Genomic DNA, 57,671 nt, shown 5'->3' on the forward strand with positions numbered 1-57,671 from the left:
AATACGGCCTCTGTCAATGCGATGTTGAGTTTGCGTTGTGCCTACCTCAATGGGCAGCTTGCCTGTTGACTATTTTGTCGAAAGTGGGATGCTCCCAGCGGAAGGGTAGCGTCTGATGGATGAAACTCCTGCAGTCCTGATGCCTGGTTGCTTGACAAACCTTGAAGACCCTCACCCCAAACCCCTCTGGGCGGTAGAGGGGCTTTAAACGCACCTGAAACCTTCTTGCTCCTCTTCTCCCCTTGTGGGACGAGGGGCTGGGAGATGAGGGGAACCAATTTGTCAGCCAACCCAGTCCTGATGCTCTCGCAGGCTGGTTTAGCGTCAGCCTCAGCTAAGCAAATCTAAGCTGGTGCTGGGTTTCCCGTGGCTCAGCCCAGGCTTCGCAAAAAGATGTTGCACGTAACTAGGGGTGGCGCTCTAGGGATAAATATAGTACAATTGTATTTAATAATATTCCTTCGCTGACTAGCTTAGGGTTCCGTCGATGGGAGAGTCGTCCTAGATTATGGCGGACACAAGGAAGCCAGCGGCTGGGTAGAGGATGCTCTGGATATTCCGGCATTCATCTCGACCACGTCATCTTTCTAAGCGTCGTTCTCTAAAAAGTTAGTTAAATTTACAGTGTTGTCTGCTCTCGCGAACACCCTACGCTATGGGCTACACCGATCGGCAAATAGTGCTCAGCGATCGCCCTAGGCTTGGTGCTGAGTCTTGGATGGAGGAGAATAGATTGTCTCTCTGCATCAAAAAAATTTTCTAGTATTCTTCTGAAGTAAAGCAACCCGAAACGAGGCGCTCATGGCCAAAACTCCTGACGAAAGCTCCGAAAGACTCAAAGCTTTGAACATTACGCTAACCCAAATCGAGCGCAGCTTTGGTAAGGGCGCGATCATGCGGTTGGGTGATGCTGCCCGGATGAAGGTGGAAACCATTCCCAGTGGAGCGTTAACCCTAGACTTAGCCCTAGGAGGCGGTATTCCCAAGGGGCGGGTCGTTGAGATTTATGGCCCAGAAAGCTCCGGTAAGACGACGGTAGCGCTGCATGTGTTGGCTGAAGTGCAAAAACAGGGCGGCATTGCTGCCTTTGTGGATGCAGAGCACGCCCTGGATCCCATCTATGCCTCAAATTTAGGCGTCGATATTGATAACCTTCTCGTTGCCCAACCCGATACCGGGGAAGCTGGACTAGAAATTGTCGATCAGCTTGTGCGCTCCAATGCGGTTGATCTAGTGGTGGTGGATTCCGTGGCTGCTCTAGTGCCCCGGGCTGAAATTGAAGGGGAAATGGGAGATACCCATGTGGGTCTCCAGGCTCGGTTGATGAGTCAGGCGCTGCGTAAAATTACGGGCAGTATTGGTAAGACGGGCTGCACGGTAATTTTTCTCAACCAGTTGCGCCAAAAAATTGGTATCTCCTACGGTAATCCTGAGGTGACCACAGGGGGGAACGCGCTGAAGTTTTACGCTTCCGTGCGCATGGATATTCGCCGCATCCAAACCTTGAAGAAGGGCACCGAAGAGTATGGCATCCGTGCCAAGGTGAAGATTGCTAAGAATAAAGTGGCTCCGCCTTTCCGAATTGCGGAGTTTGACATTATTTTCGGTCAGGGAATTTCGGCCCTAGGCTGCTTGGTGGATCTAGCGGAGGAGAACAATATCCTGACGCGGCGCGGTGCTTGGTATAGCTACAACGGCGACAATATCAGCCAAGGCCGAGACAATGCGATCAAGTATTTGGAAGACAATCCCGACTTCGCCAAGAGCTTGGATCTGCAACTGCGTCAGCACCTAGAAATTAATCAAGCAGACAAAAAGCCGTCTACGGAGCCGGTTGTTGCCGTAGTGGAAGACTCGGATCAGCCAGAATTGCCCGAGGAAGTTGGGGTGGCGGAAAATGGTAAGGCGGCTAGCCGTTCTTCTAAGAAGAAGTAGTCCCTCGTGAGCTGGGCGACGTGATGGATCCAGTAACTCCCCGTGGGCTTTGACCAATACCGCTCGGGCTGAGCTGGTCGAAGCCCATCCCTGATCCTTCGCCTAGCTCAGGGTGAGCGCAGAGACGGATGATCTCGATCGAACTTACGTGGTCAATTGCTTTTGGGCAAGACGCAGCTTGGCAGACCGCGATCGCACGTTCACGTCCACTTCATCTTCCTGGGGAATGATCGGTTTTTTGGTGAGCACTTTCAGGCTCTCGGTGTTGCGCAGGGTATGTTTCACCAGCCGATCTTCTAGGCTGTGGAAGCTGATGATGCCGATGCGACCGCCGGGTTTGAGCCAGTGGGGAGCGATCGCCAGCAAGGTCTCCAAGGACTCCAGTTCTCGGTTCACCACAATCCGCAGGGCCTGAAAGGTGCGGGTGGCAGGATGGATGCGACCGTAGCGATAGGCTTTGGGGACGGAGTAGGCGATCGCTTCGGCTAGTGCTGTGGTGGTTTCAAAGGGGCGGCGCTCGACAATTCGGCGGGCAATTTGGCGCGATCGCCGTTCTTCTCCATAGAGATAGATGGCATTGGCCAGCGGCTTTTCATCCCATGTGTTGATAACCTCGGCCGCCGTTAGGGACTGCCGTTGATCCATGCGCATATCCAAGGGGGCTTCATGGCGAAAGCTAAAGCCGCGCTCAGGAATATCAAACTGGGCGGAGCTCACCCCAAGGTCGGCAATAATGCCATCAAACTGCAGGGTTCCAGGATCAAACTGAGCAAAGTTGCCATGCCACGTCTGAAAGCGATCGCCATACTCGGCTAATCGTTCCTGGGCAGCCGCGATCGCTTGGGCGTCTTGATCAATGCCGGTCACTCGGGTTTCGGGTACCGCAAGGATGAGTTGACTATGACCACCGCCGCCCACCGTCGCATCTAAATAATGCCCGCCTGCCTGCACGCCGATCCCCTCGATCAGTTCTCGGCTTAACACGGGAATATGCACAAAATCAGGAGTTTCAGCTCCTAGGTCATTCATCGCGTCCATGTTCGTTGGCGTCCCTGCCCTTCAACGTGCTGCGATCGCTACTCTAGCGGAGCAGAGACCATTTGGCTATTTTGTCCCAATAAAAAACCCGGCGAAATCACCGGGTTCTTCTGTGAGATCTGTAGCCCCCAAAGATCTCAAGCTTCATTACGTCTATTATCGTTTCAGAATCGATGAAGTTCTTCGGCCAGATCTCGGAAGTTATCCCTTCCGAAGTGCGTAATTTGTCGTAACAGGCGAATACTTTTCTTGTCTTGTATCGCAAACTACTCCGGTGTATGCTCCGGCTCGGTATTAACGGATACTACAATCTGCCCATCAGGATAGACCAAGCACACCATACCTGGTTGTAGCGTCAGGATGGGCGCAGGCGCTGGCAGATTGGGGGCTGGAGACTGGATGGATCCTTGCAACATGACTCGTTCCCTCATTCAGACATTTAGACTGTACTGCTGCACTATTCTGGCGAGTCGTACATTTTCCGCTATGTCTCCGTGAAGATACGGTAAGTTCTCGATGAAGCTAGAGTCAACATTTCAAAGCTTTCGGCTAATTGCTGTATTCAGAAATTCTTAAGCGATCGCCCCAAAGTCGCCCAGTAAGCCACCCTTCTGCAAATATAATAGAAGCAGCGCAACAAAACTCAAAGCTATACGACCTACGCGGCAAGGCCTCATCGTGAGGGGACGGTGGCGATATAGTCCTGCATGATTGTGCCGGGGTTGATGAGGAAAGCCGCTATCCTAGGGGTTGCGTTCGAGAAGGATATCGGTTGCCCCATAGTCCACAACGGCAAACCGCATAAGGCAAATTGGCAAACTCGTTTGCAGCGTTGTAATCAGGAGATTGCTTGCACATGGCAATGATCGAAACAAAAACCGAACCCATGGTGATCAACATGGGGCCCCACCATCCGTCTATGCACGGGGTGTTGCGCCTCATTGTCACCCTGGACGGTGAAGACGTGGTGGACTGCGAACCCGTGATTGGGTACCTGCACCGAGGCATGGAAAAAATCGCGGAAAACCGCACCAACGTCATGTTTGTGCCCTACGTCAGTCGTTGGGACTACGCGGCGGGGATGTTCAATGAAGCCATTACGGTGAATGCGCCGGAGCGCTTGGCCGATATTGAAGTACCTAAACGAGCCAGCTACATCCGGGTGATCATGCTGGAGCTGAACCGGATTGCTAACCACCTGCTCTGGCTTGGCCCATTTCTAGCCGACGTGGGTGCTCAGACGCCCTTTTTCTATATCTTCCGTGAGCGGGAGATGATCTACGACCTGTGGGAAGCTGCTACCGGAATGCGGTTGATTAACAACAACTATTTCCGTATTGGTGGCGTAGCGGCAGACTTGCCCTACGGCTGGGTTGATAAGTGTGAAGACTTTTGTGACTACTTCCTGCCCAAGGTAGACGAGTACGAACGTTTGATTACCAACAACCCGATTTTCCGTCGCCGGATTGAAGGTATTGGTACGATCACGCGGGATGAAGCGATCGCTTGGGGTCTATCCGGGCCGATGCTGCGCGGATCGGGCGTGAAGTGGGATCTGCGTAAGGTAGATCACTACGAATGCTACGACGATTTTGATTGGGACGTGCAGTGGGAAACCGCTGGAGACTGCTTTGCCCGCTACATCATCCGCGTGCGGGAAATGCGAGAATCCGTGAAGATCATTCGCCAAGCTCTTAAGGGTTTGCCGGGTGGCCCTTATGAAAACCTAGAAGCCAAGCGGATTGCTGAAGGTCCTAAGTCTGAATGGAACGGATTTGACTATCAATTTATTGGTAAGAAAATTCCCCCCACCTTCAAGATTCCTGCCGGGGAACATTACGTTCGCATGGAAAGCGGCAAGGGCGAGCTGGGGATCTATATCATCGGAGAGGACAATGTCTTTCCCTGGCGCTGGAAGATCCGGGCGGCGGACTTCAATAACCTACAAATCTTGCCCCATCTGCTCAAGGGCGTGAAGGTGGCAGATATTATGGCCATCCTGGGCAGCATCGACGTGATCATGGGATCGGTCGATCGCTAGGGATCGCTAGGTTATGGCAAGACACAGTTGTACGACTGTGATCGGATGAGCAGGTCGTCTTGACCTGCTTTTTTGGGCCCTGGCTGTTTCCTGAGATGGCTGTCGTTTTACACCTGCCTGTTCAGCACTATGTCTGCTTCACCCCAACCCTATCTCTCCTCCAATCCCCACTTGGTGCAACTGCTTGCAGACCATATTCTGGCGAGTCCTCAGCAGCGGATCACCTTTGCTGACTATATGGACTGGGTACTCTACCATCCCCAGCATGGCTACTACAGCCGTTATGCCGAAAAAATTGGTGCCCAGGGCGATTTTGTCACCTCTCCCCACATGGGTCGTGATTTTGGCGAACTCTTGGCGGTGCAGGTGGTGCAACTGTGGCACCATCTCGATCGCCCTCAGCCGTTTCACCTTGTAGAAATGGGTGCGGGTCAGGGTTTACTGGCCCATGATGTTTTACGGTATCTGGCCGATCACCATCCAGATTGCTTCCAGGTATTGGAGTATGGAATTGTGGAAAAATCGCCGGCGCTGATTGCCGAACAGCGGCAGCGGCTAGGGGCGATCGCCTCCTCCGGTACCGTGCGCTGGTATACCTGGGATGAGATTCCTCCCCAGTCTCTCGTCGGCTGCTGTTTGTCCAATGAACTGGTCGATGCCTTTCCGGTACATCTGGTGGAAACCCAGCAGCAGCAGCTACGGGAAGTCTACGTGGCCTTGGGTTCATCGACCGATGACCTGCCCCAGTTTGTGGAACAGCTCGGTGACCTATCCAGCGATCGCCTCCGTACCTACTTCGAGACCTTGGGGATCGACATCACCCACCCACCCTATCCTGATGGGTATCGCACCGAGGTGAACCTAGCCGCCCAAGATTGGCTGCATACCGTGGCTCAACGTTTACAGCGCGGCTATTTGCTGACGATTGACTATGGCTACACCGCCCAGCGCTACTATGCTCCCACCCGCAGCGGCGGCACCTTGCAATGCTACTACCACCACGCCCACCATTCCGATCCCTATCGCTATATTGGACAGCAGGATCTCACCGCCCATGTTAACTTTACGGATCTAGAGCGCCATGGTGCAACGGTTGGTCTGGAAACATTGGGATTCACGCAGCAAGGTTTACTATTGATGGCCCTGGGATTGGGCGATCGCCTTGCCCTCCTCTCAAATCCAGCCACCGTGCCTGACGTGCAGACCCTATTTCAGCGTCGCGAGTCCCTCCATGCCTTGATGAATCCTATGGGGCTGGGCAACTTTGGTGTTTTGATCCAAAGTAAGGGATTGACCGATGTTGAGCGCCAAAAGCCCCTGCAAGGGCTGCACCATCCACCGCTCTAGCGCTGCTGTTTGCCCCGAAGCCCTATCTGAGCCATCTCCGTGCGATACAAAATTACCCATCTCACCACCTACACCTACGATCGCCCCGTGCGGCTCGATGCCCATGTGGTTCGACTACGCCCCCGCACGGATGCGGCCCAAAGTCTCACCCAGTTTTCCCTGGAAATCACGCCTCGCCCCATCGGTCTTTCTGACAATAGTGACCTCGATGGACATTCCAGCCTCAAGGCTTGGTTTTCAGATCAGCCTATCCATCGCTTAGAGCTACAGACCCTATCGGTGGTGGAAACCTATCGCGATAATCCCTTCAACTTCATTCTCGAACCCTGGGCAGCATCCTTGCCCATTAACTATCCCAGCCGCTTGTCTAGCCAGCTTCAGCCCTACTGGGTCGGGCATTTCATTCCCACACCCGGCATCCTCGATCCCATGGCAACGGAGCTAGGCCAGTCCATGTGGGAGATGACCCAAGGCAATACCATCAACTTTTTGACCGAGCTGAATCAGCGTATCTATCACCACAGCAGCTATATTCTGCGGGAAACGGGGGATCCCTATCCTCCTAGCGTCACCTGGCAGAAAAAGCTGGGCTCTTGCCGAGATCTGACGGTGCTATTTATGGCGGTTTGTCGGTCGGTGGGGTTGGCGGCGCGGTTTGTCAGTGGCTATCACGAAGGCGATCCCGAGAATCCCGATGCCCATCTGCACGCTTGGGCGGAGGTGTATTTACCGGGAGCGGGCTGGCGGGGCTATGATCCAACCTATGGGCTGGCCGTGGGCGATCGCTACATTGCCTTAGCAGCCGCCCCTTTTCCCCAGGAAGCTGCACCCGTGGCAGGCGCTCTCCAACCTGGTTTTCAGGCTCAGGTAGACATGAGCTATGACCTGACGATCCAGGCTCTAGAGCCGGCTGAGTCGATGCTCTCGCCTGTCCAGCTTCAGTCGCTCTAAACAGCTCACGTAACTTTAGGTGCTCTAAATAGACCACTCGCCGCGCAGGACGGTGACGGCCTGACCTAGCAACTGCACGCGATCACCGCCGTCGTAGTGAACTTTGACGATGCCCCCGCGCGCTGAAGCTTGATAGGCCAAGAGGGTGTCTTTTTGGAGGCGATCGCGCCAGTAGGGGGCTAGGCAGCAGTGGGCCGAACCGGTGACCGGATCTTCATCAATGCCCAACCCTGGCGCAAAGTAGCGAGAGACAATATCAAAGCCGGAGTCGGGATCGGCTTGGCTGGTGACAATCACGTCGGAAATGCTGGCCTGCAGCAGATGGCTGGCGCTTGGGTGGAGCTGACGCACCGCCGCCTCTGAGGCAACCTCCACGAGATAGCCTCCCGAGGTATTTTTCATGACCGTATGGACGGCGGCCCCCAGAGCGTCTTCTAAACCGGCTGGAATACGGATCAGGGGTTTTAATGGATTGGCTGGAAAGTTGAGTTCAATCCAGTTGTCTAGCTTACGGGCGGTCAAGGTGCCGCTTTGGGTGTAAAACTCCGCCGATAAGGATGGATCGAGATATCCCTCCGACCAAAGGACATGGGCACTGGCTAGGGTGGCATGACCACAGAGCGGTACTTCCATGGTGGGCGTGAACCAGCGCAAATGGAAGCCGCTGTCTTGGGGGATCAGAAACGCTGTTTCTGAGAGGTTCATTTCCTTGGCAATCCCCTGCATCCACTGATCGTCTTGAGGTGCAGACAAAATGCAGACTGCCGCTGGATTGCCTTGAAAAGGGGTATCGGTAAATGCATCAACCTGAATTACAGACTGTCCCATAGGGTTATACCTGAAGCATGAGTATGAAATGAGGCGTCATCTTATCGTCATCCTAGTTTGGATTTCTGAGTTTGAGATGCAGGGTGGTTTGACCGTGGGGATAAGGTGACGTTCCTTCTATCATCTGTGATTCAGCCTGAATCTAGATCTGCCTAAAAGACTAGTACCAAAAGACGAGTTGAGGTTAGTAGATCCAAGGCAGCAGTTTTTTAACCCGCTGTTGATAGGCCGGGTAGTCAGGATATTTGTCAGTCAACCAGGCTTCTTCCTTGCGAGCCTTGAGGTCAAAAAAGAAGAAGAGCACGAGGGTGGCCGCTAGATGGGACAAGCTACCCTGCCACAGGGTAAAGGCGATCGCCAGCAGCACAATGCCGCTATACAAGCAATGGCGCACGATGCCATACATGCCGGTTTGAATCAGTTGACCATCCTCGCGGGGATAGGGCAGGGGGGTGAGGCTTTGCCCCAAGTCCACGAGCCCTTTTCCCAAGAGTACCAAGGCGAACAGAGCAAGCCCGAGGGCGATCGCTTTGAGGCCAACACTTAGGGCGGGGGGAAGGGTTGGCCCATAGACAGGCACGAGAACAAAGCCCACCATCAGCAGCCCCTGCATCAGCACCCAATATTCACCCCGCCTTCCTCGCCAGCTCTCTGCTGTGAAGCCCCAGTCTGTGAAGAATTTCATGAATGGCCTCCTGGGGCGATCGCCCCTCTGTGAATCAAGTGAGATCGATCGATCGTTGGAAACAGGGTGAGAGAGCTGTAGATCCTGGGGATCATGCCCAATCCTGAGTCACTTCGGCTAGACGTTGGCGATCGCTTTCGTTGAGCTGCCAACCCAGGGCTCCGGCATTTTGCTGGGCCTGCTGAGCATTTTTGGCTCCGGGAATCGGCACCACATTCCCCTGGGCGACGAGCCAATTGAGGGCGACTTGGGCCGGGGTGCGATCGTTGCTTTGGGCAATGTCTCTCAACGCAGCCACGACCGGATCGAGTTTGGCTAAACCCTTGGGGCTAAAGCGCGGATCGATGCGACGTGCGCCTAGGGGTTTGGTGTCGGTATCCGTGGCGTACTTGCCGGTGAGCAGCCCCTGGGCTAGGGGACTGTAGGCCAGGATAGTGATCCCGAGATCCCGAGCTGTGGACATGACGCCATTCTGCTCAATTTGTCGAGCCAGGAGGGAATACTGCACCTGGTTCACAGCTAGGGGCACGTCCCGTTTGGCCAATAGTTCCTGGGCCTGCTTCAGTTGCTCGGCAGAATAGTTGCTCACGCCTACGGCCTTAACGCGTCCCTGCTGCACCTCATCCGCTAGGGCATCCATGAGCGTGGGTTGTCCCATGAAAAAGTCGAAGGGCCAGTGAACTTGATAGAGATCCACCGTGGGCAACTGCAAACGCTTGAGGCTGGCGGTGAGGGCATCGGCGACAAAGCCTGCATTGAAGCGCCAGGGCAGGGGAAAGTATTTGGTGGCAATATAAACTGGCTGGTCGATCTCTTGGAGAAATTGCCCCAGTAGCCGTTCCGATTCACCAAAGCCATAGATTTCAGCGGTGTCAAAAAAATTGATGCCCGCCTGCACGGCCGCCTTGAAGGCGTCTCGTAGCTGACCGTCGTCGTAGTCGTTGCCGTAGGACCAAAAAAAGCGATCGCCCCAGGCCCAGGTACCAATGCCTAGAGCCGGCACGGTGATCGGGGTGGAACCAAGTGTTAGGGTCTGCATGATGCTCCTTGCTTCATATATCTACATCTTAGAGCCCTACTCACCCTAGGGAAGATGGGAGTTCAACGGCGATCATCAACCTCTGCGTTCATCCTGAGCTGGTCGAAGGATGGGAGATGGGCTCAGCCAGGCCCAGATCGAACGGTATTTGGTCAGATGGCAGGAGTTTCTGGAGTCCTACCGTTATCGAACGCACGTTAAAGGGAATGCCCTGATACCCAAGGGCGATCGCTCTCGGCGAGGACAAGAAAAAATGGTTACAATGATCACCATAACTATGTGTAGATTTGTAACAATTGGTGGATATTTATGAGTCAGCTTAGCCTAGAGCAAATTTCTGAGCATTTAGATAGTGATAATGCCCGCGATCGCATGGTGGCCTTGGCCAACTTGCGGACGGTGGATGCGGAGTTGGCGGTACCTTTGATCAAAAAAGTATTAGCCGATCAAAATTTACAAATTCGTTCCATGGCCGTGTTTGCTTTGGGCATTAAGCAAACCGATGAATGTTTCCCCATTTTGGTGCGAATGTTGGAAACTGATCCCGACTACAGCATTCGGGCAGCGGCGGCGGGGGCCCTGGGCTATCTGGAAGATCCCCGAGCGTTTGAACCGCTGATGCGCACCTTTTATGAAGACACTGATTGGCTAGTGCGGTTTAGTACGGCGGTGTCCTTAGGGAATCTCAAGGATCCTCGGGCCCATGACGTTTTGATGCAGGCGCTGTCGAGCCACGAAATTGTCTTACAACAGGCGGCGATCGCTGCCCTGGGTGAGATTCGCGATCTGAGCGCGGTGGATCGGCTGCTGGACTTTGTGCAGTCGGAAGACTGGCTGGTGCGTCAACGGTTGGCGGAAGCGCTGGGGAATCTGCCGACGCCCAAGAGTGTCTCGGCGTTGCAATATCTGGAGCGAGATACCCATACCAATGTGGCCACGGCGGCCATGATTGCCCTGCGGCGCTGGCGAGACAGTGGTGAATTGGATCAACTGATCACGACATCTGCCGACGATTAGCTTCGGTCGCTAAGCATGTCTAACCGGCCGCGATCGCCATCCAGATGACAGGGGAGCCCCACGGGCAGGGCCGCATTCTCGCCATCGTGGCCAAAGGGCAGGTCGGAAACGATGGGAATGCCTAGGTCACCGAGGCGATCGCGTAGCACTTCAGCAACGGTGAAGCTAGGGATGGCTGGCGGGGGATCACATTGGCTGAAGCGACCTAGGGCAATGCCCTTGACCTGGGATAGCAAACCCATCATCCGCCACTGGGTCAACATGCGATCGATGCGGTAGGGCGCTTCTGATACGTCCTCCAGCGCTAGGATGACGCCGGATAGATCGAGTTGCACGGCGGTTCCCAGCAGGTGGGTGGCCACGGTGAGGTTGGCGGGCAGCAATAATCCCTGAGCCGTTCCACCGCCCCAGCCTTGTCCGTGAATAGGCCGTAGGCTACCTCCCCGTACCCAGTCGAAGAGGCGATCGACTGACCAAGCCGGCTCCGATCCTAGGGTGGTCAACAATGGCCCATGGACGCCAGAAATCTGCTGCTGGGCCAGGCTCCAGAGCAGGGCGGTGATGTCGGAAAAGCCAATCAACCATTTGGGCGTTAGCTGGCTGGGCCATTGCCAGGCCTCCAACAGCCGCGCTCCCCCATAGCCACCCCGCGCACAGAGAATCCCTCGGCAGTCTGGATCATCGAGGGCCTGCCATAGCTGTTGTCGCCGTTGGGCATCGGTGCCGGCCAGGTAGCCCCAGCGAGCATCGTAGCCTGGTACCGGCTCCACGCGATAGCCTTGGGATCGCCAGAGGTCAAGTCCGGCATGGAAGGCAGCGGTTTCTCGTAGGGCTCCGCTGGGAGATACGACACAGAGCTTATCGCCTGGTTGCAGCGGCGGTGGCGGGGTGCAGGGTTTCATCTGGATTCGACTCGATGCTTTAACGCTGGATGATGGTAACGGTGGATGATAGTGGCGCTGGCAGAGGATGGTGACGATCCGCCGTCGTTATCCTTCAAGAATAGTTTGCAGCCAGTCTTCCACCCGTGCGCCTAGGGCCGCGAGGGAATAATGCTCTTCAGCAGCCTGACGGCAGCGGTGGCGATCCAACTCCGGCAGACGGGCGATCGCTTCCACTAAAGCCTCTACGGAATCTGGTTCCACTACCCATCCCGTTTGCCCATGGCTAACAATTTCTGCTGGGCCACCCCGCCGATAGGCAATCACCGGCACGCCACAGGCCAGCGCTTCGATCACCACATTGCCAAAGGCTTCCACCCAGCGCGGCGTCACCAATAGACCTCGACATTGCCCCAGTTGGGCCTGTAACTCGGCTGTAGATAAAAATCCCTGGTAACTAACATCAGCATTGGGATAGGTGCGACAGACCTGCTGCCAATAGTCAGGATCGGGCATGGCTCCCCAGACCTTCAGGGAGAGATGGCTCTGATCCGCAGCAGCGATCGCATCTTCAATACCCTTCTCGGGAGCAATGCGTCCGACCCAGCCTAGGTAAGTGTCCGGTTCTGCCACAAAGCGATAGTGGGATAAATCGAGGCCATTGCCCAAACAGCGGCAGCGATCGCCAAAGCTAAAGGTTTCTGCCTGGGCCAAGCTATGGACGGCAACGGTGTGGGGATAGTGGGCCACGACCTGGGCGATCGCGTCATCCATGGCGTCGGTGAGGGAGGCCATGCTCACCAAGTGGGCAATGGGGCGATCAAACCAGGGGGTGAGGTAAAAGGGCAGCCAATCGTAGGCAAAATTCACCAGCACATCATACTGAGGTGCCAAGAGCTTGGCTTGCTGCCACATGGCACCGAGCACGGACTTGGCGGGTAGGGTAATGGCTGCATCCCGTTCCTGGTTTTGGGCCAGGGGCTGCAGCTTGCCCGCAACCGGTATGACCTCGAAGTCTCCCAGGCTAGAGCCCGTGGGAGCCAGGATGGTGATCTGATGGCCGCGCTGGGTGAGGGCCTGGGCGATATTCTGTAGGGTGAGTTCGACGCCACCGCCCAGCCCGGAGCCCAGTGGCCCAACCGGCGTGGAGACCAATAAAAGATGAAGCGATCGGCAAGGATTTACCATTCAACGGTATGCATCTGTAATCTAGATCGTGACCTATGGCTTTAGGAGGCGGACTCTATGAATGGAGCTGACCGGATTTCGACGACGCTCAACCCTCGTCTCATCAGGGTTGAGCATTGAGCGAGATCGAACGACATCTTGCACCATTCATGACGTTCTCCTACGCACCTTTGGGCTGCACGTTAGGTTGGTTGGGGCTGTGGACTAAGGATCGAGCATGGCGGCTTGTTCGTCGGAATAGCTCGCTAAGCGACGCGCCAAGTCAGGATTATAAACCCGCAGGTAGTTCCAATAGTTGCCAAAAACAGATTCGACATAGCCCTTGGTTTCTGGGAAGGGAATTTGCTCCACAAACAGATCGGGGTCACTGAAGCCAAAGCGATCGAGCCAGTCGGCCACGCTGCCCGGCCCGGCGTTGTAGCTGGCGATCGCTAATAGAGAATTGTTGCCATATTCTCGATGGGTATAGTCCAAATACCAGGTGCCCAATTTGATATTGTCATTGGGGTCGGTCATGGTGAACTCGCCGATGTCGTCGGACTGGGTGGCGATCCAATCGGCTGTTTCCGGCAGCACCTGCATCAGACCCAGGGCCCCAGCGACTGATTCAATCTTGGATTCAAAGCGGGATTCTTGGCGAATCAGCGAGACTACAAGGAGAGGATTCAACTGGCGATCGCTCGACCATTCCTGAATCAGATCATCGTATAGAAACGGATAGCGGGCTTGCCAATAGGCAGACTGTTGGCGCAGGGCTCGGTATTGCTGCTGCTCTTCTGGATCCTCGCGCCAGGCCAAGCTTTCCACCATGAAGATGCCTTCTAGGTTGTCGCCCACCCCCAAGCGCATGACGCCATCGGTAAACTGTTGGGCCACCGTCGGCTCCATGCGATCGCGATATTCCACTTGCCAGCGAGCCCAGGCGTCCTCATCCTGCCCCAGCCAGTAGAGTTCCTGCAAGACCTCGGAGCCATCCAGGGGCGTTTGGTGGCGGGGCGGAATTTGAATGGGCACCATTTTCTGCCGGGTGCTGGTGAAGTCGCCCACATCCCACCCGAGGGCGATCGCGGCCCGCCAGGCATAGTAGGAGTCGGGATAGTTTCTGAGAATGGTCTCGTAGGCGGCTTGGGCCGCTTGGCTATTGCCAGATTCTTGACTGAGGCGGCCGATCCAGAAGGCTGATTCGGCGGCATACTCACTGTTGGGGTTTTCCTCCAGCAGTTGTTTAGCCCAGGCCTGGGCTGTCTCGCGATCATTTGCCTGGAGGGTTCGCTGCACCTGTTGCCAACGCAGGGTGGCCGCTGCTTCTGATGAGCTGTGCTGGGTGAGCACCGATTGGCGGGCCTGCTGGGCAGACTCGGCGCTTTGCAGCTCGTCGAGGCGATTGGCGCGCTCTACAAGGGCATCAGCGGCGCGATCAGGGAAGGTTTCCCGCACGATATCCAGATAGGCGATCGCTTGTCGGGGTGATGATGTCAGCGATGCTAGGTGAATCAAGCCTTGGGCTGTATCGGGTTCATCGGGGAAGGTGTCATACAGTCGCTGATAGGCCTGAATGGCATCCTGGGTGCGATCGCCCAACTGCGCGCCCCGTCCCGCTCGATAAAGGTTGCGAGGGGTGGCGGTGGCGCGGGCATAGGCAAGGCCAGCCTGACCATAAATTTGTTTTTCCCAATAGCCAAAGCCGATGGCTTCCCAGTCTTCTGGCGTCAACGCTGTACCATGGTCTTCAACTAACTCATTGAGCACCGCGCCGCTGTTGAGCAGGTGCAGGCCGTAGCGGGCCAAAATCATCAGCAGATCCACCTGACCAGGATTGCTGGTGAGCCGAGCTTGGGCAATATCGAGGGTGCGGGGATGGGAGGGAAAGTCGGCGATCGCCCGATCCCAATATTGGGTATCGCTGCTGGTGGTGCCGATGGCATAGAGCGCTTCTACGGAGACCGGATCGTCGGGATAATCATTGGCCAACTGCTGCCAGGTTTCCAACGCTTCGGCTCGCTGATCTAACGCTTCGTGGGCTAGGGCCCTTTGGTACAGCACATAGGGCGCAAAGGGCGTATACTCTGCCTCCAGGCCTTGGAGCCACCGGAGGGCCTCTTGGGGTTGCCGTTGGTTGAGCAGGTCGGTGGCCAGGAGATAGCGGGCTCGGCTTCGTTCTAGGGAAGCTTCGGGTTGGTTGGCGATCGCTTCTAGATCAGCCTGGCGGGCCTCGGTGGGTAGGGATACCAGAGCCAGCACCGCCGACTCGCGGTTGGCATCAAGGTTTTGGTCGGCAAACAGATCGTCTGAGATCTCGTTAGATTGGCCGACGATGGGCAGCCGGTTGAGCAGCCCTGGATAGCGAAATGCGGTAATTGCGCCGCCCAACGCTAGGATGATCGCTCCTGCTCCAAGGGCTAGGGCGATTTTACCTGGTGTTTCTTGGAGTGGCTTCACCATGAATTGACGTTATATAGGTCGCTGAGCAATACATCAATATCTCGATGACCAGACCAAGCTGCTGCCTGGCTCATCTGCCCCCAGATTCTAGCACTCCCATCAATGACGCGATCGCCATCCCATGACAGCGGCGATCAGACCCAAACAGCCAATCCCCATCAGCCCCGCCAAGGGGTTTTGATCAATACCCGTGACCCACTCGGGAACGCGATCGCCATAGTCAATCCATTCGCCCACATGCAGCACATAGGATCCCCACACCAATCCCGCATGGAGACCAATGGGCAGCCCCAACTGGCCGCGTCGGGTGAGCCCTCGCCAAGTAGCGGTGGATCGCTTGGCCCACACGAGCGTCAACCCCAGCAGCACCAAGCCGGGGAAGCCGGGGAGGGTGCGCAGGATCTCGGTAGGCGGCTTCAGGTAATGCAATATGGCGAAGATCAGGCTACTGCTCCACAGGGCGACGGCGGGGCGATAGTCTCGCTCTAGCTCATCCAATAGCCAGCCTCGAAACACCAGTTCTTCCCCCACGCCGACCCCCACACCGACCAGCAACCCCTCTAGGGCGATGGGCAGCAACGACCAAGAGGGCGATCGCCACGTCACCCAGCCCAGCAGGCTTGCTAGACCATAGAGTGCCATCAGACTTAGCAGACCCACCAGCAAGCCCGCCAGCAACTGCAGGCGATTGCTGACCGAACCACTCAAACCATAGTGCTGCAAGGGGCGTGGATAGCCATGCACCGACCAACCCCAGAGACGTACCAGGGTCACAAACTCAACGCCTAAAATCACCATCACCACAATGGTGCGGGTGTTGGCATCGGGAATCACCCAATACCCTAAGGCGGCAAAGGGCAGCCAAGCGATCGCCAGCCAGATCAAAAATGTGATCAGGCGACGGGGGGCAGACTGATGGCGCGTGAGCGTAGGGGTACCCTTCAACAGAACCCTATCCTCAAAAAACAGCAGGTATTCAAGCTATTCGTCGGGTTCCATGGTGCTGATCAATCCATGATTTTTCAGCGTTTCACAATAAAACTCTGCATGTTCTTGGGCACAGGTAATCACCAAGGCCAAGCCGTTGGTATGGGCCTCCATCATGATATCGACCGCTTGCGGCTGGGTTAAACTGGCCACGGTCTGCATGAGGGTCTGCACGACATACTCCATGGAGTTGTAATCATCATTGTGGAGAAGAACCCGGTAGCGGGGCGCAGGCTTCCGTACCGTTGAACTCCGTTCAAGGGTTTCGACTGACACAGAGCTAAACCTCTCGTTCTACTTCCAAGTGGGACAATCGGACGCCGTTGATCATCCTTCTACCGTTTGGCAAATGAGCAGGATGATTCGACCTGGCATCAGAATGGATGTCAATGCAAGGGCCCGAGCATCGATCCAGTGCGTGAGGATTGGTCTGCGATCGCGCCACGGGTTGTAGTTGCATTGCTTAATATTTCTAACATCATTTATACCATTCCTGCTTCGGATTCTGCTGGGGGTGGGCGGAAGTGCAATGACACCCTGCCGCACCATCGACGGCACCCAATCACCGAGGTGATCGGGGTCTAATCGTTCGGTCATGGGCGACGACGAGATCTGCATGTCTTGGTTGAGTTCTCCAAGTCTCCCGCAGCGATCGCCTCTCCTTGAGGCAAGATGCTTGCTTCATAATTTGTAATACTAGAACTAGATCCATCGCCTTTTGCCGCACCCATGACTACTTTTCCTCCCGCCTCTGCTCCACCCACGATTCAAACTTGGACATGGCGCACCTATCCCATTACCTATGCTCAAGAAGGGAGCCAGGGGCCTGCCATTGTTCTGGTTCACGGCTTTGGAGCATCCTGGGGGCACTGGCGCAAACTCATGCCCCTGTTGGCAGAGCACTACCAGGTCTATGCCTTGGATCTCCTAGGATTTGGAGCCTCTGCTAAGCCTACGCCTGGGGCAGCGATCGCCTACACCTTTGAGACCTGGGGAGCCCTAGTGGGCGACTTTTGCCGGGAGGTGGTGCAGGCTCCGGTGACGGTGGTAGGCAATTCCATTGGCTGTGTGGTGGCTATGCAAACGGCGGTCGATTATCCCGACTGGGTGCAGGGCGTGGCGTTGATCAACTGTTCTCTGCGGCTCTTGCACGATCGCTATCGCAGCACGCTGCCTTGGTTCCGGCGCACGGGGGCGGGCATGATGCAGAGCATGTTGGGTGTCCAATGGCTAGGACGGCAGTTTTTCCAAGCGATCGCCAAGCCCAAGACGGTTCGCCGGATTTTGCTGCAGGCCTATGCCCAACCGGCAGCCGTCACCGATGACCTGGTGACCATGCTGATGACCCCAGCGGCCGATGTGGGAGCTGCGGATGTGTTTCTGGCGTTCACCCGCTATTCCCAGGGGCCGTTGCCGGAGGATCTCTTAGCGATCTTGCCCTGTCCAGCCCTGATCCTCTGGGGCGTTGAAGATCCCTGGGAGCCGATTGATCTAGGACGGCGGCTGGCTGAGTTTGACTGTGTGGATGCCTTCATTCCCCTAGAGCGGGCAGGGCACTGCCCCCAGGATGAAGTGCCGGAGGTGATTGCTCCCTTGCTGCAGGATTGGATGAACCAGAAAGGGGCGATCGCTCCCTCTCTGTAACAACGTCTTGATGCTTGGCCTGCCCATGCCTGCAGTAATGTTCTGAAGGGTGACAAATTATAGGGATTTATGACAGGTATGAGAGCTGCTAAAGCCCTCAAAGTGGCTCGGCAAGGGGCGTCTAACTCTTTTTAAAAAATGTGTTTCGGATGATCTTTGGGAAACTGGCGCGTATACTGGCACGCATACCGCGTCTACAAGGCCCATGTCAAGTCTCCAAATGCGCCTAATTGAGTTCCTACAGCAAGAGCTCCGCATTCCTCACAACTCCATCGCCACCGCTCTCCGCCATCCGGAAGGGCAAACGCCGCATTTGCTGCCCATGGTGCTTTGGCAATATGGGTTGGTGACCTTGGAGCAGCTCGACCGCATTTTTAATTGGTTAGAAACGGCTCCGGGGCGTGACGATTGCCCTAGCTGTTCTTGATCGTTTAGGGAGTGATCCAATCCAGAGCAAGGGTGGATTCAACCCGATCGAGGGAAGTGCGATAATAATCAAGATTGAGTCACTGCTGACAGAATCACACCGTAGACTTATGTCAGTGTAGGTGGAAGTTTTTCCGCGATCGCCAGATGTCTGGGCAAAGGAGTTTGCGTCTGATATGGGGGCTGCTAGGTATGGGAAACGGCTGAACCATAGAAGCTAAACCATGGAAACAGTTGCGTAACCCGTTGCATCCAGATCACCGAGGTACAGGTCTAGGGACATGAACACCGCTGGCGGCATGGGGTAACCTGTTGACCTAAGCGGTGTGGATGACCTAGCAAGAACAGACCGGCTGTTGAGAATCCCCGCCCCTTGCGTTCGGGGACGCGATCAACTGCGCAAGTCAGCCGTAGGACAAACGGTCAAGATGCCTGTGGACGTACCCTTTCTGGGAATGGCAACATTCCAGGAGGACGGATGAAGCAGGAAACTCTCAGGAGCGATCTTGAGAATCCAGCACCGTACCCCTGAGGGGCGCTGTCTGGACGATGTCACATTGTTTACTTTGGCGAGTAATAAAGTCATGACGGTTTGCGAATACAAGCCAGGTTTAGAAGGAATTCCTGCGAAGCAGTCCAGCATTAGCTTTGTGGATGGGCACCAGGGCATCTTAGAGTACCGTGGCATTCAGATTGAAGAGTTGGCCAAGCATGGTAGTTTTTTGGAAACGGCCTACCTGCTCATCTGGGGAACCCTACCCAGCCAAGAAGAACTGACGGATTTTGAACGGGAAATTCGCTACCATCGTCGCCTCAAGTACCGTATCCGCGACATGATGAAGTGCTTTCCCGAAAGCGGCCATCCCATGGATGCGCTGCAGGCCTGTGCGGCGGCTTTAGGACTGTTCTATTCCCGCCGCGCCCTTGACGACCCTGCCTATATCCGCGCGGCAGTGGTGCGCCTGCTGGCGAAATTGCCCACCATGGTGGCAGCGTTCCAGCTCATGCGTAAGGGAAATGACCCGGTGCAGCCTCGGGATGATCTGGACTATGCTGCCAACTTTCTCTACATGCTCAATGAACGAGAGCCGGATCCTCTAGCAGCCCGTGTGTTTGATGTTTGTCTAACGCTCCATGCGGAGCACACGATCAATGCATCCACCTTCTCTGCCATGGTGACGGCTTCTACCCTCACCGACCCCTATGCGGTGGTGGCATCGGCAGTGGGCACCCTGGCTGGCCCTCTCCATGGTGGAGCTAATGAGGAGGTGATCACCATGCTGGAGGAAATTGGCTCGGTGGATAATGTGGTGCCCTATCTCGATGGCTGCATTGCCCAGAAAACGAAGATCATGGGCTTTGGTCACCGGGTGTATAAGGTGAAGGATCCAAGGGCCACCATTTTGCAGAGCTTGGCGGAGCAGTTGTTTGAAAAGTTTGGAGCCGATGAATACTACGATGTAGCGCTTGAACTGGAGCGGGTGGTATCCGATCGCCTCGGGCATAAGGGAATTTACCCAAATGTAGACTTCTACTCTGGGCTGGTCTACCGAAAGCTAGGCATTCCTACGGATCTTTTCACGCCTATTTTTGCGATCGCCCGTGTGGCTGGCTGGTTAGCGCACTGGAAAGAGCAACTCAGTGAAAACCGCATCTTCCGCCCCACTCAGATCTATACCGGCACCCATGGTGAACCGTATATTCCCATAGGTGAACGGCAAAATGCCGACGATCAAGACCAGTTAACAGGGTTGATCACTGAGTAAGTGCAGGCGTAATTTTTGCAAATGATGGGTGAGACCCCTCTTGTAACATTTGCAGCGATCGCTATCATTGAATGCAGTGACGATTTTCAGGAACTCCAGCTCCCGGTCCAGTAGGCTCGGGGGTTTTTATTTGGGGATGTTTTGGGCGTCTGTACGGATTACCAAAGGTTTCAGCCGGCACTGTGGCTTGAAGGACGTAGCGATCGCCCCTGAAGTTCCTTATGAATTATTCCTACTATTTCCTGTCAGCCAGTAGGATTGAGATACTAGGACAGGATAATTGTCTTGAATAGATGACCATGTGCTGCATGAGATCTGAGTCATGATCAGTAACCGAACCATCGTGATGCTGCTGTGCTTTGCTGGAGCCGGATTTTTGATGGCATCCCAGGGGCAAAATGAAGCTCGATCTAGCCCGGTTGTGACTGATGACGCCACGGTCGCCGCCTCCCCTTCTCTGATTGAGGCCGGTCAAGACGCTTGGCGCTCCATGGTGCAGCCTCCCCTCGCTGCTCCAGCTCAGGTGAGTCCATCAGACGAAATGGTCGCTATGGCGGCTCGTCACCTGCCGAAGTTTTTGGTGGTGAGCCTCAGCGATCGCCAGGTGCGCTTGCAAATGGGGGATGAGGTGCTAGCCACCTACCCGGTGGCCATTGGCAAAGATGGCTGGGAGACGCCCTCCGGTGAGTTTTACGTGACCCACATGATGGAAAATCCTGCATGGCGGCATCCGGTTACCAGAGAGTTGATTGATCCAGGCCCAGACAGCCCCATTGGCACCCGCTGGATCGAATTTTGGCGCGAGGACAAAAATGCCTTTGGATTCCATGGCACCAATGAAGCTGACTTGATTGGTGAAGCCGTCTCCCACGGTTGCTTGCGGATGCACAATGAGGACGTGGAAGCTCTTTATGCCAGCGTATATCCAGGAATGCCGGTGATGGTGGTGCCCTGATCGGCCTCAGTCGTGCTCAGCGATCGCTTAGGCATGAAATATGCCATGGAATATGTCTCAACGTGAGTTGTCGCAGGGTGTTCCATGCCCACCCTGCGACTGCTGAGCAGTCCGTGTCGGTCGTTTACAGATCCATCACAGCTCGGTAGCGAATTTCAAACTCGCTGGCCAGGCTTGAGGTACGGTTCGTCGTCCATTCACTGTGGTCGAACAGGTCTTGCCGTAGAGTTTTGACGTTGACCTGGGTGGGTTGCCCATCCGCCACCACCTGCCGTCCATTTACCCAGACGCTATCCACGGCTTGGGTGGGTCGCCCTAAAATCAATAGCCCTGCCGGGTCGGTGCGGGGCAGTAGGGACAGGCTGGTGAGGTCATAGAGCACGAAGTCGGCTTGCTTGCCCACCTCTAGGGAGCCGATCTGGTTCTGCAGGGCTAGACCGGTTGCGCCGCCGAGGGAGGCCATGGCGATCGCTTCCCTGGGGGTGATCCAATGTCGATAGTCTAAATCGGTAGGGTTGTGCAGGATGGTGCCGATTTTGATGGCTTCGAGGAGATCTTGAGAGTCATTGCTGGCAGAGCCATCGCAGCCGAAGGTGACATTGATGCCGGCTTGGCGATACTTCAACACTGGGGCAATACCACTGCCCAAACGTAGGTTGCTGAGAGGGTTATGAACGACGGTGGATCGAGTGGTGGCAAGATACGGAATGTCCTCATCCTCAAGCCATACACAGTGGGCCAGGGAGGTGCGATCGCCCAAGAAACCCAGATCGTGCAGATGCTTGACGGCGCTGCAGCCATATTTTTCATGGGCCAGCATGTTTTGGGCGCGGGTTTCTAGCAGGTGGGTGTGGCGACAAAGCTGGTAGCGATCGCTGAGGTCTACGCATCCTTCAAACAGCGTATCGGAGCATAGCTGTGGCCCGGTGGGGGCAGTCATGATGTGGATCCCTTCCTCGGGGCGATGGTAGTCTCGCACCAGTTCTTCCATCAATTGCAGCAGCTCAGGTGTGCCGTGGTAGTGCGGTGCAAGGTCTACCGACGTGCCGCCTGTGGGCAAGCTCGCTCCTAGGGCCTCATCTTGGATCAGAGGGCCGACGAAGGCGCGAATGCCGGCCTCTCGATAGCCTTGAATGGCAGCCTTAACGGATTCTTTCTCCAGCCCTGGAATAATCACCAAGTGATCGACCACGGTGGTGCCGCCGGAGAGCAGGGTTTCGACGGCGGTGCCGAGGGCGCTCAGGTAGATTTGGTGTGGCTTGAGGGGCGTAAATTCATAGAGTTCCGCGATCCACAGTTCTAGGGGGTAGGGCGGGATAATACCCCGCTGCCACATTTCCGAGGAATGGGTGTGGGCGTTGACGAAGCCAGGCAACAACAGCTTGTGTCGGCCATCAATAAGCGTGCCCATGGGCGCAAGGTTGGGAGCGATCGCCACGATAGAAGATGCGCCCTCGTCAGATACGGCGATCTGAACATCAACCGTTTGATAACCTGGGCCATCAAGGATGAGAACATTCTGAATCGTAAAGTTCACAGGCTTCTAGATGCGGGTATATGGATACAAGATACAACGCTAGCAAACGCTTGAGTCTTTGGCCTAATCCGTTTCACGTCAGGGTTTCCTGCTATGACATCCCTGAAGCTATAGCTGAAGGATCCCTTGGATCGAGCGCGTCCAGACTTTACTCAAAATCGTTATGACTATGATATATTTGTAACGGTTCGTAACGTTTGCGTCGTGGTCTACCGGGGCGATCGCCAAGGTTCTGGGGAGCCGTCTCAGTGTTGGGATTGCTAGGATGAAAGCACTGGCAGTCCTGTTTAGCAAGCGATGATGCACGTTCAGATTCAAGGAGATTAACGATATGACGGAAGGATGCCTTCGAGTTGGTCAGCCGGCACCGGACTTCACCGCAACAGCCGTAATCGATCAAGAGTTTAAGACCATTAAGCTTTCTGATTACAAGGGGAAATACGTTGTTTTGTTTTTCTATCCCCTAGACTTTACCTTTGTCTGTCCGACTGAAATCACTGCATTCAGCGATCGCTACGATGAGTTCAAGACACTCAACACGGAAATTCTTGGCGTCTCGGTGGATAGCGAATTTGCTCACCTCGCCTGGATTCAGAGCGATCGCAAAGCCGGGGGCGTAGGCGACCTCAACTATCCGCTGGTTTCTGATATCAAAAAGGAAATTAGCCTAGCCTACAACGTCCTCGAACCGGATGCTGGTGTGGCCCTGCGAGGTCTGTTCCTCATCGATAAAGACGGTGTGATTCAGCATTCCACCATCAACAACCTGTCCTTTGGTCGCAGCGTAGACGAAACCCTACGGACGCTGCAAGCCATTCAATATGTGCAAAGCCATCCCGATGAAGTCTGCCCTGCAGGCTGGCAGCCGGGCGAAAAAACCATGACGCCGGATCCGGTGAAATCGAAGGAATTCTTCGCCGCTGTTTAGTCTAGTCCTCAGGGTTGGACGCTGTTTGACAGTGTAGACATGCCTTCTTCCTCTGCCTTTCCCAGTTGCTGCTTCTGCCCTAGGGTATGCAAGGTGCGCTAGGGTGAGGGAGAGGATATTTTTTGGGTAGGCATCCCTATGGCGCTGCTGACGTCTACAGACTTTCGTGGGTTAGTCAACCGTCGATTTTTCAACAACCTGCTGCCGTTTCCCGCATCCAACCGCATCCAGGTTGGCAGTTTGGTGCCGCCGTTTGAATTGCCTGAAGCGGGCAGCGATCGCACCCTGCGTTTGTCCGACTATACCCACCAGGCCCCTGCCGATGCTGCCCACCGCCTGACGCTGCTCTACTTCACGCGCATTTTTACCGAAAAGCAATACTGTCCTCTCTGCTTTCCCCATATCGTGGCGGTGAACCAGATGGCCGAAGCCTGGGCCCGCCAAGGGGTGGCCCTGTTGATGATCACCAGCACCGATCCACAGCAAAGCCAACAGGTACAGCAAGACTTGGGGCTAACCATACCCTTGTTGAGTGATCCAGCCTGCCGTGTTTTTCGGGCCTACCATGTGGGGCAAGCGCTAGGCGCTCCCCTGCCCGCCCAGTTTTTGATCGATCGCCAAGGGCGGCTGCTCTTTCGCCATTTGTTTTCCTTCCTAGAACCCAATGCCAGTATCGAGCGTCTCCAGCAGGCGATCGCCCTTAGACTGGACAAACCTGATTGAGATAGGCCCCCACGGCTTGGCGAATGGAGGAAAACGCTATCTTGTCCATCACCAATTCATCACGATGGATCCAAACCACCTGGGCCACGTCATCAGCGGCTTCTAGGTAGGGGCGATCGCTCAAGGCCAGGGTGTAAATCAAATCGGTGGTTTGATACACAATCCCCCGATAGGGATAGATATTGGGAAAAGATGCAAAATATTGAGGCTGAACGCCGGTGAGTCCTAGTTCCTCCTGGAGTTCCCGCGCTAGGGCCTGCTCCGCTGTTTCCTGAGGATCGACAAAGCCACCGGGGAGATCCAGCATGCCTTGGCCCGGTGCGGCCCCGCGCACCGCCATCAGCAGGTGGCGATCGCACTCGACAATTACGGCAACCGCTGCCGATGGATTTAAAAAGAGGACAAATTCACAGCTAGAGCAGTGATAGGACTTGGGCGAATTAGATGCAAAGGTCGGCTGTCCGCAGGCGGGACAATATCGTATCAAGAGAGACGGTGTTGAAGATTCTGTAGCTTCCATCCATGGCTTGCCCAACCTATATCACGAGCATCTTATCTCAAACCCCCAATCATCGCCGTAGTCCTTGTGGCGGGTTGTACCTTGGGGAGATCTACCCTAGATAGATCCACTCCCCCAGGGTTTAGATTGGGGAGATCTACCCTAGATAGACTAACTCCCTCGTCCCAGATCTGGGACGAGGGAGCCGGGAAGAGGGCTGCTTCCTGTGAACGGGCAAGTCTCTCATGGAATTTGGGGTACATGCGCGTTGTGTCGCACATAGGCGTAGGGCTAGGGCAATCGTTCGGGGGGCGATCGCCATGCCAGGGATGACTCGTTCCTTTAGGGTGCGCGCTTCAGATACCTAGGAATGGTGATCAAAAATGCTGTAGTTAATGGCTGGATAGTTGTTTCAACAGGATGAACTTAAGGGACTGCAGGACTCATGATACGGTCGTCGAATAGCAGGCTAGAAAGGTTTTAGCAGGCTTCAACGAGGTCGGTCGGCAGTGGCAGTGAGGTGGAAACAGACATGATCTCAACGGAGTGGTGATAGCCCATGACAACGGAGGTGAGGTTGGGCATTTCTTGGCGGCAGTGTGGGCAAAACCAGTAGACACCACCTCGGCGGGCATGGCGGAGAAGCGGTTCAGAGCAGCAGGGACAAGTATTCATAAACGTATTTAACCTTTCTGAGTGCGTGTAAATGATCGTGACAGCCACTAAAGCTTGTGTTTAAGGCGGGCATGGTCTAAATCGGGTTTGATGTTCGTAAAGTATCTAGCTTTAATCCTGTCAGAACTTAGGGTGCTCCACAATTCGGTAAGCTACCTAATTTCTGGGTAGTTCTCCCTTCTCTTTTCATCAAGGTATGTAAAGATGTGAGATTAATTTTCGATTAAGGCTTTATGGGAGTAGAAGAACTCTAAAAAAACGAAGAAACGAAATTATCATTTTTCTAGATGATTCTCTATCTTTTGCGATCTCTACTACCTACAGTGTAGACAAAATATGAGAGACTTACACCCTCAGTTTGAAGAGGCGAAAACTGGGATCAGGCTATTCCTGGCTAGATTTGAGCGGATCAGGCAAGGTTTATAGAATTAAAAATTTACGATCGCATATTTTCGATATGTAACAAAGTAGATCGGTTATGAGCATTACAACGGGTATCAATTTTCAGCAATGTATAAAAGACACGCTCATAAAAGTCCTAGAAAATGAAATATTCGCTACCGTTTATGGGTGTAAAAAAAGATGAAGGCGATCGCATAATGTACTCCTGAATACCTTAAAGAAGTCACGCCATAAAATGGCAGGTGCTCAGGATTTGCTAACGATTAATGAAGCAAGACTTGATGAGAATTTGATCCGTTGCTTTGATGTCTTTAAAAAAGTTGATGGGACAGCTAGTACCGCAAGGCAGAAGAACGAAAAGGAATCCAGGACACATGAGATTTTCCGCCTCAGCAAATAGGCGAGTTACTTACGCCTTAGAGCATTAGGTTGAGCCATGTCAAACCCAGTACCAGCTTAGGTTCCGTTGGTTTACGCTGACGCTAATCCAATCTACGAGAGGATCCAGATTGCAGGAGTTTTGTCCGTCAATCAGGACTGATGCATCTTGCCCTGGGAGAGCCTCCCATCGTCGGTCGGCGCACGTTGGTTTGGGATACGTTGTGAAAATCTCTGCTCTCTTTTTTGCCCTTAGACCAGCGATAACTCTCCTGCAATGGCTGAAACCACTGATAATACTCACGTTTTTGAATCCCGACTTAAATAGTCGGCTTTGTTTGACGGTGGTTTTGCCCCGTGATACTATCGGGTCTAGTTTGGTGAAAGTAGCTTGCTGAATCGCCCATCTCATCTGAGGTAGAGCGATCGCTCCTAGAGGTAATCCACCTCGGCGAGCCCCGGATGTGAGCGCTGAACCATCCAATGCTTAGACCCTAGTACCCAACGAGACGTTTCATGACTCAGGCACCACCCCGTTCTACCCGCTCCACGGCCATCAAGGCGCTTCGCTGTAAAGAATGCGGCACAGAATATGACCTCAAGGCGCTGCACGTTTGCGAAGATGTTTGTTTTGGCCCTCTAGAAGTCACCTACGACTACGAATTTCTCCGCCGCACCGTTACGCGGGAGACGATTCAAGCCGGCCCCAACTCCATCTGGCGCTACCGCGACTTCTTGCCGGTCACCTCAGACAATCCCATTGATGTGGGCACGGGGATGACGCCGCTGCTACAGGCTAATCGCTTGGCGCGTCGCTTGGGTCTCAAGCGTCTCTATATTAAGAACGATGCGGTCAACATGCCGACCCTGAGCTTCAAGGATCGGGTGGTTTCCGTGGCGCTGACCCGGGCCCGGGAGCTAGGATTCTCCACCGTATCCTGTGCTAGCACCGGCAACTTGGCCAACTCCACGGCGGCGATCGCTGCCCATGCAGGCTTAGACTGCTGTGTGTTTATTCCCTCGGATCTAGAAGCCGGCAAAGTGCTGGGCACCCTAATCTACAACCCCACGGTCATGGCGGTGAAGGGCAACTACGACCAAGTGAATCGCCTCTGTTCGGAAGTGGCCAACACCCAAGGTTGGGGCTTTGTGAACATCAACCTACGTCCTTACTATTCCGAGGGTTCCAAGACCTTGGGCTATGAAGTCGCAGAACAACTCGGCTGGCAGTTGCCGGATCACATCGTTGCGCCGCTGGCATCGGGCTCCTTGTTCACCAAGATCTACAAGGGTTTCCAAGAGTTCATTAATGTGGGCCTAGTAGACGACAAAGCGGTGCGGTTTAGCGGTGCTCAAGCCGTGGGCTGCTCTCCCATTGCCCAAGCCTTTGAAGAAGGGCGGGACTTCATTAATCCTGTAAAACCCAGCACCATCGCTAAGTCCATCGCCATTGGTAATCCTGCGGACGGTGTCTATGCTCTGGAAGTGGCGCGGAAGACCAACGGCAACATTGAGTCGGTCACCGATGAAGAAATCATCGACGGTATCCGCCTGCTGGCAGAAACCGAAGGTGTATTCACGGAAACCGCTGGCGGCACCACCATTGCTGTGTTGAAGAAGCTGGTGGAAGCTGGCAAGATTGACCCTGAAGAAACCACCGTTGTCTACATCACCGGCAATGGTCTCAAGACCCAGGAAGCTGTCCAGGGCTGCGTGGGCGAACCCTTCACCATCGAACCGAAGCTAGAAAGCTTTGAGCGTGCCCTAGAGCGATCGCGCACCCTGGATCGCTTGGAGTGGCAGCAGGTTTTGGTCTAGACCAGTCGTAGACTAGGTTAGTCCGACGTTTCATATCCAGGCAATTCACAGGAACGATTCACATTCACGAAACTATGGCTGTTAAGGTACTGATTCCAACTCCGCTCCAAAAATTTACCCGCGATCAAGCCACCATTGAATGCAATGGCGGCACGATTACCGAATTGCTTGATGCTCTGGAGCAAGCCTATCCTGGCATTCGGGCGCGGCTCTGTGATGACCAAGGCCAATTGCGGCGCTTCATCAATTTCTACGTCAATAGCGAAGATATTCGCTTCCTAGATGGGGCCGGTACGGTTCTGCAGGATGGCGATGAAGTCAGCATTGTGCCAGCGGTGGCGGGCGGCTGATCGAGCCTCCCCAAACGTTCTCGTGTACTAGGAGCGTCGCTGTCAACAGACAGGGACGCTTTTTTTATGCTCCGAGTCCATGCGTTGCCCTGGTGTGATCGGCGGTTTACACTGCAAGGGGCAAGGTTTTGCAGTGATTTTGCGGTGGTTTTGCGGTGAGCGTGATCGGAGGGAGAGACGGTCACCGCTTGACCTCAGCAACTCGCTTGCGTAACGTAGCTCTTGAGACATGGTTGTTGTGTTGAGGAAATCTGGTGTCTCCCTTTTTGTTCATCACAGATCTAGATGGAACTCTGGTCGGTGATTCTGTGGCCTTGGCTCATTTGAACCATTGCCTGGCTCAGCATCGCGATCGCTACGGTACTATCCTGGTCTATTCCACGGGGCGATCGCCCACCCTGTATGACCAACTCACCCGTGAGGTGGCGTTGCTGGAGCCGGATGTGCGGGTGTTGGCGGTGGGCACTGAGATTTATATCGGCAAGAGTTCCACCCCGGATCCGGTTTGGGTTGAGCATCTTAACCAAGGTTGGGATCGACATCAGGTGGCAGCGATCGCCGCCCGTTATCCTGAATTAACACCCCAGCCCGCGTCGGAACAATTGCCCCACAAGCTGAGCTACTATGTTGAGCCTGGAATGGGCGATCGCCTGCTGCCGGTTCTCCAAGCTGCTTTTCAGCAGGCTGGGCTGGCGGTGCAGGTGGTCTACAGCAGTGGCGTGGATCTAGATCTGCTGCCGCGCCACGGCAATAAAGGGGCGGCGGTGCAGTTTTTGCAGCGGATGTTCCAGATGCCACCGGAGCGCACGGTGGTCTGTGGTGATTCGGGGAATGACCGGGCCATGTATGACCATGCCAAGGCGAAGGGCATTATTGTTGGCAATGCGAAGCCAGAGTTAATCACCTGGCATCATCACCATCCATCCAGCGATCGCTTTCTCGCCGATCGCCCCTGTGCCGGTGGTATTCTGCAAGGACTCCACCATTTTGGCTTTTTAGATCCCAATCTGAATGATTAGCTACCTCACAGGCACCGTTGCTGCCCTGCAAGCCCTGCCCAATAACCGCTGGCTGCTGATTTTGGAGGTGAACCACATTGGCTATGAGCTGCAAATTCTGCCGCGTAGCCTCAGCACCTTCACCATCGGCGTATCGACGCAGGTGTTCACCCATCTGCACTGGCGCGATGATCAACAGAGCTTTTTTGGCTTTCTCTCGCCGGCAGAGCGCGATTTATTTCGCCAACTGATTGCCGTGAGCGGCATTGGCCCCCAGCTTGCCCTGGCGCTGCTGGATACCCTAGGCATTCAAGATCTGGTGCAGGCGATCGTGTCTAGCAATATTCGAATGCTGTCCCGCACCCCCGGCGTGGGGGCAAAAACAGCGGAGCGGATTTCCTTGGAATTGCGCAGTAAATTAGCCGAGTGGCGACATCAATCGGGGCTGATGACCAGTGCTCCCGATGCAGCGCCTGTGCCTGCCGTGCAGGAAGATGTGGAAATTACCCTGATGGCCCTGGGCTACAGTACCCAAGAAATTATGGAAGCTCTGCGAACCGTGGGGCAATATTCCACGCTGTCGAAAAGTACCGATGTGGAACTGTGGATTCGGGAAGCGATCGCCTGGCTGAGTCGAGACTAGCTAGGTCTGAGTCATGCCGCTGCGGTACCCTTCCGACAGCATGACCCGCTATGATATGATGAGTAGCTTCGACTGCGTTGATAGAGAACAGACGACCCATGGCTTTGTTGCAAGAGCAAAAACAAAAGATTATCACCGACTTCCAAGTCCACGAAACCGATACCGGATCGGCTGATGTACAGGTGGCCATGCTCACCGAGCGCATTAACCAGCTCAGTGCCCACCTTAAAGTCAACAAGAAGGATCACTCCTCCCGGCGTGGCTTGCTGAAAATTATTGGTCAGCGGAAACGGCTCCTCGCCTACATTCTCAAGCACGATCAAGAACGCTACCGCGCCCTGATTACGCGTCTTGGCATTCGCGGTTAAGCGCCATGGGGTCTAAGTCAAACGACAAATCGACCGACGCCGATCGCCTTCCGTTTGAGCCGTCTAGCAACCGCAAAAAGACGGAGAAAAAGCCTGCCCCGGCTGCGACTAGCCGCCCTGCCTCGTCTTCATCGGCTGCGAAGCGATCGCCCAGCGCCAACTCGGCCATCCCTGAGGTGGTCAGCCGCCGCATGATTCGACGCATGGCGCTGTTCTGCGGCGTGCCGACGGTGCTGGGGATTTCCACGTTTATTGTCAGCTATGTTGTCGTGACCCAGGAACTCTTTAAGCTACCTCCAACAGCGGTGCTGCTGGTCAGTTTAGGTTTTTTCGGTCTAGGCGTTGTGGGACTGAGCTATGGGGTGCTGTCGGCATCCTGGGATGAAGACTCGGCAGGCAGTCGCTTGGGCTGGGGTGAGTTTCGCCTCAACTTTGGGCGCATGACCGAGGCCTGGCGCAGTTCCAAAAAGTCTTCCTAACGATTCGGCAATGAGCCTGCATGAGATCCCTGAGAATGCTTGCATCTCTTGTCCCGGTGTCTTTGTCATCATTTTCATGAATCTGTTCTCAGCACCGGATGGGTTGGGGACAGGTTTTGCTATGAACTTATAGGCTAGGCTGGCAGGTGGGGCAAGCGTAATATCGACGTCCTCCAGCTATGTCTTTCGCAATCGTGGTGCCGCAGGTGTAGCAGGGCTTGCCGCTGCGGGAAAAGACGTAGTGACGATAGTCGCGGCGGGGATGGCCTTGCTGCTTGAGATGCTGGGCGCGCTCTAGGTCGTTGGTGATGCCGCCCGTTTCGTAGGAGCGGCGGGAGAGGGCGATCGCTGCCTCTGCTAGCCGATACAGGGCATCCTCGGGGCAGTCCATGGGGCGATGGCTGGGATGCAGTCCCGCTACAAATAGCACTTCGCTTCTCAGGTAGTTGCCTAGACCGCAAAGAAAATGCTGGTCGAGCAGGAGAGAGCCCAAGCGCCGTCGCCGAAATTTGGCATCAAGGAGGCGATCGCTCACCTGTTCGATGGTGGTGTTGGCATCCAGCACATCGGGCCCTAGCTTACTGAGGAAGGGATGGTGATCGATCTCATGGTCGGTGAGCACCTCAATGTCTGAGGCGCTGTAGAGCAGGGCGGATGTTTTTGCGGTATGAATGGCTAGGCGAAGCTGGCGCTTCGTGTCGGGAAAGGCATAGGCGCGTCGAATCATCCACACCCCATACAACTGGTTGTGGCTATAAATTGAGAGCCGATGATCGAACCGGAGAAGAATCGCCTTGCCCTTGGTCTGCACGGCGGTAATCTGCTGGCGGGCCAGGGATTCGGCGTAGGGCTTGAGGCGATCGAAGGCAAAAAATAGGTCTTGAATCGGTTGGTTGACCACAGCAGCAGCGATCGCATCCGCTGCCCGGCGAATTTCTGGCCCTTCTGGCATACGCGCTGACCCTACAGAACACCCTTAGAGCTGGGAATTAAATGTGCCCGGCGGGGATCGATCTCCAGGGCCATGCGCATGGCGCGGGCGAAGGCTTTGAAGGTGGCTTCGATGATGTGATGGGAGTTGATGCCATCCAGTTGGCGAATATGTAGCGTCATTTGGCTGTGGTTGACCACGGCCACGAAGAACTCTCGCACGAGCTGGGTGTCGTAGCTGCCGACGCGCTGGGTGGGAATCTCTAGACCATAGCTGAGGTGGGGGCGTCCAGAAAAATCAAGGCTCACCTGCACTAGGGCCTCATCGAGGGGGGCGATGAAATGACCAAACCGGACAATGCCCTTGCGATCGCCTAAGGCCTGGTGCAGCGCCTGCCCGAAGGTAATGCCCACATCTTCATTGGTGTGGTGATCGTCAATTTCAATGTCGCCCTGGGCTTGGATATCCAGATCCAGCAGTCCATGGGAGGAGATCTGATGCAGCATATGGTCAAGGAAGGGAATGCCCGTATCCACGTTGGCTATCCCTTGCCCATCGACATTGACGCTGACGTGAACCTGGGTTTCCTGCGTTGCCCGACTTACCGACGCGGTGCGCAAGGGAAACTCTAGCCCCCCAGATTCTTCCAACTGTTGGCGATCGCGTGTTTGCATATCCCTACCCCTGTGTAACGACTAAACCGAGCTGCTGCCCCTACCTACATGCCCATAATTTCGTAGCCCGCATCCACGTAGAGCACTTGCCCTGTCATGCCGCTGGATAGGTCACTACAGAGAAATGCAGCCGTGTTGCCTACTTCGGTTTGGGTGACGGTGCGTCGTAGTGGCGCGACTTCTTCCACGTGGTGGATCATGTCGAGGATGCCGCCGATCGCTGACGAAGCCAGGGTGCGAATGGGGCCGGCTGAAATAGCATTCACCCGAATATTTTGAGGGCCCAGCTCTGCTGCCAGGTAGCGTACGCTCATCTCTAGGGCCGCCTTGGCTACCCCCATTACATTATAGTTGGGTATCACCTTGACGCCCCCGAGGTAGGTGAGGGTGACGATGCTACCCCCCTCGCTCATCAGCGCCGCTGCCCCTTGGCTAAGCTTGACCAAGGAGTAGGTGCTAATATCCAGCGCCGTGGTGAACCCTGGGCGGGAGGTTTGGCTAAAGTTGCCGGTGAGGTCATCGCGTCGGGCAAACGCCAGGCAGTGGATCAAAATGTCGATCTTGCCCCATTGCTCTTGCACCGTTTGAAACAGCGTCTCGATTTGTTCGTCATCTTGGACGTTACAGGGCAGGAATAAGCTGGGTTGTAGGGGTTCAACTAACTCAGCCACCTTGGTTTCCATCCGACCCTTATCGTCTGGGAGGTAGGTGATGCCGAGGTTTGCACCCGCTTGATGCAGTTGCTGAGCGATGCCCCAGGCAATGGAACGATTGTTGGCAATGCCGGTTACGAGGGCATTTTTTCCGGTCAGGTTCAGCATGACAGTTGATTCACAGCGTTAAAGATTCCAGGTGGCGATCGCAGGTATGGGAGAGGCAGCCAAGGATTTCGCAATGCTGCTCCCAAGTCACCGGATAACGTTAGTTTGCTTGGCCCAAACTGAGGAACGGGCTGGATGCGATCGCCATTAGGAGAATACTGAAAAATGGGGACACAAAGATAGAGGACAACCTCAAGAATTGCTTGGTGAAGGGTTAACAACCTTGGGGTAGAGACAACAGGATACCGGTGTGGTGTGAAGATATCTACAAGCGCTATGGGTGGTGTATAAGCTAATACCTAGGGGGTGCTAAGCCTCGCCATTCCTAGCGATCGCCCGTGCTCATTTGCTAAACTCAACATCTTCTTTATCAAAGACTCAAAAAATATGTAGCATGGAGCACAAAAAAGCACCCATAAGTTAAGTTTTAGTGATGTAACGTCAGAGTTTAGTTGCAAAATCTGGTTTAGCCGATTCGCACATGTGCTGAGGCGACTTGCTCGAACAGTGAACAAGAACTCTTTAAGGGATTGGGTAGGGCGAGGGCTATGGTAGTAACGCAAGACAAGCCGTTGGCAAATGTATTCCGCCAGATCAGCGGAGGTGCATTTCCACCGATGGTCGAGACCTTTGAACGTGGTAAAACAATCTTTTTTCCAGGAGATCCGGCGGAGCGCGTCTACTTCTTGCTCAGTGGAGCGGTGAAGCTCTCCCGAGTCTATGAAGCGGGCGAAGAAATCACCGTGGCCTTGCTTCGGGAAAACAGTGTATTTGGGGTACTGTCGCTGATTACGGGACATCGTTCCGATCGCTTCTACCATGCTGTGGCCTTCACGCCGGTGGAATTGCTGTCGCTGCCGATTGACCAGGTTGAAAAAGCCTTTCACGAAAATCCTGAACTCTCGATGATTATGCTGCGGGGGTTATCGTCTCGGATTTTGCAAACCGAGATGATGATCGAGACCCTAGCTCATCGGGATATGGGATCGCGGTTGGTGAGCTTTTTGCTGATTCTCTGCCGTGACTTTGGCGTTCCTAGTCAAGAAGGCATCACCATTGACCTAAAGCTATCTCACCAAGCGATCGCTGAGGCCATTGGCTCAACCAGGGTGACTGTGACCCGCCTGCTGGGGGATCTGCGCCAAGAAGGCATGATCTCCATTCACAAAAAGCGGATTACGGTGCATAATCCCGTGGCCCTCAGTCAGCAGTTTACTTAAGCCTAGGATTAGTCCTGGCATGGGTTTGCGCAAATCTCCGGTGCCGAACCCCAGGGCTGCCTCAGGCAGACACCGGGAATTTGCGCCTTCCGAGGATCTGAACTCGGAATTTATCCATGGGCCTATTATGGCGTTGTGCTCAAAACCTAGGGGTAACCTTTGAGACAATACGCTACATTTAGCGTTAATTTCCAATCATTGCCTATAATGCGACTACGTCACCCATGGGTGTTGCGGCAATCCTAGGTGGATATCAAGCCAGTGCATTAGGATTGAGGCACGGTTGTTGATCCCTCCGTGGGCGACACCTCCATGGATGTAGTATATTCGTACTGAAGCGCATCGCGGCAATCCCTAGTGTTCATTAAGCGGGTTGAACTCTCTCACTTCAAGTCCTTTGGCGGGACAACGGCAGTCCCGTTGCTGCCTGGGTTCACCGTTGTTTCTGGCCCCAATGGGTCGGGAAAATCCAATATTTTGGATGCGCTGCTGTTTGCCCTAGGTTTGTCTGGCTCCAAGGGAATGCGGGCGGAGCGGTTGCCCGATTTGGTTAACCAAAATCATTCGAGCCGCAGTCGCTCTACGGTGGAAGCTAGTGTCACCGTGACGTTTCAGATGGAGCCGGAGGATGCTGTGGGTTCGAGGGCGATCGCTGCCCCGCCAGAATCCCCGCCAGAATCCCCCGATGAAGTGCCTGATGCATCTACAGGGGAGGCACCTGATGCATCTACACCTGATGAGTCTACGGGGGAGGCACCGGAAGCCCAGGGGCTTGATCCAGATCTCAATGGGTCAGAGCTTAATGGATCGGATCCCAATGGGGTAGATCTCAATGAGGCAGATCTCAATGAGACAGGTCTCAATGGGGTAAACCTCAATGGGGTAGATCTTAATGGACATGGGTCGCCCGAGACGCCTCCCGCTCCTGAACCGGATCGCTATGCCTTTGAGGACGAGCCCGATCCGCTGCTGCAGGAAATTTTGGCGACGGGGGAATGGAAGGTGACCCGGAAGCTGCGGGTGACGCCCCAGGGCACCTACACCTCTAACTACTACATCAACGATCAGCCCTGTACCCTCACCCAGCTTCACGACCACCTGCACCGCTTCCACGTGTATCCCGAAGGCTACAACGTTGTTCTGCAGGGGGACGTCACCAGCATTATTTCCATGAACCCTCGGGAACGCCGCGAGATTATTGACGAGCTGGCGGGGGTGGCTGCGTTCGATCGCAAAATTATTCAAGCGACGGGCAAGCTGGACGCGGTGAAGGAGCGGGAGGAGCAGTTTCGCATCGTGGAACGGGAGTTGATTGCCCAGCGCGATCGCCTGGCCCAAGATCGAATTAAGGCGGAGAAGTACCAGGCCCTACGCGCGGAATTTCAGGATAAAAGTCAGTGGGAGGCGGTGCTCCATTGGCGCGATCGCCAACGGCAGGCGGAGCAGCTCCAACAGCAGCTTGAAGCCAGCCATCAAGCCCTAGCTGACTACAGCACCCAGCTCCAGGCTCTGGCGGTGGATATTGCCCAAGCGACGGAGTCCTTGGAGGAGTTGAACCGGCGGGTGAAAGCTCTTGGGGAAGATGAGCAGTTAGGACTACAGGCGACTCTCGCGACGCGGCAGGCAGAACTGCGGCAGCTTCAGCGGCAAGAGCAAGCGTTAATCACGGCTAGCCAAGAGACGGCCACGCAACTGGGCCGCACCCAGCGGGAACTGCATGACCATCGCCAAGCGCTGGAGGCTCTGCAGGCGGATCAGCAAGTTCTCGATACGCAAGAGTTGGTACAGCTACGGCAAGCGCGGGATGCTGCCCAGAAAACCCTAGAGGCGAGTCGTGAGTCGGCCCAGGCGATCGCCTCTGCGTCGGCCGCCTGGATTCAACAGCAAACGGAGTTGCGGCACCGGATTGAATCGCGGCTGCAGGAACTAGAGCCAGGGCGGCGCGAGCAGGCGACGCTACAGGAACGGGTGCATCAACTCCAGCAAAAAAATCAAGAGCATCGGCAAACTCTAGAAGCGATCGCTGGCGATCTGGCCGAGCACCAGCAGCAGCAGGCCAGTCTACAAACCGAGCACCAACAGCAGCGCCAGCAGGTGCAGCAGCGGGCCCAGGCTTTGAGCGCTACCGAGGCCCAACTGAAGCTGCAACAGGAGACTAGCGATCGCCTGCTGCGAGAACAGCGGGATAAACAACGCCAGCTCGATCGCCTAGAAGCCCAGGTGCAGGCGATGCAGGATGCCCATGGAACGGGAGCCACGCGCCTGCTCACCCAAGCTAACTTGCCGGGTATCTGCGGGCTGGTGGCCCAGTTGGGTCGGGTGGAAGCGGAGTATCAACTGGCGCTGGAAATTGCTGCTGGTGGCCGCTTGGGGCATCTGGTGGTGGAAGATGATGGAATAGCCGCAGCGGGGATTGAACTGCTCAAGCAAAAGCGGGCTGGGCGGGCGACGTTTTTGCCGTTGAACAAAATCCGTGCGCCGCGCCTGTCGCCGATCAACCCTGCCCAACAGCCTCGCGGCTTTATTGACTATGCCAGTCGGCTGATTGACTGTGACGATCGCTATCGGGTGGTGTTTGCCCATGTGTTTGGCAATACCGTGGTCTTCTCGAACCTCCAGGATGCCCGCCCCCACATTGGTCGGTACCGCATCGTCACCCTAGATGGAGAATTGCTCGATGCTAGTGGTGCCATGACCGGGGGCAGTACGTCCAGCCGCCAAGGATCCCTGCATTTTGGGGTAGGGGAAACGGGAGAATCGGCGGAGGTGACGGGCCTACGCGATCGCCTCCAGGAAATTGACCACATTCTCGATCGCTGTCAGAAAGAGATTCACCAAGCTAGCGCTAGCCTCAAGTCCCAGTCTCAAGCCTTGATGGATGCTCGACAACTGGAGCGCGAAACCCATCTCAAGGCGGAGCAATTGCAGCAACAGCTTGCCCATCTGGTCGCGCAAGAGGGGCAGGTGCGGGCCCAGTTGTCGCAGCATACGCAAGAACTGAGCCAGGCCCAAACCCGGCTCAAGACCCTGGAGAAGGCATTGCCGCAGCAGGAAGCCGAGGTGGCCCGCGATCGCCAGCAGTTGACGGAGTTGGAACAATCCCAAGCCCATAGCGAATGGCAGCAGGCCCAGACCCTAATTCAGCAGCAGGAAGCAACCCTCAGCGATCGCCAACTGGCCCTGCGCGCCGCCGAACAGCGATGTAGCGAGATGGGCATGCAGCGCCAGCGGCTTCAGGAAAAGATTGAACAGGCTCAGCAGCGGGTGCAGGAGTACCGGCAGCAGCAGACTAGCCAGCTCAGCCAGCGTACCTCCGGCAGCAGCCAGCAGGATGCCCTCAACCGCGAGATTGCGGAGATTCAAACCGCCTTGTCTACCCTAGAACACACCCTATCGGCGGAGAAGCAAGAGCGCGATCGGGTGGAACGGCAATTACGCGATCGCCAAACCCTGCATCAGCAAACGGAGCTGAAACGTCAACATACCCTCGAAACCCAGCAGGCTCGTCAGCAAGACTTGGTGGCCCTGCAGGAGCAACTGGTGGCCCAGCAGGCCGAATTGCCCGATCCTCTGCCGGAGATTCCCGACGAGCTAGGGCTAGAGCAGCTTCAGCAACAGGTGCGATCGCTGCAGCGGCGGATGCAGGCCATGGAGCCGGTAAATATGCTGGCCCTAGAAGAGCACGATCGCACCCAGGGGCGTCTGGATGAACTCAGCCAAAAGCTGTCCACCTTGGCGGAAGAGCGCAGCGAACTGCTGTTGCGCATCGAAAACTTCACCACCCTGCGCCAGCGGGCCTTCAAAGAAGCCTTTGACGCAGTGAATGGCAACTTTCAAACCATTTTTGCTGAACTCTCCGACGGTGATGGCTACCTGCAGCTTGATGATCCCCATGATCCCTTTTCCAGCGGGCTCAATCTAGTCGCCCATCCTAAGGGCAAGCCCGTCCGCCGCCTAGCCTCCATGTCTGGGGGAGAAAAGTCCCTCACTGCCCTCAGCTTCATCTTTGCCCTGCAGCGCTACCGTCCCTCGCCCTTCTACGCCTTTGACGAGGTGGATATGTTCCTCGACGGGGCAAATGTAGAACGATTAGCTAGAATGATTAAACATCAGACTCAACAGGCGCAGTTCATTGTCGTGAGCCTGCGGCGTCCGATGATTGAAGCGGCCCAGCGCACCATTGGGGTGACCCAAGCCCGAGGAGCCTACACGCAGGTTCTGGGTATTGACCTCCAGGGACGAATTTCTGGGTAGCGATCGCCCCTGAGAAGCACCCTGACTCTGTTGGAGCAATCTACTACAATCTGCCAGCCCCCAGCTCAACCCTCCCTAGTCTGCTCGATTCTCTGACCCTACACCTGACGCCGCTGCTCCAGCAGCCATTGATCACCTAGGGGTTGACTAGATTTCCTGGGGCACCGTTGGAACTTTCCCCATCCGGTTTATGATTTGTTCTAGCCGTCGTTAGCGTTACGATTGACGAATCGCTGACACCATTGCTGCCAATTTCGCTCTCTCGACCATTTTCGAGACAAAAATCCACCCATGACTTTTGAACAGTACTGCCAACGAGCCGACCTCCTAGGAACTCAAATTATCACCCGAGACACTGGCAAGCGACTCGGCGTCGTCAGTCAGATCTGGGTAGACATCGATCGTCGTGAAGTTGTGGCCTTTGGCTTACGGGAAAGTGTGTTGTCTGGGGTCTTGTCGAGCACGCAAGAGACCATGCTGTTGAGCAACATCCGCCAAATTGGTGATGTGATTTTGGTCGATGACGACAACGCGGTTGAAGATGCGTTTGATACCGATCCCTACAGCATTCTCATCAATAGCGAAGTGATCACCGAAACCGGCGAACTGCTGGGTAAAGTGCGAGGGTTTAAGTTCAACGTTAATGATGGCAAGGTTGAATCCTTGGTGATTGCGTCCCTAGGCATCCCGCTGATTCCCGATCAAGTGATTAGCACCTATGAACTGTCTATTGAAGAAGTGGTCAGCAGCGGCCCCGATCGCCTGATTGTCTTTGAGGGGGCAGAGGAGAAGATGGTGCAGATGACGGTGGGAGTGCTGGAACGCCTGGGTATTGGTCGTCCCCCTTGGGATCGGGATGTGGATGATTACTACGTGATGCCCACCTCGACCTCCAATCAACTAGGAACGGGTATGCCGGTTGCCCAACCGCTGCAGACGGTGATGCCTACGGCCCGAGAAACCTGGGACGAGGACAACTGGAACGAGCCCCAAGAACGCGTTATGCCTGAACCTCTGCGCCAGGCCGAACCCGAGCCGGTTTACTATCAAGAAGCCAACTGGGGTAATGAGACCTATGAGCAGCAGGTGGCCTATGTGGATGAAGATTATGATGCACCTCCAGGAGCAGCCCCTGCACCCTATCCTGAGGCTCAGTATGAGGACGTAGAGGTGACCGGGGATGCTTGGGCGGATGAAGACAAGCCCAAGCCCTACACGCCGCCCAAGCTCAACCTGCCCGATCGGCAGAAAGTGGCGGAGTATGAAGAGGAAATCGATTACTAGACTTACACATCTATAACTACCCATGCAGCGCTAGAGGAGCGATCGCTTCTCTAGCGCTGCATGGGTAGTTATGGGGAGATGGGAGCGCTGGCGTGATCGTGAGGACATCCTCATCGAAATTTCTTGATGGAACTCCTAGGAATAGTTCATATTTGTCCTGATACTCCGTATATTCCCTAGAAGTAACCCATTGATGCTCTTGACGTAAGGGGTTGGCTAGATGGGTGTTGGAGTAGAGGACGATGTTGGGATTGAAGGCCGCCATAGGTTGTGGTAACGCATGGGCTCTACCTAACGATAGAAGCTCATGCTAGGAAGAACGTTTGATGTAAATGGAACCTTGGGATATTCCCCTACGTCACGTAGCTAGGTTTAAGCCAAAAATAAGTCTTCTGCATTTTCAGGGTGATCCGGGTGTTATTTGCCAATTGAGTCTGCATATTGAATGCAGCCAAATCCACGTAATATTTGGACTCTCATGTGGCATCACTATCATCATGACTTGGACGCTCGTATTCGTCTGCTTATTATTACGCAGTTTTATCCACCCGACTACGCTGCAACGGGTCAACTCATTGAAGAACTAGCGATTAAACTGAGTCAAAAAGAGTTTAAGGTTCACGTCTTCACAGGGCAGCCAGGCTACGCATTTTCTACCGCCTCGGCACCGAAGTATGAACAGATTCATCAGCTTTCGATTCAGCGATCGCAAATTTCTCGATTCTGGTCTCAACGGATTCGCGGTAAAGCCCTGAATGGGCTGTTATTCTGCCTGCGGGCTGTCTTGCATATGGTGCGAGCCGCCATGCACCACGACATTGCTGTGTTGACAACCGCACCGCCTTACTTACCCGTTTTGGGATACTTCGCCCGGCGTCTGTTAGGACTGCGTTATATCTGCCTTGTCTATGATCTATACCCGGACGTTGCGGTACGATTGGGCGTCCTGAAGCCGAATCATCGGCTTACCAACCTTTGGCGCTGGATTAACTGTAAAGTTTGGGGCCAAGCCGAGCAAATTATTGTTCTGAGTTCGACGATTCGAGATCACATTGTTCAGAACTACGGAATTCCTGCCCATCGTATTTCTGTGATTCATAGCTGGTCTGATCCTAACCTGGTTGTACCTCGACCGAAATCAGATAATTGGTTCGCCCAGCGCCATGGCCTCGATCGCACCTTCACGGTTTTGTATTCTGGGAATATGGGACGCTGCCATGATCTGGAAACAGTTATGGCTACAGCAAAACTGCTTCAGCATGAACAGGTACGGTTCGTCTTTGTGGGAGATGGGGCCAAGCGATCGCTCTGTATGCAACTAGCAGAAGACTATGGGCTGCAGAACTGTTTATTCCTGCCCTATCAAGATAAGCAAGATTTGCCCTATTCCCTGACCGCCTGCGATCTGTCGTTAGTGTCTCTCAGTCGCGGCATGGAGGGACTGTTGGCACCCAGTAAGCTCTATGGCTGCCTGGCCGCAGGGCGACCCGTGGCGGTGATTTGTGACGATCGCTCCTATCTCAAAGACTTGGTGACGGAGGCGGAGTGTGGTGAGGCTTTTCAGCAGGGCGATCGCGAAGGGCTAGCGGCGTTTATTCTGCATTTGATGGCCAATCCACAGCGGGTGGAGGCTATGGGGCAGGCGGGACGCACCTACCTAGAGCATCACTTTACGCCAGATATTATTGCCGAGCACTATGCCCAGGTGATTTGCCGCAGTGCCGGGCGATCGCGCCGTCCTCAACTCCTGCCGTCTGCTGCACCACAGCGCCAAGCTGTGCCGGTGTCCGATCGCTTGGATTAGACCCTTGGAATGATGCTTGGAAGGACGCCTAGTACTCTGAAATGGAAGTAACCCGCCTATTTCCTGAGGCAGGAATCCTTGTGTATCCTGGACGTCCTTTTCGTTGTCCTGTCTTCGTTCTTCTATCTTGCACTAGCTCGACTGTTGCTCGATCGCTCCTTCCGCTTGGTTGACAACGGCCCGCAGGCGATCGAGGGTTGCGGGGCTAGGGGATGACCAGAGACGGCGCTGGTGGGCTTCTAGCAACCGTTCGGCCATATCCCGCAGCGCCCAGGGGTTCGCGTCTTGCACCATCTGCTGCACGTCGTCGTCGAAGATATAGGCCTCGGCAACGCCTTGATACATATAGTCCTCGACGCAGTGGGTGGTGGCGGAGTAGGCAAACAGGTAATCCACGGTGGCGGCCATTTCGAAGGCTCCCTTGTAGCCGTGACGCATGACGCCAGCAATCCATTTAGGATTGACCACCCGCGATCGATAGACCCGCGTCAGTTCTTCGGAGAGCGATCGCACCTTGGGGGTTTCGGGGCGAGAATGGTCGCCAAAGTAAAGTTTGGGGGACTGACCCCGCGATCGGGCGGCCACCGTCAGACCGCCCTGGAATTGATAATAATCATCGGAATCGAGCAGGTCATGCTCGCGATTATCTTGGTTGTGCAGCACAATCTGTAGCTGGCTGAGGCGCTGCTCGAAGGCGGCGGGAGCGGAGAGCGCCTGGGGGGCGCGACCGTTGCGGCCGCCGGTGTAGGCGGTGCTGCTCCAGTTGATGTAGGCGCGGGCTAGGTCGTCATCGTCTGACCAATTCTGGGCTTCGATCAGACCCTGAAGACCAGCTCCGTAGGCTCCGGGTTTGGAGCCAAAGATACGATAGCTGGCCCGATCGCTAGCCTGGTCGGCAGTTAGCCCTTGGTCGATCCATGCTTGGGTTTCCTGCTGCACTTGGTCAGCCAGGGGGTTCCACTCTGGGGGTTCATCCAAGGCAGCGATCGCCTGCACGGCTTGGTCAAAGAGCTCGATTAAATTGGGAAAGGCATCGCGGAAAAAGCCGGAAATCCGTAGGGTGACGTCCACGCGCGATCGCCCCAGCACCTCCAAGGGCAAGATTTCAAAATCCACGACGCGCCGGGAGGGGCCGTCCCATACGGGTCGAACTCCAAGTAGAGCCAGGGCCTCCGCTAGGTCATCGCCGCCGGTGCGCATGGTGGAGGTGCTCCAGACGGAGAGGGCTAGGCTGCGGGGATAGTTGCCCTCTTCCTGGGTATAGCGTTCGATCAGGAGTTCGGCGGCGTTGCGACCCACGGCCCAGGCGCTTTCCGTGGGAATGCCGCGAATGTCTACGGAGTAGAAGTTACGGCCGGTCGGCAACACATCTGCCCGGCCGCGGGTGGGTGCACCGGAGGGGCCGCTGGGAATGTAGCCGCCGTCTAGACCGTGGAGCAGGGCGGTAAGTTCTTGGCGGGTATTTTGCAGGTTGGGCAGGAGGTCGGTTTGGATCCAGGTCAGTTCTGGGGCGATCGCTGCTTGGGTCATGGACGGAGGCTGACCGGCTAGGATGGCGTCCACCTGCTGGGCAGCGGCCTGTTCGATCTGTTCAACCGCGTCGCCGACGGTGCGCAGATGGGGACAGTGCTGCTGGGCTAGGCGGCGGCGATCGCTTTCGGATAGTAAGGTTGCTGGATCGTCGGAAAGGGGATCGCAGTCCAGTTCCCAGGCCGTGGCGATCGCGCGGGTGAGGCCGAGACGGTGGCGATCGGGGGAACGGGCGATGGCGATGATCAGATCTCGCAGCAGCCGGCCGCTGGGGCATTGACCGAGAATATGCAGACCATCGCGGATTTGGGCTTCCTTGAGTTCACACAGGTAGCCATCGGTGCGGGTCAGCAGGTCGTTGAACTCCGCTGCTGGGGATCCTGGTAGAGTGGCTAGATCCTGGTTGAGATGGGTGGTCTGGATGAGCGTTTGGATGCGATCGCGAATCACCGGCAGGCGGCTGGGGTCGAGGCTATCGGCTTCGTAATATTCATCAATCAACCGTTCCAGTTGCTGCAGCGGCCCGTAGAGTTCCGCTCGGGTGAGGGGCGGGGTGAGATGGTCAATAATTACCGCCTGGGAGCGCCGCTTGGCCTGGGAGCCTTCCCCCGGATCGTTGACAATAAAGGGATAGAGATGGGGCAGGGCACCGCTGGCCACTTCCGGGTAGCAAGTCTGGGATAGGGCCACACTTTTGCCTGGCAGCCATTCCAAGTTGCCATGCTTGCCCACATGGACGAGGGCCTGGGCCCCAAAGTCGTGACGCAGCCAGTGGTAGAAGGCTAGGTAGGCATGGGGAGGCTCTAGATCCGCAGCGTGGTAGTTCAAGGAGGGGTCGAGGTCATAGCCTCGGGGCGGCTGGATGCCGATAAACACCGATCCAATCTGTAGCCCTGGAATGGGAATCTCCGCCGGCAGGCTTTCTGGAGACGACCAGCGATCGCCCACGCCTTGTTGCACCTCAGGGGGCAGGGTCTGCCAATAGTCTAGGTACACCGACCGGGATAGGGACTGCCGCACCGGCCGTAGATCCCAACCATCGGGGTCATGGGTGACGCCCTGGGTGAGCCACTGCATCAGCTCCTGCCCTGAGGCGGGCAGGGGCTGGACATCATACCCGGCATTGGCTAGAGCCTGGAGAATCTGCACCACGCTTTCCGGTGTATCCAAGCCCACGCCATTGGCCAGGCGACCATCACGGCTGGGATAGTTGGCCAAGATCAAGGCAAGGCGGCGATCGCCCCTAGGCGTATTCCGTAGCCGCACCCAGTTGTCCGCTAGATCCGCGACGAAGTCTAGGCGATCGGGCATGGGTTCATAGCGCACCACATCGGTTTCAAGTTGGGGATGGCGATCTTGCCGCGCCTTAAACGACACTGCTCGGGTAATAATCCGCCCATCCACCTCCGGCAGCGCCACATTCATCGCCACATCCCTGGGCAGTAGCCCCCGCCATTCGCTGTCCCATTGCTCCCGCGTGCCGCTGCTCAAGATCACCTGCAGCACCGGCACATCAAGCGATCGCCATAGGTCTAAATCTATCTCCGCCGCCTCCAGTCGCGCCAGGGAAAAGCCCGTGGTATTCAGCACCAGATCCACAGGCTGCCGCTGCCACTGCTGCCGGATGGCGGTCTGCACCTCCATGTCCCGGAGCGACGACACAAACATCGGCATCGGCTCCAACCCCCGGCGGGCGATCGCTTCACATAGCCCATCGATCACCGCCATATTGCCCGATAGATAATGGGCCCGGTAAAACAGCAGACCCACCCGCGCCGTCGTTGAGGATGGCCCTGCCCAGGCATAGCAGGCCACCTTGGGCACGGGCCGTGGCGGCAGGGGATGGTAGGGGCAATCCAGACCCACCTGGGCCAGGTACTGTAGCGCCTGCACCATATTGTCAATGCCGCCCTCGGTAAAATAGCGCCAAAGCTGGTTGGCGATCGCCAGCGGCACCGTGGACTGATGCATCAAGCCCAAATCTGGACGATCGTCCCCCGGCAACACCAGCAACCGCGCCCCCGTTTGCTCCACCGTTTCCCGCACCACATCCAGACCGTAGGGCCAATAGGCCTGACCCCCCAGCAACCGCACCACAATCACCTGGGCATGGCGCAGCACCGTATCGGCATAAGTATCAATGCTCAACTGCTGCTGAAGATGCAGGAGATTGGCCACCCGCAGGTTGGGAAACTCGTCGGGAAGGTGGGCAATGGCCTGGGCGATCGCTAGAATTTCGGTATCTGCCGCCGTCAGAATCACCATGGGAGCAGGGGTCTGCTCCACGAACATTACCCCCTCCATGCCAGGTGTCCATCCCCCCGGTGTGGCTGCAATTCGGTGCATGTGGCGAACTCGTTCTTCGTGAACAACCTTCCTAGCCTAGCGCTAGATCTGGGCAGATGCGAGACGAGTATTGCACGGGTTCATCGGGGGTATGCGACAATCACCTTGAACTGCAGGGCCATGAGTACAGGAGATTTGCTGACACTGTGCTGCCCTTCTATAGCTATATTCTCCTACCGTATCTCAGCCCATGTATTTGTCATCGACGCAGACCGATTCCTTTCATCAACTTCAGTCAAAACTGCGCGATCGCTGGCAGTCGATTGATCAGTTTGACCGCAACGACTGCGATATTCTCGTGATCCCCTCGGTCACGTTGGATCAACGGGAGCTGCGTAAAATTCGCGGCATTCACTACTACGAAGAACGGCTGTTGTTTTCCCTGATCCGCCTGCGCAACCCCCGCACGCGCCTGATCTACATCACCTCCCAGCCCCTGCATCCCAGCATTGTGGACTATTACCTGCAACTGCTGCCCGGCATTCCCTTCTCCCATGCCCGCAGCCGTCTGCTTTTGCTATCGGTGTATGATTCCTCCTGCCGATCGCTCACCGAGAAAATCTTGGAACGCCCCCGCCTGATGGAACGCATCCGTCAATCCCTGCGCCTCGACCAAGCCTACATGACCTGCTACAACTCCACGGAGTTTGAGCGCGATCTATCGGTGAAGCTGGGCGTGCCCCTGCTGGCCCTCGATCCAGACTTGCTACAGTGGGGTACCAAGAGCGGCAGCCGCCAGATTTTTGCCGAATGTGGCATTCCCCATCCCGCTGGCAGTGACTTAACCTGGACGGTGGAAGACCTAGCGATCGCCACCGCCATCCTCTGGGAGCAGCAGCCCACCCTGCGCCGCATCGTCATCAAGCTCAATGAAGGGTTTTCGGGGGAAGGCAACGCCCTGCTAAATCTCCGAGATCTAGCTACCGTGCGCCCAGGAGATGCCAGCCATGCCCAGCGCGTCGCGGCGATTATTCAGCAGTTTGTCCATCTCAGCTTCCAGTCTGACCAGGAAACCTGGGAGAACTTCAGCAGCCGTATTCCCGAACTGGGAGCGATCGCGGAAGCGTTTATTGAAGGTGACGAAAAGCGATCGCCCAGTGTGCAGGCCCGGATTGTTCCTGATGGTACGGTGGAAGTCTTATCTACCCATGACCAAATTCTAGGCGGCCCCGATGGTCAAATTTTCCTAGGCTGTCGCTTCCCCGCTGATGATGGCTATCGCCGCCAGCTCCAGACTTGGGGCATGAAGGTGGGGCAGGCGCTGGCAGATAAGGGAGCCTTGGAGCGCTTTAGCCTAGACTTCGTGGCAGTCTACCAGCCCGATGCACCGGATGGTGAAGAATGGGCGCTCTATGCGATTGAAATTAACCTACGCAAAGGCGGCACTACCCATCCCTTTATGGCCTTGGCCCTCCTCACCAATGGCACCTACTGCCTAGAGGATGGTCTGTTCTACAGTCGTCAGGGCACACCCAAGTATTATGTTGCTTCAGATAATTTAGAGAGTCCCAAATATCGCGGATTAATGCCCAATGACCTGATGGACATCATTGCCTTCCACCGCCTGAACTTCCGCAGTACGACAGAAACCGGCACGGTGTTCCATCTGATGGGCTGTCTGTCGGAGTTTGGCAAGTTGGGGCTGACCAGCATTGGCAATTCACCGGAGGAAGCTGAAGAACTGTATCAACAGGTGGTGCAAGCTCTAGATGAGGAAACCGCCCGCGATGTCCCTGCCCCTGCCTCAATCCCAGTTCCCTTTATCGGCTGGAGTACGTGATGGCGTTTGTGCATGATGAGGACTAACGGCTAAGCCGAGCAGCGGCAAGCTACCTTAGCACCTCAATAAGGGGATTTGCCCTGTCTGTTCCAGCGTGTTGTTATGCAGCCTAACCCACTTGAGACATAGCTTCATTGTGACTGAACATAATTATCAGGCTTAAACCCCTTCCAGACGGGCTGTTCAGTTGTTCATCGATCTGCTAGCCTGACTTTTTGGTGTAAAAAGCCGTAAAATTGTTGACAATGTCAGAATTGTGGATTAGCCTTGAGATATCAAAGAACTCCGACGGGCGGGGGGTGCCATGCCAGATGGGGATATTGTTCACAGCAGATTGCGACGGCTTTATCAAAAACCGTACAAGTGGCTTTGCGAAGGTACTGCAACCAGTGATGAATGTGCGCGAGCTCTGCTAGAGAAACTCAAGCAAGACATTAAAGCTAAAGGTGATCTCCCCGTTGCTCTCTCTCAAGCAATGGCAGATAGCGTTGCACATATGAGTAGCCATCTTGAAGAAGCTAGAGAAGGTGACTTTGCCAAACTCAGCGTAGAATTCGAAGCTCTAGCTCAGAAAGCAGATGGACGTCTGGATTTGAAAGAACTGACTTTACGGGCAGGCAAAAGTTTGCTCAACGATCTCAGAAATGGGCGAGAAGTAGATATCACTCACATTTCTGAAGCTATTTTTGGGCGGTATATTCATGAGGTTTATGAATCAGAATTTAAAGAACGAATTCCATTGACATTAGAACATCATGCAGGTATTACTCAAGAAACTCTCGAAAAACGAATTGAAGACATGCAATCAAGTATAGGTTCTGGGATTCAAAAATTTGCTCAAAATGCTATCAGGAATCAAAGTGTAGCCAAACTATCTCTGCCCCGACGCCCTTCTCAAAAAGCAATTGATTTAAACGAAGACCTTCTGGCAGTTTAAGCAAAATGAAAAGACGAAATAAACAAGATTCTGGATTTACTTTGCTTTTCGAGCCTGTAATAAGCGGTGGTGGAACTGTCCGCCTACTTGATCACTCCAGAAACCGAGAAAGCAATGTAAAAGTTGCTGTGGATGATAGCGCATTTAGTTATCGAGTACAAAAAGAATTTCCTTCTATAATTGCTGATCTCATTGATCTGGCTATTGCTATTCATGCAGCTGATCGCTTGACCTTTCAAAGTCTAAGACAGCATCAAACTCGGATTCATGTTGTTCTGCCAGCACGTCATCCAGAAATTCTAAATCAAAACTCTTTCCAAGATAAGCTCTCTGATCTTCTAGAATGGGCGACCGGGAGCAGATGGGTATTTGAATTTTCAAAAAGAGTCGATTCGGGACGTGCTGTTGAGCAACAGCCTCTACTTGCGTCTGCTGATCCCTATGTAGGTGAGGTAGCACTTTGGAGTGGTGGACTTGATGCTCTAGCTGGACTTTACATTCGTCTTAAGAAAACCCCCGAAATATCTTTTATGCTATTTGGGACAGGAAGTAATGATAACGCTTATGCACGTCAAGAGCAGGTCTTTCAAGCGCTTCAAACGTCTTTTCCTAATCGGCTAAATCTGTGTAGAGTACCAATCCGTTTTTCTGAAAGTAGTTTGCATACAAAGAATAAAATTTCTCGTGCGAGGGGTATTGTATTCACGTTACTTGGTTCAGCTTGTGCATATCTGATGGGACAGCGGGTTTTACACTTATACGAAAATGGCATTGGTGCAATCAATCTCCCCTATCGGAAATCCGCTGTTGGCCTGGATCATTCCCGTTCAGTTCATCCCTTAACCCTTCTTAGAGTTAGCAATCTGGTATCAGAGTTGGTAGAAGAGGAGTTTAGAGTCCGGAATCCCTTCCTTTTCTGGACAAAAGCTGAGATGTGCCAGCAACTGGCAGAAGATGCAAAGCGTGAATTACCTTCTTTGACTATTTCATGTGATAGCCCACATCGTAAGCAGCCTATCCAGTGTGGCTACTGCTCATCTTGTATATTAAGAAAACAAGCACTTGCGGCTTCACGAGTAAAAGACCAAACTCATTACATCGTGCCTCATGCTACTCGTCCAGTGGGTGATATCAGGTTGTGTTTTCAGCATATGCTGGCGCAAGTTTCTACACTTAAGGGATTGCTGAAATATTCAGAAAATACTGCTACCCAATGGGAGTCTTTGACTAAGAGATTTCCTGAGCTTGACGACATCGTAGATAGGAATCATGAAGTAGAAGGCTTAACATCTCTTGAAATGAGAAAATGTTTAATTCGGCTCTATCAAACCTATGTTTCTGAATGGGATGCTGTAGAACCTCAAATTTCAGGAGATTTCTTGAATCAGGTGAGTGTTCAGCAAGTATCTCAAGATTTCCAGCTTGCTATCCAGTAAGGGTAAAAGGGAAATGATATGGCTACTAACATTCTTGACAATATTGACTTACGAAAATTGGGAGAGCTTCTGCAACAAGCGCGGAAGAAGAGTGGGATGACCCAAGCAGATGCTGCCAAGGTCATCGACGCTGCACGCACTACCATTGTTGCCATTGAAAAGGGAGAGCGGCGTCTCAAGCCGAATGAGTTAATCAAATTAGCTCGTGCTTACGGACGAGCTATCAGCGATTTCGTTCGCTCTACTCCTGTTACTGAGCCATTTGAAGTTCAGTTTCGCGCTGCTTATCAACGAAATAAACAAGAAGAAGAACAAATAGGCCCAGTTATCCAGCGCTTTGAGGAACTGTGCCACAACTACTTGGAGCTTGAGAAGATCATGGATGCTCCAATTGCTCGTAACTATCCTCAGGAATATAGCGTGAACAATATGCCGATAGAAGCGGCGGCGGAAAGTATTGCTATCGCAGAGCGTCAACGGCTTGGACTAGGAGATGGCCCAATCCCAATGCTGCGAGACATCTTGGAGCAAAGTGTAGGGATTAAGGTGTTCTACCTAAACATGCCAGCAAAATATTCAGAAATTTACAGCTATGATGAACAACTCGGTGGCTGTATAGCAATAAATCTGAGTCACTACGAGGAACGACGGCGTTGGTCGATGGCTCATGGCTATCTCCATTTTCTTGCGCATAGACGAAAGCCTGTTGTTGATTTTGAAGGACAATACAAAAAAAATCCAGAGAGTGAACGATTAGCCGAAGCTTTTCCAAAGTATTTTCTAATGCCCACAAGTGGCTTGCTGAGTCGATTTAATGATATGTATCGAACTCATGGTAAGTTTACTCCAACAAATTTGTTTACTCTTGCCCATTATTATGGGGTGTCTATAGAAGCCCTTGTTTATCGGTTAGAAGATATGGAACTTCTTCCGTCAGGAACTTGGGATCGTTTGCGTGATCGAGGATTAAAGGTTAGAAAAGTACAGCAAGAACTAGGTTTAGAAGAGATCGAGCATCGGGCTGACATACTCCCTATTCACTATCAACACCTTGCTATTGAAGCTTTGGAGCAAGGACTTATCACTGAAGGACGCTTTGCAGATTTCCTTGGTGTTGATCGGTTAGAAGCTCGACGCATAGCAGAAGCATTACGTGAACATTCTAGCGGGATGCTTGAAGAATCTGCTTATCTAGATTTGCGTCAGGCGTAGGACACTGGGAGACAAATTATGGAAATCAAACACTCCCATATAGTTCTTGATGCCTGTTGTGTCTTGAACTTCTGTGCTTCTGGGCATTTGATCGAGATCATACAGTCCCTGCCAGCTCAAGTCGTAGTCACTGAAGTTGTTAGAGAAAGAGAATTGCTGACTCTCCAACGCTTAGTAGACGAGAGTAATGAGGATACAAATCAGTTTGAAGCAGCTATGGAAAAGGGGCTACTTGCAGTTACAGATTTTAACTCTGAGAGCGAGGAAGAAACTTTTGTAAACTATGTTTTTGAACTGGGAGATGATGGTGAATCAGCAAGCTGCGCAATTGCGGTTCACCGAGAGTGGGCGATCGCTACCGATGATAAGAAAGCAATTTCCTTTTTTCAACGGGAAGCACCCAATCTGCAAATCCTATCAACTTTAGCAATAGTCAAGCATTGGTCAGAGGTAGCGAATGTTTCTTCTGCTACTTTACAATCTGTGCTTACTGCTATACGAATCAGAGGACGCTACGTACCACACCGTCACCATCCTTTACTAGTTTGGTGGGAAAAGATGATGCGATGATCTCGAAACCACAAGTAAGTTCATCTGGTTATCTGTCATTAGCTTGCGTGGCTGTATAACAACTTATTAGATCGATCCAATCTGCCTATATGCCTCCTAATAGGTGAATAGGCAGATTATTTGCTGCCTATTTATCCTCTGGGGTTAGATAGGCTGCGAGTAATCTACACAATAGCCCTTTCTGGGATAGATAGACAGCAAAGATCCGTATATCTTCCATTTTGTTGTTAAGAGTACATACGTCTTGTTGATGTTGTATTTGATGCCTGTCTGTAGAGTTGTTATGGAGCATCGTCGCCCTTAGCCGATTGAACTAAGCGTTGCAACGCCAGCTCATGGACTATGTCCTGCTGCTCTGTGTTGAAGAGGGACTATCGGGGTTCGTCATGATGTGACCCGTGTTTCAGCGATCGCTCCTCTATCCACCCAACTATCTAATCCCCAAGGGGGGGGCGGTTTTAGACGACGTGGACTTAAAATTCTAGGAATGAATATCGTCCTGATTGTCAATCCTACCTCTGGCCCCGACAACAATGCTCAGCTCTTGCCGAGTCTGATTGCCGCTTTAAAAAAGCAGGGCATTGACGCCGAGATCTGCATCACCAACCCCGAGGAAGACGGTCAGGGGCTGGCTGCCGCTGCGGCCAAGGCCGGGGCCGACTTGGTGATTGTTGCCGGGGGCGATGGCACGATTGAAGCCGTGGCGCGGGGGTTGGTGCATACTCAGACAGCCCTAGGCATCATCCCCCAAGGTACCCGCAACAACATTGCCGCCAGCCTCAACATTCCCACCGACCTCGATCAGGCGGTGCAGGTGTTGAAAGCGGGCGATCGCCGATTGTTTGATATGGGAAAAGCCAACCATCACTACTTTATGGAAGTGGTCGGCATCGGCCTAGAGGCGACCCTGTTTCCCCATGGAGACAGCGTTAAAGAGGGCATGAAAAGCAACCTCTGGACGGCGATCAAAAGCTTCTGCTTAGCGATCAAAACCTTCTTTCAATTCAAACACCACGGCCTTGTGTTGCGCTTTGACGGACGCAAGATCTATCTCCGTACCCTGCAGGTCAACGTTTGCAACAGCTCCCGCTACGGAGTGGAATTTTCCTTAGCACCCCACGCCCAAATGGATGATGGCAAGCTGGATTTGATCTACATGGATAAACCGTCCAAGTGGGAGCATCTGCGTCAGTTCTTTGCCGCCATGCGCGGGAAACATTTGCCCCATGCTCGGCTCAGACTATACCAGACCACGGCCGTTGAGGTCAGCAGCTACCGTCCCCTCGATGTCCACGCCGACGGCGAGTGCATTGGCACCACCCCAGTCATGGTGGAAATCGTGCCCCAAGCGATCGCCATCTGCGTCCCGCCTCCCACGTTGCTAGAGGCTTTTGCCCCAGAGATTGTCCTAGAGACCACGTCAGAGTCCGCTGATGCGGGACAAGCCACTCAGGCAAGCCCCTAGCCAGATGCCCCCGGCCAGCCAGCCACTAAGCACATCCGTGGGCCAGTGAACCCCGAGATAGAGACGGCTGAGACCCACCCCCACGGTAACCGCTGCTGCCACTGGAATCGTGACCCCCAGGGACAGGCCGAAGTAGGCGCTGAGATTGGCTGCCAACAGACCATAGAATGAAATGGCGCTCATGGAGTGTCCACTGGGGAAGCTGTAGTCCACCGGGCGCTTAGCAGATTCCCACAGATTGGGCCGCTGCCGCTGAAAGAACGATTTAAAGACGCCGTTGAGTAGCCACGAACCGCATAGCCCCAAGGTTAGGATCAGCGCTGCGGCCGCCTCACCGCGATAGATCAGCACCCCGCCGATCCCCACTAGCAGGGGAATCGTCACTTCTCCTTGGGCTAAATAGGTAACGACGGTGACCAGGCGATCGCGGGCCGGGCTGGCCAGCTCGTTTAGGGTCAATAGGCATAGTTCTTCTATGGGGCGTAGCTGATCGACCAGCCAAACGCGGCCCAAAACGGCCCCTAGGGTCAACATGGTGGCCCCGGCCAATAGTCCAGCCAGGCAGTAGGGCAAGAATGCAATCAACGCCTGGCCCAGCCAGTACATGCGAGGGCTGAGCCCGTCTATAGAGAGTTCCGCCAGTAGCGCGGAGGGAGTAACTAACATTCAGAAAATTGATATGTGGAACATGAACACTCAGGATAGTCGTAGTCAGTCATCGACCTAAGCTCAGGACCAAAAGCTCGGCTTAGACATCATAAAATCTCCCGAAGAAAGCAGCACGTGCAGGTGCCTGTCTTAACTCAGTTATAAAACGACTGCCCCCGCCTTGAATCACCCCCCAGGCAGGCATAGGTCTCTTTCGGTACAAACTTGTCGCCTCTGTATACTTTTCTTGGGCAAGCGGCTCTGTAAATGGACATACCTGAATGGATTACCTATTGACTGTAGCGCCACCCGTGACCCAGCTTAATGACGTAGATCTGCTGGCCGGTTGAGCGATCGCCCCCTAATCTGATGACAACTACGCAACCGAAACCGCAATGGTAAGCAAGCTCCCTCTCGTCTACCTGCTCGGTGCAACGACGATCGCGGCAATGATGTGCAAACTCAAACGGTTGGTTGCACGGTGTTGTTGGGCTGCCGGCGCTGACGAGGTTGTTTTAATGGACTGGAAATGATTTGTCTACCACTTGCAGCTTGCTTTCGTCGTAAATCATCGCAAATTGCCTGCAAATCGTAGTTGAAAGCTTTGGCATGTTCTTCTCGAATGGTATGAATTTCTTCAAGGATTTCATCGCTCCACATAGTCACTCTCCCATCAGTTCGTAGGGCGTGCAGATCGTTGGTAGTTCATATCCAGCATCAAGGCTAATCTGGAGCAACTTTTTCTGAATTTGAGCATTCGCGATATGCCTACAGTTCCAGGTTAACAGATAGTCCAATCCATAAACGGTTGCTGCTGCAATGTGAAGAGCATCATCTGAGGCTTTGGGTGGGAGATTGCTGTTACTCAAAAACTGCACGGCCAAATCTTGAACAGCTTGATTGATTTCGAGCAAGGGGAAGTCACGGAGGATTTTGAGGCGGCGACTGGCCATCTCGCCATCTCCTCGTGCTACCTCATCTAAAACCACTTGAGAAATATAGAGCATAAACTGAGAGCGACGACCATCCCACCATTGCCGAGTCGTCTCCATGTTAGCCATCAAAATCAGGTTATTACTGGATCTAGCAGTCAGATAACCGATGATACTCGTCTCAACATAGATGGTTTCGCTCATGTGGGATTCAAAAATCGGGCGTTGCTGAATAGTAGTACAATCCTGCAAAATTTTGCATGGAATTTCAAGTCTTTCAGCTAGAGGCTTGTCTCCTGATTCAGCAATGCTGTTGGTCTTGGTTCACGATCAAAAACACCCGAGGGTCTGGATATAGCGATCGCCCCCCAACGTCACCCCCACCAGTTGAAGTAGATCTGCTGGTCGGGTGAGCGATCGCCCCCCATCACAACCGACAAACGTTCGACAGTGGGTGTGCATGAACGTCGTTAGCGTATGTCTTGCGAAAGCCCTTGTAGTTTTATAATTGAAGCATGCAAAAGCTCACGATCACCCGACCTGATGACTGGCATCTCCATCTACGCGACGGCGCGGCATTGAAAGCAGTTCTGCCGCATACGGTGCGTCAGTTTGCTCGCGCCATTATCATGCCAAATTTAAAGCCTCCCGTACGCTCGGTCGCTGATGCAGCAGCCTACCGCGATCGCATCCTTGCAGCCGTTCCAGAGGGGCAACAGTTTGAGCCCCTGATGACCCTTTACCTCACCGACAACACCAGCCCCGAAGACATCATCGCGGCGAAAGCCTCTCAGTTCGTCAAAGCAGTCAAGTACTATCCAGCCGGGGCAACGACCAATTCAGACCTAGGGGTGACGGACATTCGCAAGTGCGATCGCGTCTTTGAAGCGATGCAGCAGGTAGACCTGCCCTTACTCCTGCACGGCGAAGTGACCGATCACGGCGTAGATATGTTCGATCGCGAGAAGGTATTTATCGAGCGACATTTGATCCCGCTCAAGCAACGATTTCCCAACCTGCGCATCGTTTTTGAACACATTACCACCTCCGATGCGGTGCAGTATGTCTTATCTGCCAACAATATTGCTGCAACCATTACGCCCCAACATCTGTTATTCAACCGCAATAGCCTGTTTCAGGGTGGTATTTCCCCCCATTTTTATTGCCTGCCCATTTTAAAGCGAGAGGAGCATCGATCCGCTCTCTTGCAAGCAGCAACCTCCGGTAATCCTAAGTTTTTCCTGGGCACCGACAGCGCCCCCCATACTCGGGATAGTAAAGAAAGTTCCTGCGGCTGTGCAGGTTGTTATTCAGCTCTCCATGCAATGGAGTTGTATACAGAAGCATTTGAGAGTGTTGATGCCCTTGATAAACTTGAAGCGTTCGCTAGCTTTTATGGGCCAGATTTTTATCAACTTCCACGCAATACTGAACAGATTACGTTGACCAAAACGACTTGGCGTGTCCCCAATGAAGTGCCATTTACGGAATCTGCCCTTGTACCCTTGCGGGCAGGTCAAGATATGACGTGGCAACTGGCTTGATCCCAGCAGCATCGCAAAACGAACTGTTTTAGCGCAGGCTAACGATGACGTTATGCGGCGGCAAACAAGCTCGAACTCCCATGTGCTGTCACCATGAAACTGTCAGAGGAGCTATCGCCTTTGGGAATGTGCTGAAGTATTGTAGCGATCGCCCTCACTGCTTTTAGGCATCAATATCAATGTTTTCATAGAGATCCATGATTTGGATTTGAGCTTCAAATACAGGTAAAGATAATATAGTAGCTGGATCATCGTATTCTGATAGCAACCATTGATGGGCAGCCGTTTTAACGTAGTGTTCTACGTGGATCTTGTACTGATCAATCAGAAGATATTCACGGAAGCTTTCAACGGTACGGTAAGCAGAAAACTTCTCGCCGTGATCGTAATCTTGGGTTGATTTGGATAGCACTTCGGCAATGAAGCAGGGATTTGTCACGGTATCGGTACGCCCAGGCTGAAGCTGTAAGGGTTTTTCGACTACCACGACATCTGGGTAGGTATAAAGATTGCTATCGGGAATCCACAGCCGTTGATCAGCTCCGAAGATCCGGTAGGGCTTGCCTCGTAATGCAGATTTGAGTAGGGCGGCGAGATTAATGGCTAATTCGTTGTGGTCAGGGGTGCCGCCGGTCATGAGTCGAATTTCTCCGTTCACATATTCATGACGTCCTTCCGAAGCAACTTCAAGTTCTAGGTATTCGTCACGGGTGTACGTTCGTTGTTCAAGAGCCGGTGTCATAGCATTGAATCTCTCGGGTGCTTAACAGTACTAGCGCTGACTAAGGCAAGGCGATCGCTTGCGGATAATGTGACAGCTTCTTCCTTTACGTCTTGCTGTAACATAGACACCTCTTAGAGTCGGATCGTTTTGGTTCTATTAGAAATAATTATAGCCTTGGCGATTAGGGTGATGGTGGAGTCTAAGAAAACCTGAGTGTGGGTTTGGCTAGAGCTGGATGTAGAGAGTGGTGAAGGTATGGGAGAGGCGATCGCTCCTGGGAATTTGCTGACGTGTTGGGGGCGATCGCTTCTAGGGATTTACTGCCAGTATGGCACACAGACGCTTGGTGGGCGTAGATGTTGCTTTCTACACGCTATCGAGGGGTGGGGAAGAAGGGCGGTCAAGGGCTTGTGTAGCGACTAGCTAGACCTTTGCAACCCGACTGTTTAGCCACCGCTGAAGCGATGTTTGGCTTTCTCCTGATGGTTGACCAAGGATCAGGTTTTTGATGCTAATGTCTTCGTCAAGCTGATTCCAGTGGATTCCGTTGCCGCCAGCAATGAGGCGATAGTCATTACGTTCCTCGATTGC

Annotated in this window: 52 protein-coding genes (1 of these 52 running past the window's edge); 28 read left to right on the forward strand and 24 right to left on the reverse strand. The window is 54.2% G+C overall.

The genetic code is table 11. The features are described from left to right. Nucleotides 1–801 precede the first annotated feature (801 nt). Nucleotides 802–1,935: a recombinase RecA gene (recA, locus tag JUJ53_RS05355; protein ID WP_204150957.1), complete on the forward strand. Its 1,134-nt coding sequence runs from the start codon at nucleotides 802–804 to the stop codon at nucleotides 1,933–1,935. 144 nt (nucleotides 1,936–2,079) lie between these two features. Here the strand turns inward: recA and rsmH are convergent, their stop codons facing one another. Continuing rightward, nucleotides 2,080–2,973: a 16S rRNA (cytosine(1402)-N(4))-methyltransferase RsmH gene (rsmH, locus tag JUJ53_RS05360; RefSeq protein WP_239124804.1), complete on the reverse strand. Its 894-nt coding sequence runs from the start codon at nucleotides 2,971–2,973 to the stop codon at nucleotides 2,080–2,082. 266 nt (nucleotides 2,974–3,239) lie between these two features. Beyond that, nucleotides 3,240–3,389, reverse strand: coding sequence for a hypothetical protein (locus JUJ53_RS05365; protein ID WP_204150958.1), 150 nt, complete (start codon nucleotides 3,387–3,389; stop codon nucleotides 3,240–3,242). A gap of 440 nt (nucleotides 3,390–3,829) precedes the next feature. On the opposite strand from JUJ53_RS05365, the gene JUJ53_RS05370 reads away from it, so the two are divergent. The 3 genes from JUJ53_RS05370 to JUJ53_RS25440 all read left to right on the forward strand — a co-directional run bounded on the left by JUJ53_RS05370 (nucleotide 3,830) and on the right by JUJ53_RS25440 (nucleotide 7,312). Next, on the forward strand, nucleotides 3,830–5,014 hold the full coding sequence (locus tag JUJ53_RS05370) for an NAD(P)H-quinone oxidoreductase subunit H (protein WP_204150959.1): 1,185 nt from the start codon (nucleotides 3,830–3,832) through the stop codon (nucleotides 5,012–5,014). Between the two features lie 129 nt (nucleotides 5,015–5,143). Then, on the forward strand, nucleotides 5,144–6,361 hold the full coding sequence (locus tag JUJ53_RS05375; RefSeq protein ID WP_239124805.1) for a class I SAM-dependent methyltransferase: 1,218 nt from the start codon (nucleotides 5,144–5,146) through the stop codon (nucleotides 6,359–6,361). Nucleotides 6,362–6,400: 39 nt separating this feature from the next. Further along, entirely contained in the window at nucleotides 6,401–7,312 is a 912-nt protein-coding gene (locus JUJ53_RS25440) for a transglutaminase family protein (protein WP_204150960.1), read from the forward strand. A gap of 24 nt (nucleotides 7,313–7,336) precedes the next feature. On the opposite strand, the gene JUJ53_RS05385 is transcribed toward JUJ53_RS25440, so the two are convergent. From JUJ53_RS05385 to JUJ53_RS05395, 3 genes are all read right to left on the reverse strand, one after another. Further along, complete coding sequence (locus JUJ53_RS05385) at nucleotides 7,337–8,140, reverse strand: PhzF family phenazine biosynthesis protein (protein WP_204150961.1); 804 nt, start codon at nucleotides 8,138–8,140, stop codon at nucleotides 7,337–7,339. A gap of 184 nt (nucleotides 8,141–8,324) precedes the next feature. Then, the gene (locus tag JUJ53_RS05390) at nucleotides 8,325–8,825 is read right to left on the reverse strand and encodes an isoprenylcysteine carboxylmethyltransferase family protein (protein WP_204150962.1); all 501 of its coding nucleotides are present in this window, start codon (nucleotides 8,823–8,825) and stop codon (nucleotides 8,325–8,327) included. A gap of 91 nt (nucleotides 8,826–8,916) precedes the next feature. After that, nucleotides 8,917–9,864 (reverse strand): aldo/keto reductase, encoded by a 948-nt coding sequence (locus JUJ53_RS05395; RefSeq protein WP_204150963.1) that lies wholly within the window; start codon nucleotides 9,862–9,864, stop codon nucleotides 8,917–8,919. A 309-nt stretch (nucleotides 9,865–10,173) separates the two neighbouring features. On the opposite strand from JUJ53_RS05395, the gene JUJ53_RS05400 reads away from it, so the two are divergent. Beyond that, nucleotides 10,174–10,881, forward strand: a complete 708-nt coding sequence (locus JUJ53_RS05400) for a HEAT repeat domain-containing protein (RefSeq protein ID WP_204150964.1) — start codon at nucleotides 10,174–10,176, stop codon at nucleotides 10,879–10,881. Here the strand turns inward: JUJ53_RS05400 and JUJ53_RS05405 are convergent. From JUJ53_RS05405 to clpS, 5 genes are all read right to left on the reverse strand, one after another. Beyond that, nucleotides 10,878–11,783 carry an LD-carboxypeptidase gene (locus tag JUJ53_RS05405; RefSeq protein ID WP_204150965.1) on the reverse strand — a complete coding sequence of 302 codons (906 nt, stop codon included), beginning with the start codon at nucleotides 11,781–11,783 and terminating at the stop codon, nucleotides 10,878–10,880. The genes JUJ53_RS05400 and JUJ53_RS05405 overlap by 4 nt on opposite strands. Nucleotides 11,784–11,870: 87 nt before the next feature. Beyond that, a complete protein-coding gene (locus tag JUJ53_RS05410; protein WP_204150966.1) occupies nucleotides 11,871–12,950 on the reverse strand; it encodes a glycosyltransferase family 4 protein in 1,080 nt (359 codons plus the stop codon). A gap of 204 nt (nucleotides 12,951–13,154) precedes the next feature. Beyond that, nucleotides 13,155–15,392: a transglycosylase SLT domain-containing protein gene (locus tag JUJ53_RS05415; protein ID WP_204150967.1), complete on the reverse strand. Its 2,238-nt coding sequence runs from the start codon at nucleotides 15,390–15,392 to the stop codon at nucleotides 13,155–13,157. Nucleotides 15,393–15,491: 99 nt separating this feature from the next. After that, nucleotides 15,492–16,337, reverse strand: coding sequence for a CPBP family glutamic-type intramembrane protease (locus tag JUJ53_RS05420; RefSeq protein ID WP_204150968.1), 846 nt, complete (start codon nucleotides 16,335–16,337; stop codon nucleotides 15,492–15,494). 36 nt (nucleotides 16,338–16,373) lie between these two features. Continuing rightward, entirely contained in the window at nucleotides 16,374–16,655 is a 282-nt protein-coding gene (clpS, locus tag JUJ53_RS05425) for an ATP-dependent Clp protease adapter ClpS (RefSeq protein WP_204150969.1), read from the reverse strand. A gap of 453 nt (nucleotides 16,656–17,108) precedes the next feature. Between clpS and JUJ53_RS05430 the strand changes: the two genes are divergently transcribed. The 4 genes from JUJ53_RS05430 (at nucleotide 17,109) to JUJ53_RS05445 (ending at nucleotide 21,170) form a co-directional block, all read left to right on the forward strand. Then, the gene (locus tag JUJ53_RS05430) at nucleotides 17,109–18,023 is read left to right on the forward strand and encodes an alpha/beta fold hydrolase (protein WP_204150970.1); all 915 of its coding nucleotides are present in this window, start codon (nucleotides 17,109–17,111) and stop codon (nucleotides 18,021–18,023) included. A 205-nt stretch (nucleotides 18,024–18,228) separates the two neighbouring features. After that, the gene (locus tag JUJ53_RS05435; RefSeq protein ID WP_204150971.1) at nucleotides 18,229–18,450 is read left to right on the forward strand and encodes a DUF2949 domain-containing protein; all 222 of its coding nucleotides are present in this window, start codon (nucleotides 18,229–18,231) and stop codon (nucleotides 18,448–18,450) included. Nucleotides 18,451–19,033: 583 nt separating this feature from the next. Continuing rightward, a complete protein-coding gene (locus JUJ53_RS05440; RefSeq protein ID WP_204150972.1) occupies nucleotides 19,034–20,215 on the forward strand; it encodes a citrate synthase in 1,182 nt (393 codons plus the stop codon). Nucleotides 20,216–20,537: 322 nt separating this feature from the next. Continuing rightward, nucleotides 20,538–21,170, forward strand: a complete 633-nt coding sequence (locus JUJ53_RS05445; protein ID WP_204150973.1) for a L,D-transpeptidase — start codon at nucleotides 20,538–20,540, stop codon at nucleotides 21,168–21,170. A 124-nt stretch (nucleotides 21,171–21,294) separates the two neighbouring features. On the opposite strand, the gene JUJ53_RS05450 is transcribed toward JUJ53_RS05445, so the two are convergent. Then, a complete protein-coding gene (locus JUJ53_RS05450) occupies nucleotides 21,295–22,707 on the reverse strand; it encodes an amidohydrolase (protein WP_204150974.1) in 1,413 nt (470 codons plus the stop codon). 331 nt (nucleotides 22,708–23,038) lie between these two features. On the opposite strand from JUJ53_RS05450, the gene JUJ53_RS05455 reads away from it, so the two are divergent. Continuing rightward, nucleotides 23,039–23,635, forward strand: coding sequence for a peroxiredoxin (locus JUJ53_RS05455; RefSeq protein ID WP_204150975.1), 597 nt, complete (start codon nucleotides 23,039–23,041; stop codon nucleotides 23,633–23,635). A gap of 144 nt (nucleotides 23,636–23,779) precedes the next feature. Next, nucleotides 23,780–24,358 (forward strand): redoxin domain-containing protein, encoded by a 579-nt coding sequence (locus JUJ53_RS05460; protein WP_275415729.1) that lies wholly within the window; start codon nucleotides 23,780–23,782, stop codon nucleotides 24,356–24,358. Here the strand turns inward: JUJ53_RS05460 and JUJ53_RS05465 are convergent. Further along, entirely contained in the window at nucleotides 24,336–24,878 is a 543-nt protein-coding gene (locus tag JUJ53_RS05465) for an NUDIX domain-containing protein (RefSeq protein WP_204150977.1), read from the reverse strand. The two genes, JUJ53_RS05460 and JUJ53_RS05465, sit on opposite strands and share 23 nt — an antisense overlap. Nucleotides 24,879–25,337: 459 nt before the next feature. Beyond that, nucleotides 25,338–25,532, reverse strand: a complete 195-nt coding sequence (locus JUJ53_RS05470) for a hypothetical protein (protein ID WP_204151008.1) — start codon at nucleotides 25,530–25,532, stop codon at nucleotides 25,338–25,340. Between the two features lie 1,296 nt (nucleotides 25,533–26,828). Here JUJ53_RS05470 and thrC point away from each other — a divergent pair. The 6 genes from thrC to JUJ53_RS05500 all read left to right on the forward strand — a co-directional run bounded on the left by thrC (nucleotide 26,829) and on the right by JUJ53_RS05500 (nucleotide 30,968). Beyond that, on the forward strand, nucleotides 26,829–28,130 hold the full coding sequence (gene thrC, locus JUJ53_RS05475; RefSeq protein ID WP_204150978.1) for a threonine synthase: 1,302 nt from the start codon (nucleotides 26,829–26,831) through the stop codon (nucleotides 28,128–28,130). A 74-nt stretch (nucleotides 28,131–28,204) separates the two neighbouring features. Beyond that, entirely contained in the window at nucleotides 28,205–28,480 is a 276-nt protein-coding gene (locus JUJ53_RS05480) for a MoaD/ThiS family protein (RefSeq protein WP_204150979.1), read from the forward strand. Nucleotides 28,481–28,734: 254 nt separating this feature from the next. Further along, nucleotides 28,735–29,499: a sucrose-phosphate phosphatase gene (locus tag JUJ53_RS05485; RefSeq protein WP_204150980.1), complete on the forward strand. Its 765-nt coding sequence runs from the start codon at nucleotides 28,735–28,737 to the stop codon at nucleotides 29,497–29,499. Beyond that, complete coding sequence (gene ruvA / locus JUJ53_RS05490) at nucleotides 29,492–30,121, forward strand: Holliday junction branch migration protein RuvA (protein WP_204150981.1); 630 nt, start codon at nucleotides 29,492–29,494, stop codon at nucleotides 30,119–30,121. The genes JUJ53_RS05485 and ruvA overlap by 8 nt, the downstream gene beginning before the upstream one ends. A 98-nt stretch (nucleotides 30,122–30,219) precedes the next feature. Next, complete coding sequence (gene rpsO / locus JUJ53_RS05495) at nucleotides 30,220–30,489, forward strand: 30S ribosomal protein S15 (RefSeq protein WP_204150982.1); 270 nt, start codon at nucleotides 30,220–30,222, stop codon at nucleotides 30,487–30,489. A gap of 5 nt (nucleotides 30,490–30,494) precedes the next feature. Further along, nucleotides 30,495–30,968, forward strand: coding sequence for a PAM68 family protein (locus JUJ53_RS05500; RefSeq protein ID WP_204150983.1), 474 nt, complete (start codon nucleotides 30,495–30,497; stop codon nucleotides 30,966–30,968). 127 nt (nucleotides 30,969–31,095) lie between these two features. Here JUJ53_RS05500 and nei read toward each other — a convergent pair whose 3' ends face one another. Genes nei through fabI form a run of 3 tightly spaced genes read right to left on the reverse strand, consistent with a single transcriptional unit; the run spans nucleotide 31,096 to nucleotide 33,394 of the window. Then, a complete protein-coding gene (nei, locus tag JUJ53_RS05505) occupies nucleotides 31,096–31,920 on the reverse strand; it encodes an endonuclease VIII (protein ID WP_204150984.1) in 825 nt (274 codons plus the stop codon). A gap of 11 nt (nucleotides 31,921–31,931) precedes the next feature. Then, on the reverse strand, nucleotides 31,932–32,573 hold the full coding sequence (gene hisB, locus JUJ53_RS05510; RefSeq protein WP_204150985.1) for an imidazoleglycerol-phosphate dehydratase HisB: 642 nt from the start codon (nucleotides 32,571–32,573) through the stop codon (nucleotides 31,932–31,934). 44 nt (nucleotides 32,574–32,617) lie between these two features. Then, nucleotides 32,618–33,394 (reverse strand): enoyl-ACP reductase FabI, encoded by a 777-nt coding sequence (gene fabI, locus JUJ53_RS05515; protein WP_204150986.1) that lies wholly within the window; start codon nucleotides 33,392–33,394, stop codon nucleotides 32,618–32,620. 548 nt (nucleotides 33,395–33,942) lie between these two features. On the opposite strand from fabI, the gene ntcA reads away from it, so the two are divergent. From ntcA to JUJ53_RS05530, 3 genes are all read left to right on the forward strand, one after another. Further along, nucleotides 33,943–34,614: a global nitrogen regulator NtcA gene (gene ntcA, locus JUJ53_RS05520; RefSeq protein ID WP_204150987.1), complete on the forward strand. Its 672-nt coding sequence runs from the start codon at nucleotides 33,943–33,945 to the stop codon at nucleotides 34,612–34,614. 357 nt (nucleotides 34,615–34,971) lie between these two features. After that, nucleotides 34,972–38,868: a chromosome segregation protein SMC gene (gene smc, locus JUJ53_RS05525; RefSeq protein ID WP_204150988.1), complete on the forward strand. Its 3,897-nt coding sequence runs from the start codon at nucleotides 34,972–34,974 to the stop codon at nucleotides 38,866–38,868. A gap of 291 nt (nucleotides 38,869–39,159) precedes the next feature. Then, nucleotides 39,160–40,152, forward strand: coding sequence for a PRC-barrel domain-containing protein (locus JUJ53_RS05530; RefSeq protein WP_204150989.1), 993 nt, complete (start codon nucleotides 39,160–39,162; stop codon nucleotides 40,150–40,152). A 16-nt stretch (nucleotides 40,153–40,168) separates the two neighbouring features. Here JUJ53_RS05530 and JUJ53_RS05535 read toward each other — a convergent pair whose 3' ends face one another. After that, the gene (locus tag JUJ53_RS05535; RefSeq protein WP_204150990.1) at nucleotides 40,169–40,417 is read right to left on the reverse strand and encodes a hypothetical protein; all 249 of its coding nucleotides are present in this window, start codon (nucleotides 40,415–40,417) and stop codon (nucleotides 40,169–40,171) included. Between the two features lie 213 nt (nucleotides 40,418–40,630). Here JUJ53_RS05535 and JUJ53_RS05540 point away from each other — a divergent pair, with 213 nt between their 5' ends. Continuing rightward, a complete protein-coding gene (locus tag JUJ53_RS05540) occupies nucleotides 40,631–41,956 on the forward strand; it encodes a glycosyltransferase family 4 protein (RefSeq protein ID WP_204150991.1) in 1,326 nt (441 codons plus the stop codon). A 132-nt stretch (nucleotides 41,957–42,088) separates the two neighbouring features. Here JUJ53_RS05540 and cobN read toward each other — a convergent pair whose 3' ends face one another. Beyond that, a complete protein-coding gene (gene cobN, locus JUJ53_RS05545) occupies nucleotides 42,089–45,832 on the reverse strand; it encodes a cobaltochelatase subunit CobN (protein ID WP_204150992.1) in 3,744 nt (1,247 codons plus the stop codon). A gap of 190 nt (nucleotides 45,833–46,022) precedes the next feature. Between cobN and JUJ53_RS05550 the strand changes: the two genes are divergently transcribed. The 6 genes from JUJ53_RS05550 to JUJ53_RS05575 all read left to right on the forward strand — a co-directional run bounded on the left by JUJ53_RS05550 (nucleotide 46,023) and on the right by JUJ53_RS05575 (nucleotide 53,232). Continuing rightward, a complete protein-coding gene (locus JUJ53_RS05550) occupies nucleotides 46,023–47,612 on the forward strand; it encodes a peptide ligase PGM1-related protein (RefSeq protein WP_204150993.1) in 1,590 nt (529 codons plus the stop codon). A gap of 304 nt (nucleotides 47,613–47,916) precedes the next feature. Next, nucleotides 47,917–48,549: a hypothetical protein gene (locus JUJ53_RS05555; RefSeq protein WP_204150994.1), complete on the forward strand. Its 633-nt coding sequence runs from the start codon at nucleotides 47,917–47,919 to the stop codon at nucleotides 48,547–48,549. Between the two features lie 5 nt (nucleotides 48,550–48,554). Next, complete coding sequence (locus JUJ53_RS05560; protein ID WP_204150995.1) at nucleotides 48,555–49,985, forward strand: 7-cyano-7-deazaguanine synthase; 1,431 nt, start codon at nucleotides 48,555–48,557, stop codon at nucleotides 49,983–49,985. Nucleotides 49,986–50,003: 18 nt separating this feature from the next. Next, nucleotides 50,004–51,197, forward strand: a complete 1,194-nt coding sequence (locus tag JUJ53_RS05565) for an XRE family transcriptional regulator (RefSeq protein ID WP_204150996.1) — start codon at nucleotides 50,004–50,006, stop codon at nucleotides 51,195–51,197. Nucleotides 51,198–51,215: 18 nt separating this feature from the next. Continuing rightward, nucleotides 51,216–51,767, forward strand: coding sequence for a hypothetical protein (locus JUJ53_RS05570; RefSeq protein ID WP_204150997.1), 552 nt, complete (start codon nucleotides 51,216–51,218; stop codon nucleotides 51,765–51,767). 391 nt (nucleotides 51,768–52,158) lie between these two features. Then, complete coding sequence (locus JUJ53_RS05575; protein WP_204150998.1) at nucleotides 52,159–53,232, forward strand: YegS/Rv2252/BmrU family lipid kinase; 1,074 nt, start codon at nucleotides 52,159–52,161, stop codon at nucleotides 53,230–53,232. On the opposite strand, the gene JUJ53_RS05580 is transcribed toward JUJ53_RS05575, so the two are convergent. From JUJ53_RS05580 to JUJ53_RS25020, 4 genes are all read right to left on the reverse strand, one after another. Further along, nucleotides 53,188–53,898: a phosphatase PAP2 family protein gene (locus JUJ53_RS05580; RefSeq protein WP_204150999.1), complete on the reverse strand. Its 711-nt coding sequence runs from the start codon at nucleotides 53,896–53,898 to the stop codon at nucleotides 53,188–53,190. The genes JUJ53_RS05575 and JUJ53_RS05580 overlap by 45 nt on opposite strands. Before the next feature lie 444 nt (nucleotides 53,899–54,342). Continuing rightward, nucleotides 54,343–54,540, reverse strand: a complete 198-nt coding sequence (locus JUJ53_RS05585) for a hypothetical protein (protein WP_204151000.1) — start codon at nucleotides 54,538–54,540, stop codon at nucleotides 54,343–54,345. A 2-nt stretch (nucleotides 54,541–54,542) separates the two neighbouring features. Next, on the reverse strand, nucleotides 54,543–55,016 hold the full coding sequence (locus JUJ53_RS05590; protein ID WP_204151001.1) for a type II toxin-antitoxin system VapC family toxin: 474 nt from the start codon (nucleotides 55,014–55,016) through the stop codon (nucleotides 54,543–54,545). 126 nt (nucleotides 55,017–55,142) lie between these two features. Then, nucleotides 55,143–55,274: a hypothetical protein gene (locus JUJ53_RS25020; RefSeq protein WP_275415727.1), complete on the reverse strand. Its 132-nt coding sequence runs from the start codon at nucleotides 55,272–55,274 to the stop codon at nucleotides 55,143–55,145. 53 nt (nucleotides 55,275–55,327) lie between these two features. Between JUJ53_RS25020 and pyrC the strand changes: the two genes are divergently transcribed. Next, a complete protein-coding gene (gene pyrC / locus JUJ53_RS05595; RefSeq protein WP_204151002.1) occupies nucleotides 55,328–56,356 on the forward strand; it encodes a dihydroorotase in 1,029 nt (342 codons plus the stop codon). Nucleotides 56,357–56,519: 163 nt separating this feature from the next. Here the strand turns inward: pyrC and JUJ53_RS05600 are convergent, their stop codons facing one another. Continuing rightward, nucleotides 56,520–57,098, reverse strand: a complete 579-nt coding sequence (locus tag JUJ53_RS05600) for a Uma2 family endonuclease (RefSeq protein ID WP_204151003.1) — start codon at nucleotides 57,096–57,098, stop codon at nucleotides 56,520–56,522. Nucleotides 57,099–57,503: 405 nt separating this feature from the next. Further along, a protein-coding gene (locus JUJ53_RS05605; protein WP_204151004.1) for a DUF2442 domain-containing protein crosses the window boundary here: on the reverse strand, nucleotides 57,504–57,671 show its 3' portion. Its footprint extends 141 nt past the window's final position; only the last 168 of its 309 coding nucleotides appear in the window; its start codon lies beyond the right edge, outside the window; the stop codon is at nucleotides 57,504–57,506.

Source organism: Leptolyngbya sp. CCY15150, from assembly GCF_016888135.1.
In the GTDB taxonomy this organism is placed as follows: domain Bacteria; phylum Cyanobacteriota; class Cyanobacteriia; order RECH01; family RECH01; genus RECH01.

Coding starts and splice junctions, on each gene's coding strand:
- recA (WP_204150957.1), top strand. CDS start 802: ATGGCCAAAACTCCTGACGAAAGCTCCGAAAGACTCAAAGCTTTGAAC.
- rsmH (WP_239124804.1), bottom strand. CDS start 2,973: ATGGACGCGATGAATGACCTAGGAGCTGAAACTCCTGATTTTGTGCAT.
- JUJ53_RS05365 (WP_204150958.1), bottom strand. CDS start 3,389: ATGTTGCAAGGATCCATCCAGTCTCCAGCCCCCAATCTGCCAGCGCCT.
- JUJ53_RS05370 (WP_204150959.1), top strand. CDS start 3,830: ATGGCAATGATCGAAACAAAAACCGAACCCATGGTGATCAACATGGGG.
- JUJ53_RS05375 (WP_239124805.1), top strand. CDS start 5,144: ATGTCTGCTTCACCCCAACCCTATCTCTCCTCCAATCCCCACTTGGTG.
- JUJ53_RS05385 (WP_204150961.1), bottom strand. CDS start 8,140: ATGGGACAGTCTGTAATTCAGGTTGATGCATTTACCGATACCCCTTTT.
- JUJ53_RS05390 (WP_204150962.1), bottom strand. CDS start 8,825: ATGAAATTCTTCACAGACTGGGGCTTCACAGCAGAGAGCTGGCGAGGA.
- JUJ53_RS05395 (WP_204150963.1), bottom strand. CDS start 9,864: ATGCAGACCCTAACACTTGGTTCCACCCCGATCACCGTGCCGGCTCTA.
- JUJ53_RS05400 (WP_204150964.1), top strand. CDS start 10,174: ATGAGTCAGCTTAGCCTAGAGCAAATTTCTGAGCATTTAGATAGTGAT.
- JUJ53_RS05405 (WP_204150965.1), bottom strand. CDS start 11,783: ATGAAACCCTGCACCCCGCCACCGCCGCTGCAACCAGGCGATAAGCTC.
- JUJ53_RS05410 (WP_204150966.1), bottom strand. CDS start 12,950: ATGGTAAATCCTTGCCGATCGCTTCATCTTTTATTGGTCTCCACGCCG.
- JUJ53_RS05415 (WP_204150967.1), bottom strand. CDS start 15,392: ATGGTGAAGCCACTCCAAGAAACACCAGGTAAAATCGCCCTAGCCCTT.
- JUJ53_RS05430 (WP_204150970.1), top strand. CDS start 17,109: ATGACTACTTTTCCTCCCGCCTCTGCTCCACCCACGATTCAAACTTGG.
- JUJ53_RS05435 (WP_204150971.1), top strand. CDS start 18,229: ATGTCAAGTCTCCAAATGCGCCTAATTGAGTTCCTACAGCAAGAGCTC.
- JUJ53_RS05440 (WP_204150972.1), top strand. CDS start 19,034: ATGACGGTTTGCGAATACAAGCCAGGTTTAGAAGGAATTCCTGCGAAG.
- JUJ53_RS05445 (WP_204150973.1), top strand. CDS start 20,538: ATGATCAGTAACCGAACCATCGTGATGCTGCTGTGCTTTGCTGGAGCC.
- JUJ53_RS05455 (WP_204150975.1), top strand. CDS start 23,039: ATGACGGAAGGATGCCTTCGAGTTGGTCAGCCGGCACCGGACTTCACC.
- JUJ53_RS05465 (WP_204150977.1), bottom strand. CDS start 24,878: ATGGAAGCTACAGAATCTTCAACACCGTCTCTCTTGATACGATATTGT.
- JUJ53_RS05470 (WP_204151008.1), bottom strand. CDS start 25,532: ATGAATACTTGTCCCTGCTGCTCTGAACCGCTTCTCCGCCATGCCCGC.
- thrC (WP_204150978.1), top strand. CDS start 26,829: ATGACTCAGGCACCACCCCGTTCTACCCGCTCCACGGCCATCAAGGCG.
- JUJ53_RS05480 (WP_204150979.1), top strand. CDS start 28,205: ATGGCTGTTAAGGTACTGATTCCAACTCCGCTCCAAAAATTTACCCGC.
- ruvA (WP_204150981.1), top strand. CDS start 29,492: ATGATTAGCTACCTCACAGGCACCGTTGCTGCCCTGCAAGCCCTGCCC.
- rpsO (WP_204150982.1), top strand. CDS start 30,220: ATGGCTTTGTTGCAAGAGCAAAAACAAAAGATTATCACCGACTTCCAA.
- JUJ53_RS05500 (WP_204150983.1), top strand. CDS start 30,495: ATGGGGTCTAAGTCAAACGACAAATCGACCGACGCCGATCGCCTTCCG.
- nei (WP_204150984.1), bottom strand. CDS start 31,920: ATGCCAGAAGGGCCAGAAATTCGCCGGGCAGCGGATGCGATCGCTGCT.
- hisB (WP_204150985.1), bottom strand. CDS start 32,573: ATGCAAACACGCGATCGCCAACAGTTGGAAGAATCTGGGGGGCTAGAG.
- fabI (WP_204150986.1), bottom strand. CDS start 33,394: ATGCTGAACCTGACCGGAAAAAATGCCCTCGTAACCGGCATTGCCAAC.
- ntcA (WP_204150987.1), top strand. CDS start 33,943: ATGGTAGTAACGCAAGACAAGCCGTTGGCAAATGTATTCCGCCAGATC.
- JUJ53_RS05530 (WP_204150989.1), top strand. CDS start 39,160: ATGACTTTTGAACAGTACTGCCAACGAGCCGACCTCCTAGGAACTCAA.
- JUJ53_RS05535 (WP_204150990.1), bottom strand. CDS start 40,417: ATGGCGGCCTTCAATCCCAACATCGTCCTCTACTCCAACACCCATCTA.
- JUJ53_RS05540 (WP_204150991.1), top strand. CDS start 40,631: ATGTGGCATCACTATCATCATGACTTGGACGCTCGTATTCGTCTGCTT.
- cobN (WP_204150992.1), bottom strand. CDS start 45,832: ATGCACCGAATTGCAGCCACACCGGGGGGATGGACACCTGGCATGGAG.
- JUJ53_RS05550 (WP_204150993.1), top strand. CDS start 46,023: ATGTATTTGTCATCGACGCAGACCGATTCCTTTCATCAACTTCAGTCA.
- JUJ53_RS05555 (WP_204150994.1), top strand. CDS start 47,917: ATGCCAGATGGGGATATTGTTCACAGCAGATTGCGACGGCTTTATCAA.
- JUJ53_RS05560 (WP_204150995.1), top strand. CDS start 48,555: ATGAAAAGACGAAATAAACAAGATTCTGGATTTACTTTGCTTTTCGAG.
- JUJ53_RS05565 (WP_204150996.1), top strand. CDS start 50,004: ATGGCTACTAACATTCTTGACAATATTGACTTACGAAAATTGGGAGAG.
- JUJ53_RS05570 (WP_204150997.1), top strand. CDS start 51,216: ATGGAAATCAAACACTCCCATATAGTTCTTGATGCCTGTTGTGTCTTG.
- JUJ53_RS05580 (WP_204150999.1), bottom strand. CDS start 53,898: ATGTTAGTTACTCCCTCCGCGCTACTGGCGGAACTCTCTATAGACGGG.
- JUJ53_RS05585 (WP_204151000.1), bottom strand. CDS start 54,540: ATGTGGAGCGATGAAATCCTTGAAGAAATTCATACCATTCGAGAAGAA.
- JUJ53_RS05590 (WP_204151001.1), bottom strand. CDS start 55,016: ATGAGCGAAACCATCTATGTTGAGACGAGTATCATCGGTTATCTGACT.
- JUJ53_RS25020 (WP_275415727.1), bottom strand. CDS start 55,274: ATGCACACCCACTGTCGAACGTTTGTCGGTTGTGATGGGGGGCGATCG.
- pyrC (WP_204151002.1), top strand. CDS start 55,328: ATGCAAAAGCTCACGATCACCCGACCTGATGACTGGCATCTCCATCTA.
- JUJ53_RS05600 (WP_204151003.1), bottom strand. CDS start 57,098: ATGACACCGGCTCTTGAACAACGAACGTACACCCGTGACGAATACCTA.